Origin of the sequence: Trichocoleus sp. DQ-A1, assembly GCF_039961955.1 — a bacterium.
Lineage (GTDB): Bacteria > Cyanobacteriota > Cyanobacteriia > Cyanobacteriales > FACHB-T130 > FACHB-T130.
In genome coordinates this window covers 1-57671 of record NZ_JAMPKE010000010.1, presented here as the reverse complement: position 1 = coordinate 57671, position 57671 = coordinate 1, and the positions used below count along the sequence as shown (strand labels likewise).

Genomic DNA, 57671 nt, shown 5'->3' with positions numbered 1-57671 from the left:
ATTGGTTACATTTCCCAAACCAGCACTCTAAAAAATGTTGGAATCGGCAGGCACTGGGAAGCTGAAAAATATCAATATTAAACGGATTTATAGCGTGCAATATAAAGGCGGAACCTCACCCCCAGCCCCTCTCCGTCCACGGAGAGGGGGAAAGATTTAACCCCTCTTTGCAAGCAAAGAGAGACTGGGCTGGGGTGGCATTTTTGCTGTTATTGAGATGCACCCAATTGAAAAAGGGCACTCTTTTGGAGTGCCCCTATATGAACTATGAACTGGCAACTTCTTAAAAATTGTCGAAGTTAGCGATCGCGTTTTTCATCTTCTCCAACACTTCTTCTACAGGAATGACCCCCACATCGCCAGCCGCGCGGGTGCGAATACTCAGGCTATTTGATTCCAGCTCTTTCGCCCCTACCACCGCCATGACAGGGATCTTGTCCTTTTCGGCATTGCGAATCATTTTGCCCATGCGATCGCCACTGGTATCGACTTCAACGCGAATACCAAGCGATCGCATCTTCTGTGCCACTTCCTGAGCAAAAGGCAACTGGGCATCGCTCACCGTCAGCAATCGCGCTTGGACTGGCGCTAACCACAGCGGGAAATCCCCCGCATACTCTTCAATCAAGATCCCGATGAGCCGTTCCAAGGAGCCAAAGGGAGCGCGGTGAATCATCACCGGACGCTTCCGGGAACCATCCTCCGCCACATATTCCAAATCAAACCGTTCTGGCAGGTTGTAATCCACTTGGACAGTACCCAGTTGCCACTCGCGGTCTAGGGCATCGCTAAAGATAAAATCCAGTTTAGGACCATAAAATGCTGCTTCGCCAATGCCTTCAAAGTAGTTCATGCCCAGGGTTTCCACGGCGCGGCGAATCGCACCTTGAGACTTCTCCCACGCTTCATCGGAACCAATGTACTTATCTGAAGCCGGATCGCGGAAACTGAGTCGCGCCTTGAAGTTTTTCAGTTGCAGACTCTTGAACACCGACAGAATCAAATCCACCACTTTCAGGAATTCGCTGTCTAGCTGTTCTGGCGTCACGAATAAGTGAGAATCATCCACCGTGAAACCGCGCACCCGCGTTAAGCCGCCCAGTTCCCCAGATTGCTCGTAACGGTAGACGGTGCCAAATTCCGCCAGACGCATCGGCAGTTCCCGATAGGAACGCAACTCGCTCTTATAGATTTGGATGTGGAAGGGGCAATTCATCGGCTTCAGGACGAATCCCTGTTCTATCGCCGCCGCCTGCTCATCTTCCGCCATCAGCGGGAACATATCCTCTTTGTATTTCTGCCAATGTCCGGAAGTTTTGAATAAATCGACTCTGGCAATGTGAGGCGTCACCACCTGCTGATATCCCCGTTTCAGCTGTTCCTGCTTCAGGAAGTCTTCTAAAACACTTCGCAACACCGTTCCTTTCGGCGTCCACAGCGGTAACCCCGGCCCCACCGGATCTGAGAAAATAAAGAGTCCCAGTTCTTTGCCGAGTTTGCGGTGATCTCGGCGTAGCGCTTCTTCCTTGCGGCGCTTATATTCAGCCAGCTGTTCTGGCGTTTCCCAAGCGGTGGCATAAATGCGCTGGAGTTGAGCTTTCGTTTCATCCCCCCGCCAATAAGCACCGGCAACACTTTCTAGTTCGATTGCCTTCGGGTTCAACTCACTGGTATTTTCCAAATGAGGGCCTGCACACAAATCCCACCATTGATCCCCCAAGTGGTAGATGGTAATTGGTTCCTCAATGTCTTCTAATATTTCTAGCTTGTAAGGCTCATTAATTGTCTTGATCCGACCTTCAGCTTCCTCGCGACTGACTTCTTCCCGAATCACTGGCAATTTCCGATTGATGATTTTGACCATCTCTTTCTGGATGGACTTCAAATCTTTTTCGGTAAATGGCTCTGGATTATCAAAGTCATAGTAAAAGCCGTTCTCAATCCAAGGGCCGATAGTCACCTGCGCTTTGGGAAACAGCTTTTGCACCGCCATTGCCATAACGTGGGAAGCGGTGTGACGGATTTTCTTCAACGATTCAGATTCGCTGGTACGGGGCAAATACATTTTTTCTGGCTGTTCTTGAGACGCTGGAGATTCTGAGACGCTCATCGGCGGTTCCATAAGGACGAAGAAACGGGCAATTAATCGGGTGTTACTGCCTCTATCATACCGAGGTTGTTTTTCCCTGGCGATGCGATTGCTGTTTAAGAGAATCTAAAAATATTATTACGAATTGTAAACTACGTTAAGATTAAATTTAGATAGTATTCGGTTTTTGATTCATGGCTGCTTCCAACTTGCCTGAAAATGAATTGCTGAAAACGGTATTACAACCGCTCTTAGAAGATTTTCAGTATTGGTTTGCGCGATCGCGCGCTCTCTTAGAAACTGAAGAAATTACTTTTTTAAGTGCCCAACAGCAATCCGACTTACTGGATCGAGTCAAGCTTGCTCACGCGGAAGTCAGCACCGCTCAGATGCTCTTTCAAGCGACTGATGCTCAAGTTGGCATTGAAACGTCAGTTCTGATGCCGTGGCACCAGTTGGTTACTGAGTGTTGGCAGGTGTCGATGCGCTTCCACGCTGAGCAATCCACTTCCACGAACAAGTAAATCTAAGGGCGAAACATTTTTACGGAAAATCCGGGGGCAAGCATTACCGTTTCGCCACGAATGCGAAAGCCCCTATTGACGAACATCCCATTAGACTGTGCGGCTTGGAGGAAAATCGTATGTTACACCTGCTTTATTTAATTGCCTTTACTGTTCTGGCGTTTCTTGCTATAGGGAATATGCTCCGCAACTTGTTAACCATCAGTAGTATGGATTCTCAACGGCGCTACCCACCAGGGATGCAGTCCCAATTTAGAGATTCTCGCTCTCCTTATGGGTCAATCCCACACCCGGAACTATTAGATGATGCCGGGAACCCGATTAATGAACCGCTTCTCGTGATGCGTTCCATGACCGTAGAAGACGCCCGCGAACAATTGGACGCCCTCTACAAATCTTCTCCCGGTATCAATGGGGAAACCTCTGAGGAAGCATGAAGTAGCGGGATTTTAAAAGGAAAATCAGATAATTTACTCAAAAAATTAGCAAGATTTTTTAGAGACTGGCAATCAGCTTGATAGAGCTGGGTGGGCATTCCCCACCCAGCTTCTAAATCAAGCTTCAATCACAACCCGCAAATTACCGCGTTTTTTGGCAACCCGACAGGCAGTGGTATTGCCGGAACGCTCAAATTCCAAATCCAGCAAAGTCTGCCCCACTCTCAAGTTCTGTAGCGCTAGACGATTAATCGACTCCGGCAAAGCAGGATCAATAATCCGCAAGCAGTTATTGGGAGCATCGGGGACTAAATTTACCATCATTTGCAGCAACTGGAAGATACTGCCGGTTGCCCAAGCTTGAGGAGAACAAGCGACCGGGTATTTGACCGTGGTGTTATCTTCTGTGCGTTCGTAACCGCAGAAAAGTTCTGGCGGTCGTTGATAAGGTTGCTGTAAAGTCATATCCATTAAAGCTTTGGCAAGTTCCAGCGCTTGATCGATTAGACCGAGCGATCGCACCCCCATCGCAATCATTGCATTGTCGTGAGGCCACACAGAACCGACATGATAGCCCATCGGATTATAAGCCGGTGACAAACTACTGAGGGTGCGAATCCCCCAGCCGTTGAACATATCCGGTGCCCGTAGCCGTTCCGCGACGCTATAAGCTTTTTCTGGTGTCAAGATGCCCAAATACAGACAGTGACCGGGGTTAGAAGTAATACTATCAACCTGATTGCCGTCGCCATCCAAAGCCAAGGCGCAGAAATCTTCCTCTGGCATCCAAAAATCCCGATTGAAGCGATTCTTCAAATCTCTCGCCTCATCTTGCCACCTGTCGGCTAAATCAAGGCGCTTCTTCATGCGGGCAATTTCTGCCAGACGGATTTTGGCAGCATAGACATAAGCTTGCACTTCACAAAGAGCGATCGCGCCCATCGCCATCTGCCCCTTGCGATTCACAATACAGTCGCCAGAGTCTTTCCACCCCTGATTCGCCAGACCCCGCTTCGATTGACGTTGGTAGATGAGATAACCCGTTTCCTTGCTGTTGCGGTCAATCCAATCCATTGCTGCCAAGGCATTAGGCCACAGTAGCTCTAGGGTTTCCCGATCGGCTGTCCAGGCAAAGTGTTCCGCATACAGCATTAACCATAGCGGGGTCGCATCTACGGTGCCGTAATAAGGTGTATGGGGAATTTCTTCACAACGCGCCATTTCACCCAACCGCAGCTCGTGCAAAATCTTCCCAGGCTGCTCATCGCGCCACTCATTATCCGTCTTCCCTTGGTATTCAGCCAAGATCGTAAGAGTTTCGCGGGCAATTGTAGGATCGAGCATCAGCGTTTGCGACGCCGCAATAATCGAGTCGCGCCCAAACAACGTCGAAAACCAAGGCACCCCAGCCGAGAGTACCTTCCCTTTGCCGAAAGACTGGCGTAGTAAATAAGTATCCTGCTCGGCTCGCTCGATCGCTCGATTAAACGTGTTTTTGTCTGAGCGAATCCCGGTTACGTGTTGACGCCACTCTTGCTGCTCCGATAACTCTGCGGCTCTAGCCTGTACCAGTGTGACTGGGGCAGATACCCTAGAAGTGGGACGGTTATTGGTACGCATTTGCAGCCGATAGCCCAGTTTTTGAGTTTCGTGAGGCTCCATCTCCAGCTGCCAAACTGCCGTATAACCACTGAGAGTGTCTGGCTGGCGATGAACAAACTCGATGTGCGATTCCATTACAGAGCCATCCAACCCTTGATAAGCGAGCGTCATTTCTTGCTTTTCGGGTTCTGCGGCTTGACTTTTAGGCACGGCTCGTAACAGCTGCCCCTTGTTTTTTCGACCGTACCCCCGGACTACAAATAAGTCCACAAAATCCGCATCAAAGCTGAGACTCAGTTGAAAGCGAATGGAACTGGTGCTGTAGTTGGAAACAGTTAATTCTTCAAACAGCGCTCCATTTAGGACAATTTCTCGGTTAATTCCGATGGTGTCGGCTCGAAGAGGTGCAAAGTCAAAAATTGCCCCGCCGTCAATTTGCTCATTTGGCTCTAATTTATCCCCTCCCTCTAATCGCTCTCCTCCGTCCATGCTGGGATTGGTACACAGAACTGAAAGGGCAAATCCTTTGTCAGCTGTGCTACTGAGCAAGACGGGGGAGCGTCCGTTAATTTGCAGTTCCAGGCGACTAAGGAACCGCGTATCGGCGCAGAAAAGCCCCATGCTGGCATTCATGTCATCGCCTAAACACCCGGCAATGTTGCCCAGGGTATCGGTGACTAAAAACAGGTCATTGTCTTTAATAGTAAGAGTCGGTTGGGGGCGATCGCCAAGAACGCAAGGCCACTCTGGAATGGGCAGCTCTTGTGCGGGAACAAAGGTTTTTCCGTCCAGTTCAAGAATATCCGGTGCCATGAATCAGGTTTCTGCTCAAGAATACAGGGTCTTTGTGAGGCTTTAATCAGGGTCACACGATCTAATTTAAAACCTTACCCATCGCTACTGATATTCAGTAGAGGATCGAGGTTTCGACAAATGTGCCCTTTTTATACTTCTACAAATCTAATCAACGATCCGCTCTATCGTTCGGAGAGAACAAAATTTCCAATTTTTTTCCAACTCTCTTACTGCGGACGGATTTTTTCTTCGCTCAACCTGGTCAATCATGCCCTTTGCGGGGATGACGGCGTTAAATGGAAATTCAACAATACACCACACCCTGCATTCTATAGTACGCTCTATTTAAGGGATTATGTTGCACAATTCTCTGGCTTAAAAGTGTCTGTGATGAAGCAGCATCTCGTATAATAGATTGCTCTAGAAATTAAGGAGGTTCGCATCTGATGGGAGTAGAGGCACTGGAAATAGAAGCATTACAAATACTGGTGGATTCGCTTATCTCTTATAAAGGACGGCTGGTTGGAACTCCAGCCGCTCATACTTATAAAAAAGATAAAAATGAAATAAATATCCCCAAAAAAGTTAGTAGAGATACGCTGAATTATGACCAAGTTTTTATTCGTGATTTTGTTCCAGTAGCACTTTTATTTTTAGTTAAAGGTGAATTTTCCGTTCAACTTGATAACAAAAAAGAGGTGACAGTCAACGGCAAGGAAATTGTCAAAAATTTTCTAGAAGTAACGTTAGAACTACACCAGCAAGAAAGATCCGAAACTTTTTTGAATACGGGTCGAGTTTTAATGCCAGCTAGCTTCAAAATTATTAAGAATAAGAAGGGCAAAGAACACTTAGACCCCGATTTTGGTCAGCACGCGATCGCTAGAGTCACGCCAGTTGATTCTAGCCTCTGGTGGATTATCCTGTTGCGGGCTTATTGGAAAGCGACGGGCGACACCTCTTTAGTCCATCAAGCCGACTTCCAAGAAGGAATCAGATTAATTCTGGAACTTTGTTTTAGCGATCGCTTCGATCGAGAACCTACTCTCTTAGTTCCCGATGGAGCTTTTATGATTGACCGTCGAATGGGCATCTATGGATACCCACTAGAAATCCAAGTCCTATTCTACGCTGCCTTGCGTGCTGCTGATGAGCTACTCGACCGCAAAAATCACAACAATAAAGATATTCTCTCAGCGATAGAGAAACGATTGGGTTCTCTGGCTAACCATATTCGGACTGAGTATTGGATGGATATGGATCGTTTAAATCAAACCTATCAGTACAATGTTGAGGAATATGGGGCAACCGCTATCAACAAATACAATATCTATGCCGCATCTATTCCTTATGCTAATTTAGACGAATGGCTGCCAGAAGACGGGGGTTATTTAGTTGGAAATATTGGCCCATCGCAGATGGATTTTCGATTCTTTTCGGTTGGTAACTTGATGGCAATCGTTTGTTCCTTAGTTACCAACGATCAGTCCGAAAAAATCATGAATCTCATCGAAAAACGAGATAAAGAGCTAATTGGACAAATGCCTTTCAAAATCTGTTATCCAGCCATAGAAGACGAAGATTGGAGAATTTTGACGGGTTGCGATCCTAAAAATAGTCCTTGGTCGTATCACAATGGGGGAAGTTGGCCTGTTTTGATGTGGATGTGGGCAGCCGCCGCTCGAAAATTGGGTCAAGATTCAAAAGAAGAAGAATATATGCAGTTTGCAAAAGCAGCAATTGAAAAAGCTGGAAAACGTTTGCAAAAAGAAGATTGGCCTGAATATTATGACGGGAAAAGCGGTCACTTAATTGGTCGAGAAGCCAGAAGGCATCAAACCTGGACTTGTGCCGGGTATTTATTAGCAAAAGAATTGATGACGCCCTCTGGTTTAGATCCCTTAGAATTAATCAAATTCAAGGAAAAAACTTATGCCAAAAATCAGTAATTTGCTAGTGTTTTACTCCTTCCGGATTCCCCATTAGCGTCATTTGATAAGCTCGTTCATACTCATCCACCATCGTCTTGACGCTAAAGCGATTCAAAACGTAGTCTCGGCACGTCTGGCGGTTTAAGGTCATCGCTTGTGGAATTGCGTCAATCATTTCTTGCAGAGAGTGACAAACAAATCCACTCTTGCCATGCGCGATGACTTCTGGCACCGAACCCATCGCCATTCCAATCACCGGCGTCCCCGTTGCCATCGATTCAATCATTACCAAGCCAAATGGTTCCCGCCAGGTAATCGGGAATAGCGTCACGGTGGCACCTCCTAGTAACTGCGCCTTTTCTTCGTGAGAAACTTCACCGAGATATTGGATTTGTTCGCCATCAATCAGCGGTTTTATCTGTTCATGAAAATAAACTTTGTCTACCGGGTCAACCTTACCTGCCATTTTTAAAGGATAGCCGCTGGCACGAGCAATTTTTATTGCTCCTTCCGGACCTTTTTCTGGGGAAATACGCCCCACAAAGGCTAGATAGGGCGGTTCAATTGCTTTTTCCTGAAAGGGATATACTGCTGGGTCGATGCCGTTGTAGACCGTATGGATGTAATTTAAACCGAGTCGGGGTTCTCTCTGAGCTTCACTGATACTGATATAAGGCTCCCATGCAAATTGCCGGAATATTTTCTCATTATCTGGCGTGAAAATGCCGTGTGTGGTGTGTACGGTCGGCGTCTTCACAAAAGGCGTATAGGGCAGAGCTGCATAGCCGACGTGGGAGTGAATAATATCAAAGTGATGCGCCTGTTGATAGACCTGAGAGAGCATCATTAGCTCATAAACTCCAGGCTCTTTAATCTTTGAATCTAAGCGCAGCGCTTGGTTATGCACTGACTTCATCTGAGCTTTTGTAATCGAGTCTCCAGAGGCGAATAATGTTACCTGATGACCGCGCCGAACTAATTCATCAGTTAGTAAACTGACAATGAGTTCAATCCCGCCGTAGCGAAAAGGTGGCACTCGTTCCCATAGCGGTGCAATTTGGGCAATTCTCATAAGAAAAACTGGAAGATGACAATCTTCAAAATCTTAGCTTAGTTTGCTCTGTTTAGAAACTAGATGTTTTCACCGTTAGCGATATTTGTTGCGAATCACATTGCGGATACTCCAGTAAAAGTTACTCCACTCTTCTACGAAGGTTTTAAGCATGAGAAAAGCGAAACATATAATTCCTACTGTAATCGCAGCGACTTTTAAAAGGCTTATCTGGGCACCCGCTATTTTAAATATTCCAGCACAGAGTAGAGCAATAATTCCTCCAATTATTAGGGATTTTACAGTTTTAAAAACAATAACGATAATTACCATAAATATAGATTCTAATCCTGAAAACAAGACATTTATCGCTTTAACTAACTCATTTCCATAACTTAAAAGTAACCAACTACTAATCCCTAAACCTGCACAAATTAGAATAATGTTAAGTATTATCATTATTTTGCCCTGATTAGTTCTTAACTAAAGATACTATGCTTCAACAAATCTGAGAATGAAGAAAACACTTAAAAGTTCCAGATTTTAACCAGCCTTTAGCTAAAACTACATAGAAATTGAGCATTTACTTCACCATATTTACAAAATCGTTGTTTTTCTCAATCTTAAACCAGAGGCGATCGCTATCTTGGTAGCGATCGCCTCTGGATATCCTGACTTTAAAAACTGCTGAATCCTGTAGAGGCGGGGTTTTCCCGCCGCTGCTGTGAATTGCAAGAGGACATGGGAAAGAAGATTTGGTACCAAGACTTGCATATTTTAAGCCCATGACCTTTTCATTAGAAGATAGGACTGAAGACAGAAGGAATCAATAAGAGTCAGAACTGTGCAAATTTACTAGGGATTTTCACAAGCCATTTTTGCAGTGTATAGAGTCTTTTGCATATCTTCAGCCGTACCTGTTAGTTTTCCAAGCGTTTCTTGTAAATCCTGATTGGACTGGCTAAAGCTCAAACTGAATGACAATTGAGCGAACAGTTATTTATGCAGACGTAGAAAGGGGCTGATGTATTTGAGTATTCTGGGGACGCTGACTGGTGATAAGCATCTGCATCGTTGCCGGGGGTGCTAAGGTAACGCCACGACGGACAGGGTTAACCGGACGTTGATCGGTGAGAGCTAGTTGATAACGCGAAAGCATCTTCGCCAGTACCAGCTTCATTTCAAACAAGGCAAATGCCATCCCGATACAACGACGATTGCTGCCACCAAAGGGCAAATATTCATAGGGAGAAAATTGCCGTTCCAAAAAGCGCTCAGGCTTGAAAGAATTTGCTTGGGGGTAAATATCCTCACGGTGATGAACCAGATAAATACAGGCAGCAAGCGGTGTACCGGCATCAAATTGATAGCCCATCAGTTGCACTGGCGATCGCGTAATTCGACCAAAAGTAAATATCGCCACTGGATAAATTCGCAACGTTTCCGAGCAAACAGCGTTGAGGTAGGGAAGTTTAGAAATGGCGCTGACATCTGAAACATCCCCAACACTATTCAGTTCTTGGAGAAGCTTGTCATGTACCTCTGGCTGACGGTGTATCCAATACAATGCCCAAGCGATCGCTGAAGCCGTGGTTTCGTGACCCGCCAACAGGAGGGTCATTAACTCATCGCGCAATTCTTCATCCGTCATTGGTTGCCCATCAGTATCCCGCGCAGACATCAGCAGCGTGAGAATATCTGTGCGATCTGGATCGAATTGCTCCCGGCGTTGCTGAATCTCATCGTAAATGAGTCGGTCAACTTGCTGCCGTTGGCGAAGAAATTTTCCCCAAGGACTCCAAGAACCCAAATCTCGTTGGAGTGATGGAAAAAAGAGGACGGCGGATGAGAGGGGAGAACTCACAGCATCCAGCATCGAAGTGAGGAGTCCCTTGAGTTCCTGAAAACGCTGACCCTCATTGATGCCAAAGACAGCGCCTAAGATGGTTTCCAGAGAAATCTCTTGCGTGGTGGCACGAATTAGGAAGGGTTTGCCAATCGTCAGCCGATTCATGACTTCCTCGGTAATGTCACAAATCAACTTGCCGTAAGCTCGCATTCGTTCCCCATGAAAGGGCGGAGTCAATAGCTGTCGCTGGCGCTGGTGGCGATCGCCATCTAGTAATATCAGAGATTGGTCGCCCAGCAAAGGTTGTAAAATCTTATTCCCACTACCGCTGTTAAATTGTCTGGGATCTGCCGTTAACAGCTCCTGAATTCCTTGCGGATTGCTAATGAGTACATACGGGGGAAAGCCACCCCAGCGGGCTGTGAAGCAGTCACCATAAGCTTTAACAGATGTTTCTAGGTACTGCACGGGTTGGGAAATCCATTGGAGTAGTTGCAGGAATTGCGACGTCTGCGGCCCATCAGGCAGTGTCATAGCGTTTTTCCTTTTATTTTTTCCTTTTATCGATCGCAAAACTAAGCTAGCAGAGGCAGCGATGCGATCGCTGTAATCTGGAGCGAAAACCTTCCACTAGAAAACCTTCCACTACAGGATAATTTGGCGTCAGGGTTTAGAGGCTTTTCAGGAGTGCGATCCTCAGCCTTCAGTCGTAAAAGTGGATCGATTGCATTTTGTCTAAAATCTAGCCCGGTGATGATTTGGGGTCTTCGGCAAGTCAGTAGAGTTCAGAGGGTACTGTTTTCAACTATGCCATCGCTAAATGTATGCTCCAAGTCCTATTCCCTCCTGTATCTATCTATATTCTTGACCTGTTGGTGATTGGTCTACTCCTGCTGATGGTTACTTTGGGATCGGGCTGGATTAAACGATTACCCCTCTCCTATGCCATCATTTACCTGCTCGTGGGTATCGGATTAGGGCAATACGGGCTTAAGTTAATTCAGATACGACCAGACGCCGAATTTCTGGAACGACTAACGGAATTTGTGGTGATTGTCTCCGTCTTTAACTGCGGTCTAAAGATGAATCGCCCACTCAGATTAAGGTCGTGGAACACAACAGTGCGGTTGATTGGATTTCTGATGCCGATTTCAATTTTTGCGATCGCTGCGGTTGGTCATTGGTTTTTAAAAATGGATTGGGGACCAGCGATTTTACTCGGTGCAATTCTCGCGCCAACCGATCCCGTCTTGGCTTCAGAAGTTCAGATGGGAGATCTAAAAGATAAAGATGAGCTGCGCTTTGGTTTGACTTCGGAAGGCGGTTTAAACGATGCGCTCGCTTTTCCGTTTGTTTATTTCGGGATTCACTCCTTAAAAGATAGCAACTGGGACAACTGGTTTAAACAATGGGTAGCGGTTGATTTACTTTGGGCGATCGCAGCTGGCATTGTCATGGGAATTATCGCGGCAAAAATGGTTGTTTTGGTTGACCAGCAACTGCAACGTTTCCGCCAGGTCGATGAGTTGATGGAGGATTTTGTTGCTCTCAGTACGATTTTAATTACCTATGCTTTGACAGAAATTGTTAACGGCTACGGCTTTTTGGCAGTTTTTGTGGCTGGAGTCGTCGTTCAGCGGAGTTACCACGATCCCGAAAAGAAAATTTCGCAATTTGAATTCACCGAACAAGTTGAGAAATTACTGGAAGTTGCAACAATTTTGATCTTAGGAACGCTATTGCGGTATGAGCCGATTCGCCAGTTTGGTGGTCAGGGTCTCTTGGTAGCAGTCTTGTTGATTTTTTTGATTCGACCTCTAGGAGTTTGGATTAGCTTTCTCGGTCGTCGCTACCCCTCTGAAACCCGCTTTTTGTTTGGCTGGTTTGGCATTCGTGGCGTTGGTTCTTTATATTATCTTTCCTATGCTTTTGGCGAAGGTTTAAAAGATACTTTGGGCGAACAAATTGCCTGGATTACTTACATCGTCATCGTGATTTCTGTATTTTTGCATGGGATTAGTGCTACTCCTTTGATGAATTGGTACGAACACAATATCAAGACAGAAGGGAGGAAAAAGAAACAAAAGGTTACTGCTGATTCTTGATAATTCAGTAAGGACACGGCATTGCCGTGTCCTTACTGAATTATTTCTAAATCCCATGACTTTTGCCAATTACCCAATGACGGCGAAAGAAACGCGAAAGCGTTGATTCTTCTAAGGACAAATAAATTGGACGACCGTGGGGACAGGTGCGAGGATGACGAGTTCGCTGCCATTGTTCTAAGAGAGTTTGCATCTGGAGCAAGCCGAGAGGAGTCCCGTTGCGGATGGCGGTGCGGCAGGCGATCGCTACTTGAGCGGTTTGCAAATCTCCACCCAAGCTGAGTTCCACTAGGGCGTCTGCACAATCTTCTCGTTCTCGTAAGGGTGCGGGTGCCGTGCGAATCGCCCAGAGTTGTTCGCCAAAAGGTTCTATATCTAGGTTGATCTGTTCGAGTTGCTGGATCTGAGCAGGAGAAAGATGATTCAAGATGACGGGGGGTTCTAGGGGGACGAGTTGCCAAGCTTGGCACAACTGCTCGTACAAAACCCGTTCGTGGGCAATGTGCTGCTCCACCAACCACACCCCAGCCGGATGCTCTGCCACAATGTAGGTGTTGTGAACTTGGGCAACGGCTCGGAGTTCCATCAATCCGATCTCATCAGTTTTCTTTGCCTGAGTATCCGTTGGCTGCGATTGCAGGGAACGATTGACGCTGTAGGCACTTTTCGCTTCCGCTGCTTTGATCAGGCGGCTGACTCGCTCTGGAGTTTTTTCCAGAATCGTCCCCACATTTAGACGCAAAGCTTGCTCAATCGCTGCTGTCACCTGTTCTTGCCAGTAATTGAGCTGGTTTAAGTAAATTTCGGCTTTGGCAGGATGGCGGTTCCAGTCTATTTGACTGGCACAGATGAAAAGATGCAGAAAACAGATCGGATAGCGATCGCGCGGGAGCGTTCGCATTAAAGCCCCCAGGATCGTTTGCTCCAGTTCCGGCGACTTTACGTGCCTTCCATTCATCGCCACCCGTACCCAATCGGGACGGCGGCGATGGCATCTGTCTGGCAAGCCGAGTACCACTGTCAGGGTTGAGTTTAGAGTGGAGTTAGATTCTCCGCCGCTTCCAGGCGCGTCTGTTCCTGCTTTTTCTGGAAGGGTTGGCACTTTCACTGTTAGATGCTGCAAATCACTCGGTCGGATTTCCCGGAGAATTTGAGGCAAAATCTGTTGCGCTGTCTTCCCAGGACTAATGGTGAACCATTGGCGGTCATTTTGCTGAACCTGCCAGGTGACATGAGGATGACAAAGGGCGATTTGCTGAATCGTCGCTTGCACTGCTCTGAGTTGTTGGGCGGCGGAAGGCATTCCCTGACGCCGCGCCAACCAATTGCCAAACAGATTAGAGACGGTGACAACAGTACCGGGCGCGATCGCTACAGTTTCCACCTGCACGAATTCCCCGACTGAGTTATAAACCACTCTCCAACCTTCACAACTTCCCGCAGAACGACTAAAAATCTCCAACTCTGCTAACGCTGCCAAACTGTGCAACGCCTCTCCCCGAAATCCCAGACTGCTAATTTTCCACAAGTCTTCTAAGTCGCGGATTTTGCTGGTGCTGTGGGCAGTTGCAGCTTGTTTCAGGTCTACCAAATCCATGCCGCAGCCATTATCTGCGACTCGCACCCGCCACTGTTCCGGCGATAGGGAGATGCTGATGCGGGTTGCACCGGCGTCAAGGGCGTTTTCCGCTAATTCCCGCACTACAGCAGCCAAAGAGTCAATGACTTCTCCAGCGGCGATTAAATTTACTACCTCTGCCGGTAGAGTTTGAATACTAGACACCATGAGATCCAGTTTAGTTTAGGCGAGAGTTGCTGTTTATTTGCCGCAATTTTGCCGAAAATATTTGTCAATTGGGATAGGAATTCTAACACTTTACTCTGCCTAAAGAAGGATTATTTAAATGTTCTTTCTCCAGAAAGAGAAGTTAAATATCAAATTTTGATTAAATTTCCATTGAAGAGATCAATTACTTAGAGTTTTTTTATGAGTGACATTCAAAACAACATTGAAGGCGCTAAAGACAAAGCCGTAAGTGGCGTTGAAAGCGCTAGTGCCAAGGTTCAAGACACCATTTCTAAGGCAAAAGAAGCCCTTCCAGATATTACTCCCACCCCACCGGGAATGAAAACGCAGTCCAGCGTGAATGACCTGAAATCCCGTCTGGAATGGGGCGAGCCAGCTTTAACAATTCTCGATGTGCGCGAGCGCGGTGCCTTCAACGAAGGCCACATCATGGGAGCCATGTCCATGCCGATGGATGAATTAGTAGAGCGTGCGAAAACTAGCCTTCGTCCCGCCCGCGATATCTACGTCTATGGCGACAGCGACACCGAAACCTCTCGCGCAGCTTCCGAACTTCGCTCGGCTGGATTCCAGTCCGTGGCTGAACTCAAAGGCGGTTTTCCTGCATGGAAAGCGATCGCGGGTCCTACAGAAGGGGCTGCTGAATCCCAAAATCCTCCAGGAGCACCGGGATACAATCCTGTCTCTGCAACCAAGAGTCAGGTACAAAAGTAGATTTAGCGATTTGTCAGTCGTCAGTTCTCAGTAGTGGGTTGCAATCAACCATGACGATTGACGCTTATCCAATAGTGAGCCGCGTCCCACGGGTTAAACCTCACTAGCTCGATATCACCCAAATTTATCGGCTGTTGTGGCATGGGTGGTCTGATCCCTAAGGCAGCAATAACTTGATACCCGACGGCTCTTGCCAGTTTTGGCGGCACGGCGTTTCCAATTTGTCGAAACCCGTGCCATTTTGTTGTGTGGAAGCGGAACCAGTCAGGAAAAGAGTGCAGTCGTGCCGCCTCGCGGACTGAAATCACTCTGGGATAAGTTGGATGAATCGGACGGGGAGAGGTATAGCGACCGCCTCCAGAACCCGTACCGGCGCGTAAGGTATGGGACAGCGTATCCCAATTCAACCGTCGAAAGCGACTCACCGATTCTAGCTGTCCGGGCACTGTTTTCTCGAACCGTTCAATCGAAGCTGCCGTGTGTTGGGTTCGCAGAGAGCTAGTCAACAGATGAGGATTGACTAGCCGGGGATAGGCGAAATTATTCGGTTCGGGTGCAATCCCCATTAAGTGCTTTGCATAGATGCTGGCTAATGTCTCCATCTGCTCTAGTTGTAGCTGCTGTAGCAAGACTTCATCGGTTGTCAGGAGTTCGGGAAAATCATCTAGGTTGGGGAGATCGGCGATCGCATCCTTCACGGTCACTCGAAAGGATAAAGAGTGCAGGCTCAAAGGATTCTTCTTTTTGCCTCTTTTCTTTGGCAAGGAAGTCTTTGGCAAGGAAATATCGGGGAATAAAGTATCCGGGAATAAAGTATCCGGGAATGAAGTATCGGGGAAGGTTGTCTTAACGCCCTTACCTGCGACAAAACCTGCGACAACAGGATAAGACAAAGGCACCTCCCCGGCACGAGTTCCTAATAAAAATAGCCTTTTCCGATTCTGCGGCACCCCAAAATCCGCCGCATTTAATACCTGCACGGGTTCGGTGATGTGGTACTCAACGGATTTAAACGCGCTCTTGAGCTGTTCCAGATAAATCGCGTGTTCTTTCTGAGCAATGCCGGGTACGTTCTCCATGAGAAAGTAACGGGGTTGCAGTTCAATGACTAATCGACAGAAATGCAATACCAAATCGTTGCGCTCATCGTCGAGACGCCGCTTGCCCATTAAAGAGAACCCTTGGCAAGGGGGTCCCCCAATTGCTAAATCGATTTCACCATTCCAAGCGGGTGCGGGTGGGGAAACCCCGCTGGTACCCTTGTGCAATGCCCATCTCTGTAACGCTTTTCTAATCGCTTCAGCGGATAGCGTCCTGGCATCGGCACACAAAACCTGGGTATGGGGAAAGTTAAAGGCGTGAACGGCTGCGTGAACGGGGTCAACTTCAACTGCCACCGCTACATCAAACCCAGCCTGCTCAATCCCTAAAGAAAATCCACCCGCACCCGCAAATAAATCGACCGCAACCGGACGGCGATAGAAATGAACCATCCCCATACAGGTGTTCTGACTTGGTAGAGAATTTGTATTCTATCGTCAGTCTCTAAAGCGCAAAAATTTTTTTCCAGTCTCTTGACGGTATTGTATTACTTTTGTAGTATATAGAAGTATCTGATTTTGAAGCCATCTGCCAGTAACCGTGGAAGCGAAACCGACGCTTTTAGGCGACGTGACTTTATCTCCAAGAGCAGACGGCACTTATATTTTTCTGCTCCGCGCCCAGATGAGTGAAGCATACACACCTAGGGTTCTGGTTGTCATGGGTTCAAATCCCATTCTCTCCAATTGGAGATGTAGCTCAGTGGTAGAGCACCAGAAAAAGTGAAACGGCTTTGCCGACTTGCGCGGAGCTTATAATTTCCAATTCTTCAAGCGTTCGCCCCGTATCCAAACCGAGAAAGCTTACATACTTATTTCCAAAGTAACCAAGAGCTTTCTCAACTTGTACGGGGTGACTTATATCGAGGTGATTCCTGTGCAAACAGCCGAGCGCGACTTGCGTTTAGATATGTTAAATAGTCTGCTAACCACGCCTCACCGGGAGCTAGAGAAGGTGAGTGAAGTTCACAGGACGATGGTGGAAAGCGACCCCATCTTCTACGGACATTTAGCAGTCTGGTATCAGCGCAACGGGGATGTCCGCGACCACAAAGAGGTATTTGTGGGGAGTTTGCTGAGCAGTAGCTTAGGGGAACACCGCGATGCTGGTTATGTGCTTTTGCAAGAGTTTCCGCCATATCAAGTTGCGCGGATTGTAGACTTTTTGAAGCAACACCGGGGTAAGTTGCCGCGTTCTACTCGGACTGCGGTGCGGCGCTATCTGAAGGAACGGGAGAAAAATCCTGTATTCTTCGATCGGGCAGCGCTCCGGGCACGGAGTGCGATGAAGCACCTGTATGCTAGCTTGCATATTAAACCGAGCGATCGCGCGGATGCAGTGTTATTCAAGGACAACCCGCCAGAAGATAGTTTAGCCTTTGCGCTAAAGCTGATGGCGATCGCATCTTCACCCTTAGAGCAAGCGCAACTGATTGTAGAACACAAAATTCCCTACACAGTTGCCGTGGGAGCCATCAAACAAATGACCCCCACCGTGCTAGTCGCGCTGATTAACTCCATGACACCACAAGAGGTGATTAACAACCTCAAGTCACTGCAATCTCGCGGTGCGATGGGAAACCCCCAGGTAAAAGCACTCATCGACGAGAAATTGGAGAAAGCGCAAGGAGATGTCCGAGTAGCAGCTTTAAAGGCGCGTGTAGCAGCAGATGCGGCAGAATTAGACGCCGATACCGCTGCACGGCTAGAGCGCGTCATGGACGAACAGGTGAAAAAGCGTGGCAAAATTGCCAAACCGACTGCCTTATTAGTCGATAAATCTAGCTCAATGGAGAGTGCCATCGAAGTCGGAAAGCGCATTGCCGCTTTAATTTCCGGTATGGCGGCGGCAGATTTATTCGTCTACGCTTTCGACACCATGCCTTACCCCGTCAAAGCGACTGGGAACCAGTTGAGTGACTGGGAACGGGCATTCCAGCACATCAAGGCAAACGGTGCCACCAGCATCGGTTGCGGGTTGGAAGCGATGCGCCTAAGAAAGCAGCTGGTTGAGCAAATCATCCTGGTGACGGACGGAGGAGAAAATAAAGCTCCCTACTTTGTAGAAACTTTCGACGCCTACAAGCGCGAGCTCAAAGTAGAGCCAAGCGTCCTCATCGTCAAAGTAGGTTATTCCTACGATTGGTTAGAGCGCAAGTTACAGGAAAAACAGGCGCAGATAGATACTTTCACCTTTGCGGGTGATTACTACTCGTTGCCGAACTTGATGCCACTTTTATCTCGTCCTTCGCGTCTAGAGTTGCTGATGGAAATTCTGGAGACACCTTTGCCAGTCCGGGATGACAAGTAGGGGTAGGTTTTAAAAAACTTACCCTGACAAAAAAAGTAGGGTGGGCAGTGCCCACCCTACGCTGGACTGCATAGGTTTCGCTATCGGTGAAATATATCAACGATAAATGTAGATTTGCCGCTAGTGGCAAATCCTTGCCAAAAATATATTCATCCCAAAAAGATGCCATGAGCGAAATACAGACAGCGTACAAAGTGGTAGCCCTTGCCGTATGGCAAATTGCTGGCGAAGAGCATCCCGATGATTTAGCAATATTAAAACGAATTTTTCGCGTTAAAGCAAAGGGAAAAAGAATTCAGACTTATTTCAAATTTTAATAAATTTGTCATGAGCATTTTTAAAGTAGAAATAGTCAAAATTAATAGCGCCAATCCTCACCCAAATGCAGACAGATTAGACATTTGCACGTTTGAAGGGATGGCGTATCAGGTTATTACCGCCAAGGGTAATTTCAAATCTGGGGATTTGGCGTTCTACTTTCCGATTGATAGTATTATTTCCGAAAAGTTTTTAGATGAATTGAGGATTCGTCCTTATTACTCTAAAAAACTACGGGCAGTTACGGCTATACCAAGCAAACCCTACAACTCAGGTTAGCAAGGGTTGAGCTTGAATTGGGCGGAACCCTTCTTCCCAAGGCCAGCGGTATTCTTTGTCTTGCCAAATCATCTGGATAACAGGATAGTGGAGACCTCCGTTAAACCAGGAAGCCCAGCAGGTGTATTCTGTTTTTGCCTTGTTACTACAAAGTTTAAATTGGAGCTGATAACCGTCAGCAAGTACGCCATCCAAAGGAGTATCCAGAGGCGGGGCATTCCCCTCGGCAATTTCTTGAGCGTATTCGTTAATCAGTCCCCCTGAAACGCGATTAGGAAGCCCTACACATAAGATTTCTGGGTGTTGAAAGTTATACCAAAGTCCAATTGAGTATGTGAACTCTGGTTCGTCATCTTCTTCATTTGGATAAACGCCCATCAAGTGGCAATTATGTGGACTGTACAAAACATTATCGATTACAGATCCTTCGGGGGTATCTTCAATTGTTGTTATTGCCGACATCCAAACATCAGGGGCAATTTCTTTCCCTTGAGCATCGTTAAACAAGGCAGCGGCTTGAACAAATCCGTTATTAATCAAGGCATCCGCCAGGAATGATGTGGCTTTGAGCCGTTCTCCAGCGACCAGATATGTTTGTAGGGTTTCTAGCGCTTGCTCTCTACTGAGTGTCATAGTGTCTATTTTTGAAATGGAGTCACGCTGACTTGGGATGGAGGATTGCAGATTGCAGAAGTCTCAGCTCAAGTATAAGTTTAGCTGACTTGTTTTTAGCTATTTCATCGCGTATGACACAATCTAACTTCTACGAGCAGATGCAGCTATCTTACAGAGAAATTGCTTGGTGGATACGCCTTTGCGCGATCGCTAGAGCCAAAATTGGTACAGAAGAGCGATCGCTGTTTTGAAGACAGATAAGACGCGATCGCTACCTCCTCCGCAAAGACGGTACTGAGTTGCATTAGTCAATATCAAATTTATGGCACGGTATATACGTGTAGGGGCACACGAGTGTGCGCTCTTATGATTAGAAAAATAGAAACCTACGATTGGCTGGAGCGTCGGTTACAGGAAAAACAGGTGCAAGTAGATACTTTCAGCTTTGCGGGTGACTACTACTCGCTGCCGAATCTTATCCTGCTTTTGTCTCGTCCTTCGCGTCTAGAGTTGCTAATGGAAATTCTGGAGACACCGCTACCAGTACGGGATGATAAGTAACTGCTCAAAGAATGTAGTTGGGTTGAGCGTAAGCTCAACCCAACTATAGAAGGGGTATTAGATTTCGTTACCTTAATCCAACCTACTAATTAAATTTAAAGTGGGACTTGGCTTGTCGTTATGGTAAAAATTATGGTCTATTGATGTAGGCGATCGCTTCTGTGACTTGCTGGGAAATCAGTTGTTGGAGTTCGTCTCTGGCACGTTGTTGCTGATACTCGGCACCTTCTTTTGTGGTGGCATAGAGAGGGGGCACTCTATTCAAGACATAGGCAACAATATCTCTCAGCTTCTGGATGCAATCGCTTGTGGCTTCAATTTCCGCCAACTGTGCGAGCGCCTCTTTTTGCACCAACTCTTCCATCACGTTGACGATCCTTTTACCCAGATAGGTTGGCTCAAACTCTGCTCCAGTAGGAGGTCTGCGTCGCGGAGGTTTTGGAGGCTCGCCTGAATCAAATTCAGTCAAGGGTGTTGCATCATCAACAAATGATTCAGACAGATAATTTAGCGTAGCTAAAGGATGATTTGATGGTCGGGAATTTGGATTTGTCATATAGCTCATCAGTACCAATGCTTCATTTTTAGCGCGATCTCTTGTAGGGTGGGCATTGCCCGCGAAAATCCCGACATCCCTACACAGAGTAGAATGGCATTGCCCACCAACCCAAGCTTTTATATTAACTTCACTTGACTTAGATCGATGCTTCCAGTTTGAGCCAAAAATTACCTGGCAAGCAATGCCCGCCATTCAGTTCAATCAAAGGTAAATTTATTTTTTACTCAAGATTTTCCAGATGAGTTTTAGAAAATCTAATTAAAAGTCATAGTGCCTTATTCACTGCTTCATCACTTGGAAAAGCCTTAGCAACATTGGGTGCTAGCAATACTAAGTTAGTGCTTTGTTTGTAACGTTCAACATACTTCCCCTTGACATACCCATGCATTTGAGCGCTGTCGTATTCAGCACAAAGTTCATCATCAAACTCGGTGTTAATTTCCTTCTTTATTAAACCTTTGTTCTCTGCGCGTTGCTTCTTTTGCAGCGATCGCTACCTCCTCGGCAAAGACGGTACTGAGTTGCATTAGCCAAATATCAAACTCATTGCACGGTAATGCAGTAGGGGCACACGCCTGTGCGCCCCTATGATTGGGAAAATAGAAACGATCGGGAATCTGCCACAACCATCCTGTAGTACCTTATAATACAAATATTCAATTTCCCTTTCTTCTTTCCCACTCAGGACTCAAGAGGCGATTCATCGCGTCTCTACACATTTAGCCCTCAATGCCGCTTTTTGTAAAAAGTCGCCGCACATCCCTGGATACTTTGCGTAAACGCTATGATGCAGCAACGATTCTCGACGTAACTTCTCGCAGTACCGAACCTTGGGTTCGCTTTAGCCCTTTTTATCCGCATGGTGGAATTCCCGTTCCTTTTTCCCCAGGACACTTCAGCTATACCGTTGAAGGAATTTGGCAAGGATTAAAAGTTTTTGAGTCTGCGGATGTAGATCCGGGCAAACTAGCGATCGCTAATATGAAAGGGATCAAGCGCACGACACAAACTTTCGGCAAGGTTCTAGGGCATCGTGCAGGCTTAACCGGAGACAAATTATTGTCCTATGTAGAAGCGCGTCGTGCCATCTACCTACCATCGTATAAATGGGTACTAGAGAACCGCCTTCAGAACCTACTTGCGGAACTCAAACAGCTAAGTGCAGACCAAACAGTATTGTTATTAGATTATGAAACAAACTGCGATTTAGACGATTTATCGAGTCCTTTATCCCACGCAGGATTGGTCAAGCGATATTTAGAAGATGACTGGTATTGTTAAGCTAAAAAGAGCGACTTAATGAATAATTCTCGCTTAGTTAAAATTAGCAAATATCTCAGCAAGCATCTTCGGCATACTCCTGAAGCCATTGGTCTTGAACTTGCACCTGGTGGCTGGGTTGCTGTCGATGAACTTCTAAAAGCGTGTGCAGATCGTTCTTTTATGCTTACTCGTGCTGAACTTGATGAAGTTGTTGCTAAAAATGACAAAAAACGCTTTTCTTTTGACTCAACAGGTACCTTAATTCGGGCGAATCAAGGACATAGTACAGAAGTTGATTTGCAGCTAGAAGCCGTTGTTCCTCCAGATGTGTTATACCACGGTACAGGACACGGTACCGTCGAATCAATTTTGAGTACAGGACTGTGTAAAATGTCGCGGCACCACGTCCATCTATCGAAGGATATTTCCACTGCAAAAACTGTCGGCGCACGACATGGTCGTCCAATAGTTTTTGCTGTAGATGCGGCGGCGATGCACAAAGTAGGATATGAATTTTACTGTTCTGAAAATGGGGTTTGGTTGGTGGATTGCGTTCCAGCCGAATACTTGCAACAAATTTAATGGCAGCTTGGAAAAAAATTAAGCGCATTACTTTCTCATCATTCCATCACAAAGCAAGAAGAACTGAAACTATGGGATCGGGATATTTCGGAAACGACGAAAGCAATCCAGGCAACAAAAACCCGCAAGCTAAAGGCTTATTAGGTGCAGGTTGGCGACCCTTAACTCGGCAGATAGACTGGGGATTTCTTTGGCATTTAGTGTTTAACGATTCCAAAGAGCTAAGCCAGAAAACTTTGGGTTTAGCAAGCGACATTGCTGATGCAATGGGTCGCAACGAATATACTTGGTGGGCAAATATTTTAAATGTATTTTCTGAAAGTACGCGATATGAAGTTGATGAATTCTGGAATTATATTACCCCAGATCCTCCAACTCCAGATTATCGCTTCCAAGACGTTTTAAGTGTTGATTCGCCGGTGATTCAATTTGTCAGTCGTAACAGCATTCCCATTGAACACGTCCTCAACCGGCTACAGGAAATAACGATTTTCAAAATTCTGGAATTATTGGGTCGTCCAGATATGATTACCCAGTATTATCTAGATCGATATTTTTATTTTCCGGTAGATCGATTTGTTAACTGGGAACGTCTCGATATTATTAACACGGTTTATGCCTATTGGCCTCAACAGCAAGCTTGGCTAGAAATTGAAAATTTAGATCGGGGACGACGACGCTATACCCTAATGGCGAAGGAACTAGCGCCACTGATCAATAAAGCAACTTTCAATCTTGCAGTGATGCTGAGTGGCTACCAAAGTCGTGTAGGAAAAATTCACGGCGAATTTCCAATTCGGTCGTTTCCCGCTGACATTCAAAGTTTTACCGATACGGTACAGCAGGCAATTCTCGACCAAAGTCAGTTGGCGGTTCTCGTCCACGGAGATCCGGGTACGGGGAAAACTGCTTGGACGCAAGCTGTAGCACAAGAAATTCTCGCGCCTCTCGGATATGTGATTTTTATTCTGGATCACGATGCGGTTGAGAATTTTGTGCCGCCAAGTTACTTAGAGCGAATTTGTCTAATTATCAACGAAGCGGATAATTTAGCCAAAAATCGCGCTTCTGAAGCTGCTCAAAATAATAATAAGACGGAGCATATTTTGAGCTTACTGGATGGAACATTGTATCAAAGCGTAATTGATGATTCGGGAATTCATACGAAGCAAAAGTTAGTGGTTTTGATGACTTGCAATACAACTGAAAGATTAGATCCAGCCGTTTTACGCAAGGGAAGAGTTGATTTTACCTATGAATTCGCTCATCGGTTTGTGTAAATCCATAAAAAATCAAATCAATAGAGCAAAGGGTTTTGTGTGAAAAATCCCGTTTTGTCTACTACACCGGAAATAAAGCAAGCGTCAAAATTTTTAGAAGAACTTGTCAGCAAATTAACAAACGTAGCGTCTGACTTTATAAAATTTCAGCCAACAGAGAAATGTAGAGCAGATGTAGAAGCGGCTTATTTATTAAAGCTCACTATCTGTCATGTAGAAAGTGTGGTGTCTTTAGCTCAACAATATCTTTACCTTCTGCCTTCAGCGGTGGTTATTTCGCGCTCAGCTTTTGAAACTGCTATGAATGCACTTTGGATGCTAGAGCCGGAAGATCCATTTGAAAGAGAGGTTCGTTTAGTTGCCTTCATGCAAAAAGAAGAAACTGAATTCTCCGATCGCTATATAAATAGCTTGAATGCACTTGGCGCTGATACCTTAGAGAGTGAGCAGGTCAGGGACAACATCAAGCTTTTTCGCGAGGCAACCATTAGTGATTTACCACCAGAGTATAAATCATTCCCGAAAATACCCGACATTCGTACTATGTTGCGTTCGATGAATCGGGAACGCACTTACCCTTTATACCGCATACTTTGCCAATACGTACATGGAACACACGCCGTTACTTGGCGATACAAAACTGTTCTAGATAACCCAAATGAAATAGGGGAGTTCCTATCGCCAAAAGAATGGCATTCACTCTTATATATCTGCGGGTACAGTCTTGAGCAATTAGGCTGCAAATTTTTAATCAGGCTCGGACACGATCCTGAATTGGTTTTATCAGAGTCTTTTAGGCATGAATTTTGGCAAGCCATTAATAGTATTGCAACCTCATAGCTATAAAAATATAGTCCTAAAGAAATGGCAGATATTCGCAACCTCCTTAACCAAATTGCTGCACAGGAAGTGCAATTACGCGATACTCAGTTTCTCGCACCATGCGTAGGTGGGGGGAAAGTACGCGCTTCTGTAGCGGGGATGGTTTATACCTTTAAACCGCAGCCACAAAACTTTGAAGGATGGGGCATTTTTCAGCCAATGAACGAAAAAAAGGCTGAAATGGTGGAGGAAGCAAACTTGCCGCAGGTGGCGGAATATCTGCGACTGTTGAAGCCGTTGCGCCTGCGTTTGGCTTATGTGTTGGAAGGACAAACTTGGCTTGCGTACCCTGTTAACGAATCTGATATGCAGCAGCGCTTGGGTGCCGCTAAGCCAGTGCCGGTATATTTAGTTACTGAGGGTGCAGCATTTGAGCCAATAATTGCGCGTTGGGATGGCAGCGCTTGGTGGTTTGATGAACTGGATCGACGTGCCGATCCTCTGGTGGCGGAACAACTCAGAGAACAATTGAGGAATGGGACGGAAACGGAAAATCTTCGCTTTGCGGGGATGACGCCAGAGATGCGTACCGTCTATGACTTGGCGTTACAGCAGACAGAAGAATATCAACGCCGAAGGCAGCAACAACTTGAAGAAGAACGCTTGCGCCAGCAGCGACGGGATACAAGACGCCAGCAGCAAGCACAACGCCCATACAGACACTACCAAGAGGTACGGCAAGATCCGTATCGGCGGGCGATGTCAGGTGATGAAAGCCGCGTGCGCGATGCCTTGGGGATGGGTGGTGGCGAACTCGAAGATGTGCGCGATCGCGGTGACTTTTGGCAAGTCGAGTGGACAACCCGCAACGGTGAACGTCACATCTCTGCAATCGACAAGGGCGATTTGACAGTGATTAGTTCTGGGATTTGCCTAAGCGGACGCGATCGCGATTTTGACTTGCAATCCCTCGTTGGCGTTATCGAAGCGCGAGATAACTGGGACTTTTGAATTAGTCATTAGCCATTAGCAAAAATGTCTATCTTCTTTCACGAACAACTCCACAGAACATCCGCACTGATGGCGAAGCTAAAAGACTTCCCGGTGACGGTGTGCGGTGCGGGGGCGCTGGGGGCGAATATTAGCGAAAATCTGGCACGTTCTGGCTTCGGTAAGCTGGTGGTTATCGATCGCGATCGCATTGAGGAACGCAATCTCTCTACTCAGCCTTATTACCGCTCAGATGTTGGCGCTTACAAAGCTAAAATTCTCACCAATACCCTCTATCGTGCCTTGGGTGTTGCCGTTGATGGGCGTCCGAAAGAATTAACATCAGCAAACGCCGCCCAATTGCTCAGCGGGAGTACGCTTGTTATTGATACTTTTGATAACAGCACCAGCCGTAAAATTGTCAAAGATTATTGCATCAATGCAAATATTCCTTGCTTGCACGTTGGCTTAGCTTCCGATTATGCAGAGATTATTTGGAATGAAATTTACCGCGTTCCTTCACCAGCCAACGATGATGTTTGCGAATACCCGTTAGCGCGGAATTTAGTAATGTTGGCTGTTGCCGTAGCGAGTGAAGTAATTATTAATTTTGTCGCCACTGGTAATCGGGAAAGTTTTACAGTGACGCTGGGAGATTTTGCTGTCAAACCATTTGATAATTTTTGAATTGTAATTTTCACAGCTCAATTCTTGTACTCAATTCTTGGATTTAGGCCGAGAATTGAGAGGAAAAGTATGAAAAACAGCCTTAGTTTCTATTAATCAAAGAAAGTGCAGCCTTTCTGATTCGGTGCGTTACTAATTTTTCAGCTCCCAGAGCAATCAGGAAACCCCCTCCAAGACAAGCAGCTTTTGAGAGATTTCCGCTCTCAAGCACGAATCCAGAAATTGCTGCCACTACTCCTAGAACTATATATAACTGGAGCAGCCAAAGGGGTTGAAGCTTAAGATCCTTCAGTAACAACTCATCATGCTTGTTGAGCATAGGACTTAGAAATATCTGAAGTTAGGAACATACCTAACTATCTATTCAACCACCGTAAAGCCTATCTTTGCGATTACCTCTAAAAATTGACTACCTGGTTGCAAAATGGCGGTACCGCGCCTCTACGAAATTATAAATACCATAAGCGATTAAACCAAGCGCCACAATTCCTAACAACCAAGGGCCAAAAGGTTGTTGTGCCAGCGCTGCTAGCGCCCCACCTAGTCCCTGAACTTGATTAGCGTCAGACAAACGCCCCGCTTGGAGCAGAAATAAACCAATAATGGAAAAAACAACGCCACGAGCAGCAATCCCAAATCTACCCGCAAAGGTCGCCCATTTCGCCTCTTTTTCGCTCATCTGGTTGACCTTCCACTTTTTGCGGAATTTGGCTTTGTAGGCTCTGTAAAATTGATAGAAGCCCATGCCGATGACAGCGGCTCCCACAAGCCCAGTTAGAAATTGACCGAAGGGCTGCGCTAACAAGCGTGCTGTCCAGTCTTGGGAGGAATTACTATTACTGCCGCCTCCCGAACCCAGGATCAGCTTAATCGCACTCCAGGCTAAACCAGCATAGATTAAGCCGCTGCCAACCGCTCCCAGGCGCGATGCAAGACCTTTGGCATCGGTGCCTTTGTTTTCAGGATCGGCGATCGCTTCCACAAAACGCCACAGGACAAAGCCTACTAAGCCTAAAGCAACGATTGCTAGCAAGAATTTCCCAAACGGCTGCGTCACAATCGTCACCAGCGCACCCTGCGTATCGGTGGTTCTGCCGCCAGCACCAAACGCCGCCTGCGCTGCCAGCACTCCCACCGTCGCATAAACGACGCCTCGCGCCCCAAAGCCCAAACGTGCCAGTCTTTCCACCCATGTAGATGCATTATCTGGTGTCATCGGTTGGTTTGGTCTAGTCTGCATTTTTTTTTCTGCGTGGGAGCAGGTAAATTGTGGTTTGCTACCAATTTTGTAGCAATATTTACTCTTATCTACATCTACCAAAGTGCTTAAAATACTACTGTAGAGGCGCAATTTCTTTGTCCCTACAGAGTGCTACCTTGCTGATGGGTAGCAAATCGAAGAAAAAAGGGGATTATGCGGGTTCTCCTAGTTGAAGATGAGCCAGATTTAGGGGCGGCAATTAAGCGAACTCTCAGTCAAGAAGCGTATGTGGTTGACTGGGTTCTGGATGGCACGCAGGCATGGGAGTTTTTAGAAACTCAGTGGACGCAATATACGCTGGCTATTTTTGACTGGTTACTGCCAGGATTATCAGGAATTGAGTTATGTCAGCGACTACGGGGGAAAAATAATCCTCTGCCAGTATTGATGTTAACTGCTAAAGATCGGATGGAAGATAAGGTGGCTGGATTGGATGCTGGTGCAGATGACTATTTGGTGAAACCGTTTGGGATGGCGGAACTATTGGCACGATTGCGAGCATTACAAAGGCGATCGCCTCAGCTTCACCCCCAACAACTACAAGTGGGAAACCTGACTTTAGATTACGGCACTCATACGGTTTGCTATCACAATCCATCGGATGACAAACAAATCATTCCTCTGACTAGCAAGGAATTTCAGTTGCTGGAATATTTGATGAAGCATCCCAATCAAATTATTACCCGCGATCAGTTATTAACTCAGCTTTGGGAATTTAGTGCAGAACCGATGAGTAATGTAGTAGCCGCGCAGATGCGATTGTTGCGGCGTAAATTAGCGGTTTTTGGATGCGATCGCTTTATCGAAACGGTCTATGGGATAGGCTATCGTTTGAATAGTTATTAGTTAGTAGTCATTAGTTTTTGGTAAATAGATAATAACCAATAAGATTTACCAATTACCAATTACCAATTACCAATTACCAATTACCAATTAACGTGAATGAAAACAAACTTTTTCAACTAACTCGTTGGCGGCTGGCAGGTTGGTATGCAGGCGTTATGGGAGTGATTTTAAGCTTGTGTGGCGTTGCGGTTTATGAAGCGATCGCGCGTGCGAATTGGGTTGCCCTCGACCGAGAATTGGAATCAGTTGCCGGTACGCTGCACGACAGTATGGAGCCAATTTTGCAGCAACCGGGACGCTTGGAACCTGATGTCCAGCAACTGTTGCCGGATATTTGTTTGGTTGGGGAAAAATGCGTTAGCCAGATAGAAAATCCCACTCGTCACACTTTGGGGGCAATTCACCAAGGCGACTACTACGTGCGGCTGCTAGATAGTTCCGGACGCCCAGTTGCCTTGGCAGGACTTCAGCCAGTGGGATTGCCAGCGGCAGATAAAGGCGATCGCGTTTCTACCGAAGAATTATGGCAAATCCTCCAGAATCGCCAAGGCACCCGTTTTCATCAAATTTCTCTATCGCTGCATACCAAAGACAATCGCCCTTGGGGATACCTTCAGGTGGGGCGAAGTCTCAAAGAATTGGACGATCATCTGACTGCCTTGAAATTTATTCTCTTACTGGGGTTGCCGGTGGCAATGATTGTTGTTGCCGGTTCCAGTTGGTGGTTGGCTGGGCTAGCCATGCAACCGATTTACCAATCTTATGGGCAAATCCAACAGTTCACGGCAGATGCTGCCCATGAGTTGCGGACGCCCTTAGCGGCAATTCAAGCAACGGTTGAATCAACGCTGAGAATGAATCAACTCAGCGAACTAGAGGCGCGAGACACTCTAAAAACCATTGAACGGCAAAATTACCGCCTATCTGAATTGGTTCGGGATTTGTTGCTACTCTCCCGTATGGATCGGCAGGCTTTGTCAATCAAATATCGTCCCGTCTGCCTCAACGATCTCGTTAGTGATGTTACAGAAGAATTATCAGCGCTAGCGATCGCTGCCGATTTGACGCTTTCTATAGATATTCGCACGCCAGAACCTTTGCACGTCAACGGTGACGAAGAACAGCTGTATCGCCTAATTTTTAACTTGGTGGTGAATGCCATCCAATACACGCCCGCTGGGGGTCAGGTGGCGGTGATTTTAGAGAGCAGCACCCAAGCACTAATTTTTATAAAAGATACTGGCGTTGGCATTGCACTTCCAGAGCAGACGCGGATTTTTGACCGCTTTTATCGGGTAAATAGCGATCGCTCTCGACACACAGGCGGTTCTGGATTGGGCTTGTCAATCGCCAAAGCGATCGCAATTGCCCACAACGGCAGCATCGACGTTCAGAGCGAATTGGGCAAAGGCAGCACATTTACGATTCGACTGCCTTTGCATAATTAAATGCACTGCTGCATTTCTTGGCTAATTTAATGCAGATGTGATGTTATTTTCACATCTTTTGGTTAGGTTGACGTTCTGTAGCAAGCCTAAATGAGTTGTAAAATCTCTCTTGCTCTCTTTTCTTCGCGCTCTATAGCGCTAACGCGCATGGCTCCGCTAGTGCGTCTTGGCGGTTCGTTTTTTCCCCAAGTCACATAGGGCTGCTATATCTAATTAAATACTTTAGATGTCTTCCTAATGACCTATCGGGATTTCATCCTAATTTCATTTTTTTGTAAAACACTGAGAAATACCTACTGCTTTCTTGAACTAACTTACAGAGCAGGAGCGAGGATAGCCAAATAAATTGATGCCCCTAAAGTCTATGCAAATTAATTCTTTTAAAAATAGTTTTTGGGCTGTCACCCTGGTAGCGATCGCCTCCATGACTGGCGGATTTCTGACAGCTTGTTCTAGTGGCTCCCAAAACCAAGACCCAGCCCCAAATGCTTCCCCATCAAATGCTGGCGGCATGGCACACATGGAACACACGGGACACGGAAGCGGCATGAATCATAGCATGGCAATGGATTTAGGGTCAGCCGATGCTAATTACGAGCTGCGGTTTATTGACGCGATGAGCGTGCATCATCAAGGTGCGGTGATGATGGCAAAAGAAGCCCAACAAAAATCTAAGCGCCCTGAAATCAAGCAGTTAGCTGACAATATTATCCAAGATCAAAACAAAGAAATTAATCAGATGACACAGTGGCGACAGGCATGGTATCCCCAAGCCAGCAATCAGCTGGTTGCTTACGGAGGTGTAGACAAATCCGTAGTTCCCATGTCAGAAAATCAACGCCAAAGCATGATGATGTCTGGGGATATGGGCGCTGCTGATGCTGAATTCGATCTGCGCTTTATCAATGGGATGATTGCTCACCATGAAGGTGCTTTAACAATGGCTCAAGATGCACTGAATAAGTCGAAGCGTCCCGAAATTAAACAATTGTCTCAACAAATTCTTGCTTCACAAAAAGCAGAAATTGAGACAATGCAGCAGTGGCGACAAGCTTGGTACAAAAAGTAATTCAGAAGTTAGTTGAAAGCAGGAAGGGGCGACAAAACAGCACCGATATCCACCTAGGGCAGGATTTCTCCCTTCCCGTGAACGGGGAGGGTTGGGGTGGGGTTCCTGATTTCATCCTAATTTCATTCTTTTGTGCAAACTTAATATCTAGATGGTGGTTTAACGCTGTTGCGGTCAGCCTCACTGGCTATTTCGGCAGTAGGTAAGTGCCCTTGCTAGAGGGCTGGAAGAAAACCTCGCTATCCCATCCAAACGCAAGGAACCCCTTAGTTATGCTTTTTTTTGCTTCCAAGCCATCTAAGGCACGCGATCGCTTATTTGGGACACTCCTGAGCCTACTCCTACTGGCTGCACCAACCTCGGTTCTCGCCCATGCTGGACATGGGGATGAGTTTCATGGAGAAACCGAAGCTAGCCAGGGAACTCCCCAAGGGATTCAAGTAGATGCCCAAACAGCAAAACGGATGGGAATCGAGGTAAAACCAGTCTCTCAACAACGGCTGGGTTTTGGCATTAAAACCACGGGTCAAATTGAAACGTTGCCCAGCCAAAAAGCGGAAGTGACAGCACCTACTCCGGGAAAAATCGTTGAGCTTCTCGTGGAACCCGGTGCAGTGGTGCAAGCAGGCAAAGTCGTCGCTGTCATCGCCGCACCCGACTTAGTAGAACTGCGCGTAGGTTCCCAGGAAAAACGAGCCGAAGCCGAAGCGGATCTGCAACAGGCGCAAGCAGATTTAAAGCTAGCCCAAGAAAATTATCAGCAATACTCGCAGATAGCCGCCGCAGACATTCAGCAAGCTCGCACTGAATTAGGAGTTGCTCAAGAACAGTATGAACGCGATCGCGAGTTGGAGCGTGCAGGAGCGTTGCCACGTCGCCAAATGCTGGAGTCTCTGGCTCACCTGGCAGAAGCCAAAACGCAATTGACCAAAGCAACCAGCCGTCGGGAAGTGCTGGAAGCCGAAGCGCAACTCAAACGCGCCCAATCAGCTGTAAAAGTGGCAAATTCCCGGATTCGCCTGAGTAATACCGCTTATCAGACGCGGCTGCAACAACTGGGAACCCGCGCCAATGACAAAGGGTTGGTGACGGTAACGGCTCCCATTTCTGGCACCGTTGCCGACCGGGAAATTACCCTCGGTCAATCGGTGGAGGAGGCGGGGGCAAAGCTGATGACCATCCTGAATAATAATCGGGTATGGGCTACGGCGAGTATCTATGAAAAAGATTTAAATAAGGTGAAAATTGGGCAACGGGTAAACGTGAAGGTTGCCAGCTTGCCGAATCGCACCTTCACAGGCAAGATTGCGATGATTGGCTCGGTTGTACAAGGGGAAACACGAGTCGTGCCAGTCAAAGCCGAACTGGATAACCCTGGTGGACAGTTGAAGCCGGGGATGTTTGCAGAATTGGAAGTGTTAACCGACCAAACTCCCGCGCCTATCTTAGTCATTCCGACTTCAGCCGTGGTGGAAACCAATGGCAGGCAGCGAGTTTACGTGCAAAATGGTACCGCCTTTGAGCCAGTTGAAGTCACCTTGGGGCGAACGATGGGAGATGTCGTTGAAGTCAAGGGAAGTTTGTTTGAGGGCGATCGCATTGTCACCCAAGGCGCAATTCAACTGTATGCCCAATCCTTACGCGGCGGCAGCTCAGAAGGCAAAAGCGAAGAGAAACAGCCTTTAATTCCAAACTCAGACACGATTAATCGGGTTTCTGCCATTCAAAACTCACTTCCTTGGTTGTGGGTTTTGCCAGCCGGGGGAGCGATCGCATTCGTTGCCTTTTGGTTAGGACGCCGCACTCAGTCGCGCCGGGTGCCTAAAACCTTAGAGGCGTTGCCTTCAATACCTTTACCCCACGAATCAGAAATTGTTAATGACTCGGCAAGCAAACAGGAAAAAGTAAAAAGTCAATAATTCTCTTTCTTTTGTCTTTTGCCTTTAACTATGCTTAGTGCGCTTATCAAGTGGTCTATTAAACAACGCTGGCTAGTTGTCCTTGCCGCCATGCTGGTGACAGTTTGGATATTTCGCGTGGCGTCACAAATGCCAGTGGATGTATTTCCCAGCTTTGCTCCACCCCAAGTCGAAATTCAAACTGAAGCCCCCGGATTAGCACCAGAAGAAGTAGAATCGCTGGTTACTTTACCGATTGAAAGTGCTATTAATGGGACTCCCGGCGTCACAACAGTACGCTCCGCTTCAGCGGTGGGGCTATCAGTTGTGAAAGTTATCTTCAATTGGGAAACTGATATTTATCAAGCCCGACAATTGGTGACAGAGCGATTGCAGCAAGCACAAGAAAAGCTGCCAGAAAGTGTTGATTCGCCGCAAATTTCTCCGATTAGTTCTCCTATTGGTACTGTATTGCAATATGCTTTCACTGTTGAAGAAAGCAACAGCCAACAAGCAAATTCGCTCAGCACTGACTTAATGGAGATTAGGCGAATCGTAGATTGGCAGGTAACAAACCGCCTTTTAGCGGTTCCTGGCGTTTCGCAGGTAATCGCTTATGGGGGTGATATTCGCCAGTATCAAATATTAGTCGATCCAGCGAAACTAAAAGCGTTTGATGTGTCTTTGCAGGACGTGACTGAAGCCGCAGAGAAAGCCAATGTTAACGCTCCGGGTGGATTTTTGATCGACCCCGACCAAGAGTTATTAATTCGAGGTGTTGGACGGATTGAGTCCATTGAAGACTTGCGACAATCAGCGATTACCGCTCGGAATGGAACACCGATTCGATTAGGCGAGGTCGCTGATGTCAAAATTGGTGCCGCACTCAAGCGGGGCGATGGCAGTTTGAATGGCAAAAAGGCAATTGTGGTCATGATTAACAAACAGCCGCAAGCCGATACTCCCACGGTCACTCGTGCAATTGAGTCGGCAATGAAAGAGGTGAAATCGAGTTTGCCTCCGGATGTAAAAATGACGGTTACTTTCCGTCAAGAAGACTTTATCGACGCCTCGATTGAAAATGTTCGGGAAGCACTCGTTGAAGGCAGTATTATTGTTGCTTTTATTCTTATCCCGTTTTTGATGAATTGGCGCACGCTTGTCGTGAGTCTCACTGCACTTCCCTTGTCTTTGTTGTTAGGATTGCTAGCGTTAAATTGGCTGGGATATGGTCTGAATACGCTGACTCTGGGAGGCTTGGCAGTTGCGATTGGTTCAGCCGTTGATGATGCCATTGTGGACGCTGAAAATGTCTACCGTAGCTTACGAGAAAATAAGCTGGCAGGGAAACCAAAGTCACCATTAGAAGTTGTCTTTGAAGGTTGTCAGGAGGTACGCGATTCTCTATTTGGTGCAACTTTAATTACTGTGGTGGTTTTCTCGCCAATTTTTGCCCTTGCTGGTGTGGAAGGTCGCATTTTTACACCGATGGGAGTGGCTTATTTAGTGGCAGTTCTGGCTTCTAGCGTGACCGCACTTACCATCACTCCAGCTTTGTGTGCCATCTTACTTCCTCACAGTCGTTTGCCAGAAAAAGAACCGTGGGTGGCGAGATTTTTTAAAGGACTTTATCGTCCGTTTTTAATGTTTTCTTTGCGGAATTCTCAGCTGATTTTGGGAGTTGCGACTGCTAGTTTGGTGGCTGCAATTTTAATTGTCCCTTCCTTGGGACGGGTGTTTTTGCCGGAGTTCCAAGAGCGATCGCTCGTCAACACCCTGACTCTGTATCCCGGTGTCTCCCTAGAAGCGACTAATCGCGCCGGTTTTGCCCTTCAGGATGCGCTTAAGGATGACCCGCGCTTTGATTTTATCCAGTTGCGATCGGGACGTGCACCGGGAGATGCGGATGCGGCGGGTGTCAACTTGGCGCACTTGGATGTAGAACTGAGTGAAAAGGGGATAAAAGACCGGAAAGGAAGCATTGAAAAGTTGCGAGCGGAATTTGCTAGATTACCAGGAGTTGCGCCGAATATTGGCGGATTTATCTCTCACCGGATGGATGAAGTGCTGTCTGGGGTGAGGAGCGCGATCGCTGTCAAAATTTTTGGTCCAGATTTAGAACAACTCCGCACTCTGGGTAAACAAGTCGAAGAGATTATGAAAACTGTTGGGGGTGTTGTAGACTTGCAACTCGAACCCCAACTGCCCATTAGACAAGTACAAATTCAGTTTGATCGCCAACAAGCAGCTCGTTATGGCTTAACCGTCGGAGAACTTTCCGAAACGATTGAAACTGCGCTCAATGGACGTGTCGTTTCTCAAGTTTTGGAGGAACAACAAACTTTTGACCTGGTTGTATGGTTAAAAGAAGATGCTCGGAGCAATCTAGAAACCATCCGCAATTTATTAGTGAGTACACCAACGGATCAAAAGATTCCCTTAGCTCAGTTAGCACAAATTGGCTACGGTACTGGCCCGAATACTATCAACCGCGAGAATGTTTCCCGCTTAATTGTCGTCTCGTCTAATGCTAGCGGTCGAGATTTGCGCTCTGTCGTTGATGAAATCAGAGGCAAAGTTAAACAACAAGTACAATTACCAGCTGGTTACTTTATCGAATACGGCGGTCAATTTGAGTCGGAACAACGCGCTACTCAAAACATCTTGATATTCAGTGCGATCGCATTTGTGGTGATTACGGTCTTAATCTACTTGTCTGTTAAGTCCATCCCCTCAACTGCGATGATTATGATTAATTTACCCTTGGCATTGGTGGGAGGTGTCATTTCAGTGGCATTAACGGGTGGGATTATTTCCGTCGCCTCTCTGGTTGGCTTTATTACTCTATTTGGAGTTGCCACTCGCAACGGATTGTTATTAGTTGATAATTACAACGCTAAATTTGCCACGGGAATGCCTTTTTGGGAAGTAATCATTCAAGGTTCGATGGAAAGGCTCAATGCCATTCTAATGACGGCTTTTACCTCCGCTTTGGGGTTAGCACCTCTGGTCGTGGGAGGAGGTGCAGGAAAGGAAATCTTGCAGCCGTTGGCGGTGGTTGTGTTAGGAGGGTTGTTTACTTCTACAGCGTTAACGCTGTTAGTTTTACCCGCTTTGTATGCCAAGTTTGGCAAAGTTTTGCTGCCGAAACAGGTAAATCCGGTGTCCGATCTATAAGTTGCGAAAAGAAGAATTTAAACCACAAAGACGTAAAGGACATGAAAAGAAAATGAAATTATTGAAGGCAAATTTAATTATTTTGGGAAGTGTCGGAGTGCTTTTTTTAGGCGCTTGCACTGGCGAACAGCAGGCATCGAAACCTGATAATAGTCCCACAGAAGCGAAAACGAATGTTCCTGCTGTTTCTCCTTCAGAAACGGCAGCCAAACCTGACCATTCACAACCTTCCAAAGGGGGTAAAGTCGTCGAGACGGGAAAATATCATTTAGAGTTCGTGCCTGAAAAAGAAGCGAACGGCACTCACTTAGATTTGTATCTTCAGAAAGGCGACACCCACGAAGCAGTTTCTAATGCCAAAGTCACGGCTCAAGTTCAGTTACCCAATGGGAGTCAAAAAACCCTAGACATGAAATACGATGTTCAGGGTAAGCACTACGCTGTTTTGCTACCCGAACAAGCATCAGGCGAGTATAAGGTGGTCATCCTCTCGGAAATCAATGGCGAAAAGGCGAACGGTCGTTTTACTTTTAATCGCTAGCAATGCTAGGGGTACGAAGCTATAGCAATCCTATTTGAGTTGTGAGATCCAGTGGTTTAGATACCCGACTTCTTAGAGAAGTCGGGTATCTCGCTTTAACGAATCATTTGGGACTGCTGTTGTAGGTTGGGTTAAGGAATTAAACCCAACCTAATACTAAAAAATGACATCGTTTCATTCAGCTCTTTTACTGAAAATCCCGTACTCTTAGAATGCTAAAGATTGGATTTAGTCGTTGCCTGTGACCTTTTGAATCAAGTCTTGTGCTTTTTCGATTAAATTAGAGTCGTTATTGTTTTCTGTGGAATTGAGTACAGTCTTTTCGTTTGCCTTTTCGCTATAGTCAAAGGGTTCATTGGGGTTTGCTGATTTTTGCTGCTTATCCTCTTCAAGAAAACCTGTTGCTTCGCTATATTGATAGGCGCGGTCAACTCGGTCGTCTGATGTCAGCTTATCTCTTGAATGTAATACTGCATAACTAGGCTGTGCGGCGATGAATAAACTTGCCACACTGATTAAAGTCATTAAACTTAAAACAAAAATATTTTTATGGAGTTTTTGTTTTAAAATTACTAAAATTCGTTGCATGGAAATTTCCTCCCAATTGCTTTTTGTGAGAATTGATGATGCGCGAGTAGATAGGACTACTAACACCATTTATTAAGTACGAAATGAATCGTACTTATCTAGTTACATCTATGCCGTCTGCCGCAAGATACATTCGTTTATTTTTTTAACCATTCATGATGAATTTTTATTCCTCGGCTCTGCATAGTTTGTTCAAATAAATCGGTGGAAAGTGCCTGTTCTACAGGCCAGACGCCTGGTTTTTTGAGTTTGCCTGCTAGCAATAATTCGGCAAGGGTGCCGGTGCCATAACCGGCTGCCACGGCTGTATTTTCATGCACTAAAGTTGAGCAATAACTTGCTGGCTGATCATCTTTATAACCGTTGACTTCAGAGCGAATTGCTACACCGATGCCAGTGAAGCGATCGCTAACATCTGTCATTCGGTGGCTGACGCGAGCTAAAAATTCGATGACTTTTGGATTGTTGAGCCAGCTAGAGGGCCACCAGTGGGCAACGCTCCAAGTTAGATAATTGTAAAAATCGGGAACTGTACCAAATTTGGTAATGACGGTTTTAACAGGAAAAGTGTCGGGTAGCGTGAAGGCTTCTGGCATATCAAACCAGTAAACGCCGATGCGACCATAGGGAGCAGGAAATTCAATGGTTTCGCGATCGCTATACGGCTTGATTATCTGCCACTGACCATTTATCCAAGCTTTAAAAGGGCTTTGTAGCCCTAAAAATGTTGTTCGCATCACCGTAATGCCAGCGCCCCCCGACCCCGATACTAGATAGCTCAGATGAATGCGTTCTGTCTCATCTAGTTGCTCGACGCCCTGGCGTACCATGCTATTAGAAATACCGGGGAAAATACCCGTATTAATAATTGCTGTAACTCCAGCAGCAGCAGCTTCGTCTCGGAAATCCAATGCTTTGCGAGTAAAAGATGGGTGATCGCTGACATCCAGATAGTTGACACCCACTTCTATACAAGTTTTTAGGACTTGGGCATCTCGGTAGTGAAATGGTCCCGCACAGTGGATTACAAGATCGCAAGCAGCGATCGCATCCCTCAACACTTCTCGATCCGCTAAATCTAAAACCTGGAATTGCACTTGCGATCCCAGCTTTTCGCTGACCAACGTTGGCAAGCTTGCAACACCGTGCGCCCCGATTGGGTTTCTGCCAGTAACGGTAATTTGCGCCTGTGTGTGAGCGACGATATCCGCCGCCACATTGCTACCAATCCGTCCGCTTCCTCCCAGAATTAAAACCCGTGTCATTAATCAAGTTGTTAACGCTATCTTCAGTTCATCAGGTTTGCCTGCTTCTCTCCATCGGTACCAAGGCAGACTTTTTTTCAGTAGAACAGACAAATTTTATCGAAATCCGGAAGATCAATTTGTCGATCGGCTGACCTACATGAGATATTAGATGACTTTCACACCCAGCTTTGGGAAGTAGTATCTACCCGAAAACTTCACTTTGTTACACTATACTTAAGAAAGATGTATAAAAAAATCTTCTATGATAACAAACAAATACCCATGAAGTACCCATAAAGCGGGCATCAATCGTTCGTGAATCAAGGAAAATAAAATCTTTTTTTTAATTGCTAAGAACTCCTAAATTCTAAAGATAACTTTAGGTTGGCATCATTGAGTTGCGAATGAAGGGAGTAATTAGCTGGATTTGGTATAACTTCTCAATGGAAGTGTCCAGCGGTGAAAAAGGAAATTTTCGAGCAGCAGATTGAGGCGACCTCACAACGCCGGAAAGAGCTTTGGCAACGAACTGAGGAATTTCCCACCCAGGACAAGCAACTACTGGTGGAAAGTTTGCAAGAACACGACCAAACTCTAGAAGAATTGCAAGTAACTTTAGAGGAACTGCGATCGCAGAATGAAGAGCTAATCGCCAGCCGTCAGACTGTGGAAATCCAGCGACAGCGCTACCAAGATTTATTCGAGCTGGCTCCAGACGCTTACTTGGCGACGAATCTTGATGCCGTGATTCTAGAAGCCAACCAAGCGGTAGCGCACTTGCTGAATATTTCTCAGGAACACTTGCTCGGCAAACCGTTAGTTATTTTTGTAACGGGTAAGGCTTTGCAAAACTTTTATACAAACTTAAGCCAATTCCTCGCAACTGACCAAGTAAGCAAATGGGAGGTTGAGATTCAAACCCGGCAGGGTACGCGCTTTCCCGCCACCTTCAAAGTTAAGGCAGTGCGCGACTCAAGCGGGCGGGTGGTAGAACTGCTCTGGCTGTTACAAGACATTACCGAGCGCAAGCAGCACGAAGCGGCTTTTCAGAGCGATCGCCATCTTCTTGAAACCCAAGTCGAACAACGAACCGCTGAGCTTCTGGAAACCAACGAGCGGCTCAAACAGGAGATCGCTAAACGTCAGCGGGCTGAAAAAGCGCTGTGGCAGCGGGCGGAAGGGGAATGGGCGATCCGGGTGATTACCGAACGCATCCGCCAGTCGCTCAACCTAGAGGAAATTCTCAACACGACGGTAGCAGAAATTCGACAAGTTCTAGGGAGCGATCGCGTACTGATTTTCCGCACAGAGCCGAATGGGGATGGCGTCGTGGTGGCTGAATCAGTAGATGCAGATTGGCTCTCATTCATCGGCATTACCGCACCCGCAGCCATGTTTAGAGAATGTATGCCCCTCTATCGGCAGGGGAACGCTAGAGTAATTGATGACATTCAACAAGTAGGGTTTCCAGCAGATATCGCTGAGTTTTTCCACTCGTCGCAAGTCAAAGCCGCCTTAGGCGTTCCCATCATGCATGGGGAGCGGTTTTGGGGGTTACTTGCAGCTCATCAATGTTCGGCACCGCGTCACTGGGAACCGCTGGAGATCGATCTGCTCAAGCAATTGGCAATCCAAGTATCTATTGGCATTCAGCAATCAGAACTGTATCGGCAAGTCCAGCAACTGAATACGAACCTGGAACGCCAGGTACGCGATCGCACTGCCCAATTGCAACAAGCGCTCGACTTTGAAGCACTGCTCAAACGCATCACCGACGATGTCCGCGATCGCCTTGATGAAAACCAGATTTTACAAGTTGTCGTCTGGGAATTAGGTGTCGGGTTGAATATTGATGGCTGCGATACAGGTTTATACGATGCCGACCAGACCACGTCTACCATCAGCTACGAATACACCCTAGGAATCCCTTCTGCTCAGGGACAGGTAGTGCAGATGGCAGACTTCTGGGAGGGTTATTCTCAGCTGCTGCAAGGCAAATATTTCCAATTTTGTCAGATGGTGCCCGATAGTCGAGGTGCGCTGACCAGACTCGCTTGCCCCATTGTTGATGACCAAGGGGTATTGGGGGATTTATGGTTATTTAAGCCCCACCAAGACGTCTTCAGCGAGCTAGAAATTCGACTGGTGCAACAGGTCGCGAATCAGTGCGCGATCGCCCTTCGGCAAGCCCGGCTGCATCAAGCAGCGCGATCGCAAGTCGAGGAACTGGAAAAACTCAATCGCCTCAAAGATGACTTTCTCAATACCGTTCCCCACGAGTTACGCACACCAGTCTCTAACATGAAAATGGCGATTCAGATGTTGTCCATTGCTTTGAATCGTGACTATGCCTTATTTGCCGAAATGGGCAAGCCGAGGGAACAACAAAGCAAAGTCGCTCGCTACTTTCAGATTTTACAGAACGAGTGCGAACGAGAAATTCGCCTGATTGATGACCTGCTGGATTTACAAAAACTCTATGCAGGCGCTCACCCTTTATTACTGAGTGCGATTCAGCTCCAGGAATGGCTGCCGCCCATTGTAGAACCTTTTCAAGAGCGAGCCAGAAACCACCAGCAAACCTTGCTCCTTGACCTCCCTGCCGACCTCCCTCGCTTCATCTGCGATCCCACGACGCTAGGCAGGATTTTGAGCGAGTTACTAGAAAACGCCTGCAAGTACACCCCCGCATCAGAAACGATCGCATTCAAAGTCCAGAGTCAGCCAGGGAGCGTTCAGTTTAGCGTCAGCAATTCCGGCGTGGAGATTCCGGAACGCGAACTTCCGCATATCTTTGACAAGTTTTACCGCATTCCCAGTAATGACCCGTGGAAGCAAGGGGGAACGGGATTAGGGTTGACGATCGTGAAAAGATTAATCGCCCATTTGAAAGGGACTCTGCGAGTGGAAAGTAAGGAGCGTCAGACCTGCTTTATCCTCGATTTACCGAGCGATCGCTCAGCTCAAATTATCTCCTAATCGTTTCATTCGTAGGGGCACGGGCAATGCCGTGCCCCGATTTATCGCTACGAAATTTTAAACACAGACTCAACCGTAGATTTGAGAGAATTTCCCGCATCCTTCAGCTTTTGGGCAATTGGCTGCTGAGTATGCAGGAACACACGAGCGCAGTTGCGTCCCGGCATCCCGGAAATAGAACCGCCTGGATGAGTACCCGCACCGCTGAGAAATAACCCTTCAATCGGAGTTTTGTAGTTCGCCAATTCCGGCAACGGACGGAAAAAGACCATTTGGTCGAGGGTCATATCAACGTGGTAGTAGTTCCCTTTGTAAGCGCCCAAGCGATCGCCGAGTTCCGCTGGACTTTCAACAGCACGAGCGATAATGGAGTGCTTGAGATTCGGTGAATAATCGGCTAGCTTATCTAACACGCGGTCTGCGACTTTGTTTTTCAGTTCATCTGTCCAGCCAGTACCATGCAAACCCGTACCCTCCGCACCGGCAATCTGATAAGGCGCGAAAAACTCAATCCACAGCGTATGCTTGCCTTCCGGAGCCATTGACGGATCGAGTACCGTGGGTACAACCACATACATTGAAGGGTCGGAATCGGGAATGTTGCCGATAGAAGCCTCGCTGTGAGCGATTTCCACATGGCGCACCGAGTCAGCAATCAGAACTGAGCCAATCAGGTACTCATCCTGGTGATTGTGGTGTTCAAAGCGCAAAGGCTCCGAGAGGGCGCAATCGATCTTGAGAATCGTTTCGTTGTTGTTGACAATTCTGCGCTCTAAGCGTTCCCTTAAATTCGGGTCGGCTGAATCAACATCGCTCTCATCCATGTGGCGTAGGAACAAGCGCTTGGCATCAATGTTGGAGATCACCCCAGTTTTAGCGCGGTATTCGGTGCCACCTGCCACCCGCACGCCCACTGCACGACCGTCATCGATTAATACTTTTTCAACGGTCTGGTCGCACAGGACGACACCGCCTTTACTTTTCACTAACTTCAGCAAAGCATCAACCAGTGCGCCGCTACCACCTTTAGGTCGCGCCATTCCGGGGTCATGGCGCATCGCCATCATGATTGAACCGACAGAAATGGTTTTTTGGGACGGAGGTGCGCCAAGCTCTGCGGAGAGTCGAGCCAAGGGCGCTTTCAGAAACTCGGAATCAAACCACTCGTTGAGGATATCTTCCGGGCTGGTGAGCATGGTACGAATCAGATCCAACGTCTTATTTGGCCCACCCAAGACTGAGAATAAATCTTGCAGCTTTTTGAGGTCGTAATTGCCAGCAATGTCAACGATCGATTTTGGCGGTGCGTTGAACACCGGGATCATTGCACCCAGTACGCGCTGCCAGTACTCGGTATATTCGGCATATTTTTTGGCATCGCGATCGCTATAACGTGCAATCTCTGCACAAGTTTTTTCAACGGATTTGTGACCTAAAAAGTATTTGCCATCAGGATGGGGGCAAAAAGCGACTGGGTCGCAATATAAATATTCCAAGCCATATTTAGTGAGTTCTAACTCTTCGACTACCGGACCCAAGTGAATGAACTCGTGGTCAATCGAGCAGAGGTTGAACTTAAAACCCGGTGCCTCTTTCGGTAAGATTTCTTCGGTTGTTGCGCCGCCGCCCGGAATGGAGCGCTTTTCTAGTAACAGAACGCTATAGCCTGCTTTGAGCAGATATGCGGCACAGACAAGTCCGTTGTGACCGGCACCAATAATGACAACATCGTACTCTTGCATGGACAATACTCTCAGACCCGTGTATATCCCCGATTCTAAGAAAGTTAAGAACTTTAAAGGGTCTATCACTCGAAGGATATCCTCCGCCCGGAGCCGCCAGCTAGACGCGGGAGAAAACGCCTTTAGGGCTGTATTGTGATGAGGCGCGAATATCAGGGCAAGCACAGGGCAAGCAGCCGCTAAGGGCATGGCGTCTACTCGGAGAGGCGTAGGGCAAAGCGGACAGAATCGTGAGAGGTGGTGAGAGATGGTAAGAGGCGCGATCGCGCTCATGCCAAGCGAGGCGTTAGCCTAGCGCAGAAAAAGTCAGTTCGCTGATTTTCTTCGTTAACCGCGGCTAAACTCTAGCCCAAAGCAATTCTCGCAGTTATACTGGCTAGGTCTACATCGTCTTGGAACGGGTCAGCACTACAGAATATGAATCCTGTTGTCAAAATTGTTCAACCCTCTGGCATTTTAGACGGTATGAAGGCGACTCAGTTTCGTCAAGAAATTAGCGATATTGTTGAAAACGGAGGCAATATGGTGTTAATTGACTTTAAGGACGTTACCTTTATGGATAGTTCTGGGTTGGGGGCGCTAGTGCTTGCACTCAAAACTGTTCGCGCCGCCGGTGGTAAACTCTTTATTTGCTCGATTAATGAGCAAGTAAGAATGTTATTTGAACTGACCAGTATGGATCGCGTCTTTGAAATCTTTCCGAATCGTGAAGAATTTAATAACGCGATTAGTCAATAGCTAATGGCTAATCGCTAATGGCTAATCGCGATCGACAATTAGCACTTAGCAATTAGCACTTAGCAGTTGACTAATCAAAGTTGATTTGCAGCAACGATAAATCATCGTCAAAATAGTCTTTTGGATTCTTATCTTGAACAGAATTCACTATCCCATCTAGATTATTCTGATGATTTTTCGGAAACTCCGTCAGCAGCTCGATGAATGCATCAAGACCCCAAATCGTGCCATCTGGTTGGTTAATTTCATAAATCCCATCACTGAAAATGTATAGGGTACTGGATTTTTCCACCTCGCAGCTACCATCCATAAATTCAGCATCAGGAAACATCCCAACTGGCAACCCTGGGGTTTTTAAGCGTTTGACTTGGGTGACTAAATTCGAGTTTGCAGAGATTAACACTGCCGGTGGATGCCCAGCACTGGCGTAAACTAGGGTGCGCTTAACTCGGTTATAGACTCCGTACCAGATAGTGAAATATTTATCATTTCGCTGAGTCATCTGGAACGTTTCATTCAACGCCTTCAGGACATCACTAGGCTCATAGTAATTAATTTTCGGAAGGGCTTGGCTTTTGAGTAAGTTCATTACAGAAAGAGACGGTAAAGCAGCCCGCAATCCATGTCCGGCGACATCTAGCAGATAAATCGCTAAATGATCTGGATCTAGCCAGTAATAATCAAAGCCATCCCCTCCTAATTGACGGGAAGGAACAAAGCGCGAATCAATGGTTACAGGAGGTGAGGTCAGCGGAGAAGGGAGGATGGAACACACATACTCGGCTGCTTCTGCTAATTCCGCCTCCAACAGCAGTTTTTGGTGCTGCAAGTCGTGGCTGAGTTGGTGCAACCTCAAGCCTGCCCGCACTCGCGCCTTCAACTCATACATATCGATGGGCTTGCACAAAAAATCATCCGCCCCAGCATCCAGCCCTTTCACCCGATCCTCGACGGAACCCATCGATGTCAGCAAAATAAAGAAAGTTGTTGAAAGTTCTGCGGTTGCCTTGACCTGACGGCACACTTCCAGTCCGTTCATGCGCGGCATGATCCAATCGCAAATTACCAGTGCGGGTCGTAACTTTTGCGCTAGGGTCAAACCGGCTTCGCCATCGCTGGCGACGGTTAACTCATAACCCTCGCTTTTTAGCGTTCTTTTGAGCAATAGCTGAATCGCCGGGTCATCATCAATAATCAGAACTTGAACCATGAGATAGAGGGACTACAGGTCGCTTAAGATGGGAGGCAGTTAAAACTGAAGGATGACACCTGAGGCAAGTGTGAAGATCGCTAAACTTCACCGAAAATATGCCCAATCATAAACAAGTATAGTCATCGGTTGCTCGAAGTTATCTAGGCTTTCCACTCGTTACTGACTCGCATTATGATGATCAACATTGTTACTGCGAGCGAAAATGCTCATGTAGATATTTTGAGAGCCGTCATCACCAAATCTAGCAAGTTCTACGCCCAAAGCTATCAATACTTCCAGTCTAAGCACCTCCGACTTCTTGACTCATGCCACCCATTCATGAGGCTAATGAGAAAGTGGCACGCTGCCCACTAACCAGAAAATTCATTGCGATCGCAACGATTACCTATAGGCTAGACTGGATTCTCTCTAATTTGTGCCGATGTTTAATACAAAGTTTCAGTGTCGTTGATTAAAAAGGCTTTGAACAGTTGAAACTCATCAAAAAAATCTCTGTACAAGTTTCCAGCGACCTCAAGGCGTTAGATGGTGTTTTGTCATGGTTTGAAGGTTTAAATCAACCTGAGATTCCTAAAAAAGTTTGGCTACAGTGCCAATTAGCTCTGGCTGAAGGCTTTACTAACGCAGTTCGTCATGCCCACAAAGGCAAAACTTCAGATGTTCCAATTGATATTGAAGTTAATTTGTTTTCGGAATGTTTAGAAATCCGAATTTGGGATCAAGGACCGCCTTTTAATTTAGAAGCCCGCCTTAAAAAACCAGAGGAGATCAGCAAGAATGCCACGGGGGGGCGGGGTATCGCCATTTTACAAAAAATCGCGGACTATCTGAGTTATACCCGCACTGACAACCGGAATTGCCTGTTAGTTGTAAAAAATTATTCTAATTTGTTAGCCTCTGATTGAATTTCACACAAAGATAAGTAGAAGTTTAATTTCTAATAAGATTTTAATCTTCACAACTGGAGAAAGAAAAGAGATTTATAGACCTAGAAGGCTGTAGGATCGAGGGTTAAGAGGCTAGGAGTTGGCTGAAGGACGGACTTCTTAGCGTCTGGAGTACGAATGTCTTCAGGAAAACGGTTTTTGGGTTGATGAGCGCCTACCGGCTGAAATAACCATACAACAGAGCGAGCAATGGGATGGGTGCGAGTAGCGATCGCGCAATCCTAGCACTGCTGACGAACCTACCCTACGGGAAGCCAACGCCATTTTACGTTTTTAGCTTCTCGCGCACTTAATTTACAAGAGGAATCTGAGATTATGACCGCACCGACTCAAGAGGCGATGTTAGCGACGCCTGCTTTTTGCGATGGAATTCAATATTTTGGCGAGAATTTGCCAGGATTTGAGACGGCTGGAAAATCTCCTGCCATAGAAGAAGGTAAGCCAAGCATCGCATCTCCCACCGATCCGGCTGCTGTCTTCCAAACTTTATTGTATGCAGATGCTTTACGCTATTTGACCCTGCAAGTCACTGCAAGTAAGGCGTCTGGGCACCCTGGCGGTTTTGCGAGTCAAGCGGAAGCGTATGCCGCATTGGTTATGCTCGGTTACAAGAATATCATCACCGAAGTCGGGCATCACGCCCCCGGATTTTATAGTGCCATGTTCTTGGATCGGTCGCTAGAGGACATGGGAATCACGACCGTGCAGCAATTGCGCGATCGCTTCCGGGAAAAACACGGACTCTTAGGACACCTCTCCGGCTACATTCCGGGCATTCTCGCACCCGCGGGTCCCTTGGGACAAGGGCAACACTTCGCAATGGCAGCAGCAAAGCTGCATCGCGACAAGCTTTTCCCCTTCACTCTGGGTGACGGAGGCTTAGGCGAACCCTACATTATGAGTGGGATGGGACACTTCCACACGGCTTACCCCGAAGCCACGAATTTCTTGCCGGTGCTGGTTTGGAACGGCTACAGCCAGGAACACCATAGCATGGTGTCCACTAAGTCCAACGAGCAGATGATCGGTTACTGGCGTGGCAATGGGTTTGAAGAAGTTGTCTTAATTAACGCCAAAGACTTCGACGATCAAAACCAGCCAGGAGATTATGTTGATAGCACAGCCTTTTCCTTCGAGAAGCGTCTGGAATTCACCAAAGCGGTGCTACTGGCAGTAGATAAAGCAGCGAAATCTGCACTCGGCGGCAAACTCACCGTACTGATTATTAAACAGCTCAAGGGTGCGGGTGTCCACGCCAAAGGTGCAAAATCCCACAACCTCTATCCTAAAGACACCCTGGATAGTCCCCACATCTCCAACGCTTTGAAAGCACGCGCCTTATCATCTGCGGCGTGGGAATTGGTGCGGACGAATTGCGAACGCGCTGGTGGTGGCCCTGCTTCTAAGACGGTTGTGACAGAATTTGAGTTACCATTGCCAGACTTGGGTGAATTGCCCTTGGAAGAATATTCTGTGGGTGGCGAGGCAAAGGTGTCAACGACAGCGATGGGGCGTTTGGTGGGGAAAGTCGGAGAAAGCGATCGCAATTTCCTCGTTACCAACGCCGATGGCAACGAAGCTTCTGGGATTGCCAATATTAACCAAGCCCTCAAGATTATCCACCCCACAGTGGACGATCTCTACAATCAAACACCCCAAGGGCAAGTTTACGAACCCCTGAGTGAAGACGCTTGTGCCGGGTTAGCGGTTGGCTTATGCCTCATGGGTGCTAGAACTCTCTGGTGTTCCTACGAATCCTTTGCCATCAACGGCTTACCGATTTGGCAAACCGTAACGCAAGCGATGGCAGAATTACGCCGTCCCACTCCCTCTACGATTACTTTATACACTGCTGGAGCATTGGAACAAGGGCGCAACGGTTGGACGCACCAACGTCCGGAAATTGAAGCGTATTTCGCCGCCATGATGCGGAATGGCAACGTTTTCCCCCTGTTTCCCCCCGATGCGAATAGTATCCAAGTCTGCTACGAATGGGCGCTGACAACGAAGAATAAGGGAATTGTGATTACTGCCAGCAAGTCACCGCTACCGATTCGCACGACTTTTGAACAAACTCGCCAAGGGTTGCGCGACGGTGCCATTGTGCTGCATGAAATCCCCGGTGACAAGATGGTGGTGTTTGCCGTGATTGGCGATATGACGCTGATGCCAGTCTTTGAAGCCGCTGCGTTTTTAGAAACCGAAGGAATTGGCGCGCGGATTGTCTCGATTGTTAATCCCCGCCGCTTGTATCGTCCCCATGATGTCTCCTGGGATACCTGTTCCGAATCCGATGGCGACTTTTTGGACGATGCTGGCTTTGCCAAGCTATTTAATGGTGATGCCTTAGTTGGCGTCACGGGTGGCGCTTCTGGGATGCTAGAACCCATCATGCTTCGGAGTAACTGCAAGCGCGATACTTTCGCCTGGAAGCGTGGCGAAACGACAGCGAGTGCGGGTGAATTGATGGCATTTAATGGATTAACTGCCGAAGCGTTAACGAAACGCGCGATTGAGTTAGTGCATTAAGTTTAGTTAGCTCATAAAGTTTGATCGCTCTCTTGTTTATTCAGGAGAGCGATATCACTACTTGTTGTATTAATTTAAAGTTAGTAGCAGCTAAAACACAAATTTAAAACTAATATTTTAAATACAACAAGAACAATTTTTGCTTATCTTATTTTAAATTTAATTGATTTTTCCGTACATTAGAAATAAAGTTACTCATACTGAAGATATTTAAGAGCGTCTTTTATCTTTAAATTCCATATAAGTAAATTTTTAATAGTGTCTAGTTTTATAAATTAAATTTAATTCAAGAATTAACCTAAAGTTTGAAGCAGTTATAAAAATAGAAAAGCGATTCTATCCTTCTATCCAAACAAATTATTGCAGGCGATCGCCTATACTAATAAATTGAAACTTTCTGTCACGAATTTGAAGCATTGGAGATTGGAGTCAGCGTGCAGAAAGAGATGAGAAAATTATAGGGGCAGCGTTCGGATTTAGCATGACAACCAAACCAAAAATTATTGTCCTCGATGATGACCCTACTGGTTCTCAGACGGTTCACGGCTGCTTGCTGCTGACGCGCTGGGATGTAGATACCTTGCGGTTGGGGTTGGCGGACGAGTCACCGATTTTCTTTGTACTGACGAATACCAGGGCGCTGACTCCAGAAGAAGCGGCAAAGGTTACTAGAGAAGCTTGCCATAACTTGAAGCAAGCGATTACCCAATCAAACATCCATGATTTTCTAATTGTCAGTCGTTCTGACTCCACCCTGCGCGGACATTACCCAGTCGAAACGGATGTGATTGCCGAAGAATTGGGTTCCTTTGATGCCCATTTCCTAGTTCCTGCCTTCTTTGAGGGAGGACGAGTGACCCGCGACAGCGTACATTATCTAATAATTGACGGCGATCCGACACCTGTTCATGAAACTGAGTTTGCCCGCGATTCAGTCTTTGGCTACCACCATAGTTATTTGCCTGATTATGTGGAAGAAAAGACAAAGGGTAGAATTCCAGCTAACGAAGTAGAACGCTTTTTACTTGCAGATATTCGGGCTGGAAGTTTGGAACGGCTGATGAACCTCAGTGGCAATCGGTGCGGCGTCGTAGATGGGGAAATTCAAGCAGATTTAAACCGCTTTGCAGAAGATATTCTAGCAGCAGCCAGTCAGGGAAAACGCTTCCTATTTCGCAGTGCTGCCAGTATCTTAACCGCCTTGGCTGCTTTGCCTCCGCAACCTGTAGCCGCAGAAGATATGGCGCAATATGTGCGGGAAGGCAAACCGGGCGCAGTGATTGTCGGTTCTCATGTCAAAAAGACGACACAACAGCTAGAACAACTGCTAAAAGAACCAGGTACGGTTGGCATTGAAGTAGAGATTGAACGTTTACTTGATGATTCTGTCACTGCGTTAGAAAGTCTCCTCAATGAAACACTGGAAAAGGTTCACGCAGCGTACAATTCGGGGAAAACGCCTGTAGTTTACACTAGCCGCAAAGAACTTACTTTTAAGGATGTGCAAACGCGGTTACTGTTTGGGGAAGATGTTTCTGCTTTGTTGATGGATATCGTACAGGGTTTACCTGCAAATATTGGGTTTCTCATCAGCAAAGGCGGCATTACTTCTAATGATGTTCTGAGTACAGGTTTGGCGTTAACCTCAGCGCGGTTACTCGGTCAAATTTTGGCCGGATGTTCGATGGTACGGACTCCAGAGAATCATCCCCAATTTCCGAATTTGCCCGTGGTATTGTTTCCCGGCAATGTGGGGGATACGGATGGATTAGCCACGGTTTATCGGCGTCTGAGTTAGCATCGTTAGTCATTAGAAAGGTTGAAGGTTGAGGGATAAGAAGTTCTCCAGTTGCCCTCTTGTCTCCTTGCCCTGATGCCGCTTGCCTATATCATGGATAATTAGTCAATCCACCCAGGTCAGGCTTTTCGTCCATGACTTCTGATTCGTCCGTTCCGATAGCTGTTTCAGTTGTTCCCGAAAATACAGGGGAAGTAAATTGCCACGAACAAGTCCGCATCAAAAGCGACCAGAGGTGGCTGACATTAATTTTGCCCCCGGAAGCGGAGACACCCACCACGGCTAGCTGGTCTGACCTTTGGCAACAGCTTAAGCAGCGCCTCAATGCCGGTGAACGCTTCTGGCAGCCGAATACAGAGGTGCATTTGGTGGCAAAAGATCGCTTATTAGATGGACGCCAGCTGCAAGCGATCGCAGATGCCCTTGCCGAAGATCGGCTGCAACTCAAGCGTGTCTACACCAGTCGCCGTCAAACTGCTGTTGCGGCAGCAGCAGCCGGTTACTCGGTGGAACAGGCACCTCCGGTTTCTCCCCTCAATCAACCGCCTTCGCCGCCAACGACTGTATTAGCAGAACCCCTCTATCTGCAAACGACTGTGCGTTCGGGAGTGGAAATTCGTCATCCCGGTACTGTCATTATCCTGGGAGAAGTGAATCCGGGCGGCAGCATCATCGCATCGGGCGATATTTTAGTCTGGGGACGTCTGCGCGGGATTGCTCATGCTGGTGCTGAGGGCAATCAAGAGTGTTTAATTATGGCGCTACAGATGGAACCCACCCAGCTGCGAATCGCTGATTATCTGGCGAGGGCACCGGAAAATCCACCCGCTCAATTTTATCCGGAGGTTGCCTACGTAACGCCGGAAGGAATTCGGATCGCTAGAACGACTGATTTTTCTAAAACCCAGTCTTTATCGATGGGGGTTGGACGTTAAAGAGGCAACAAGCGGGGAGTAATAAGTTCTGTAGGGGTTGTAGGGGCAGTGTCTACTCGGTGCCTGCCCTCAGTTTGGCGCTAATTTTAAGTGAAGGATTTATTATTTTTGAGGAGTAAGTATATACTGAACTCAAAACAAAAAAACTCAAAAATAATTGATTGACCTAATTTAAAACACCAAAATCAAAACTCTCTCAAGGGCGAATTTACTAGGCATAGCTGTGGGAGAATAGACAATTCGATTAAACTCGCCCCTATACATTCACGCACTAAAACGAAGCTAAGAACTTTTCAACATGAGTCGCATTATTGTGATTTCCTCCGGCAAAGGAGGGGTGGGGAAAACCACCGTAACGGCAAATTTAGGTATGGCTTTAGCTAGGGCGGGGCGTCAAGTTGCTCTAGTCGATGCGGATTTTGGCTTGAGAAATTTGGATTTGCTGCTGGGGCTGGAAAATCGGATTGTCTACACGGCGGTTGAAGTCCTGGCAGGCGAATGTCGGTTAGATCAAGCGTTGGTGAAAGATAAACGGCAACCGGGACTGGTATTATTACCGGCTGCCCAAACCCGAACCAAGGAGTCAATCAGCCCAGATCAGATGAAACAGCTGGTTAATGAATTAGCTGCGAAGTACGAATATGTCTTGATTGACTCTCCGGCGGGGATTGAGATGGGCTTCAAGAATGCGATCGCTGCCGCCCAGGAAGCCTTGATTGTGACAACGCCAGAAATTGCTGCCGTGCGGGATGCTGACCGGGTTGTCGGCTTACTAGAAGCCCAAAACATTAAGCGTGCCCACCTGATCGTCAACCGCATTCGACCGGCAATGGTGCAAGCCAATGACATGATGTCGGTAGAAGATGTGCAGGAACTTCTCGCCATTCCTTTAATTGGTGTGATTCCTGACGATGAGCGGGTCATTGTCTCCACAAATCGGGGCGAACCTCTGGTACTGGCTGAAAATCCCACCCTACCGGGAACGGCATTTTTCAACATTGCCCGCCGCCTAGAAGGGGAGCCAATTGAGTTTCTGAATTTGGATGCTGGGAATGACAACTTCTTTTCTCGCATCCGAAAATTATTGTGGTCTAAGATTATCTAACCTTCACATCTGCCCGATCCATGATTAGCGAACTTTTAGAACGACTTTTTCCTCGCATTAGTGCTGACAACAGCCGCGCGGAAGTCAAGCGCCGCCTGCAATTGGTCATTGCCCACGATCGAGCTGATTTAACACCAGAGATGGTGGAGTCAATGCGGAAGGAAATCCTGGAAGTCGTCTCTCGCTATGTCGAAATCGAGGCAGAGGGGTTGGAGTTTTCTCTAGAAAGTAACCAACGGGCAACGGCATTGATTGCCAATTTGCCCATCCGGCGGGTCAAAGCAGATGCGGAGCCTGGGGATACATAATAGCGATCGCATTGAGCGCATTCAGGAGCGATCGCGTACAGCCCTTTGGGCATGAAAACAGCGAAGCGAGGCGTTAGCCTCGCGCTGAAAGAGTCAGTTCGCTACTCTGCATAGGAACTTCCTGACATCTGCCGGAGGGCGGCACTCATCCTATTAAAGCCTTCACCAAGTTTTTAATCCTATTTTTATTTCTTGAAACCAAAATAAATCGGCTTCTTTCTCAGGCTTTTATGCTCTCCTGTCTCCTAAGAGCGAACTAAGTTTTCATGCAAACTTAGGGCGAATTGGTCTAATTTGTCATCTAACTTAATCCTCTCTCTAAAGCCAAACTTAAACGGATTGGCTGTTTTTACTGCTGTGGGTGGATAGGAAATTTATGGGTTGCCTTTAAGAATAAAAAGAGAATCACTCCAGCATTTAAAACTCTTTTTCCACAAAAAAAGAGCTTTTCAGGAGTCGGTTGATTAGGGCATCGAGAAAACCCGTTGCAGCATAAAAATATCTACTTTTGAGGATGAGCCGGTTCAATGACTACCTCTTTGTGGAAACATCTATCAGCCGGTGTCGCGACCACCTGTATCGCTTTGGGAACAGCCGCACCCTCCCTAGCAACCACTCTCTCCGGTTATGCAACGACCGGAAACATGATGAGTGGGATGCAGATTACAGTTGGTTTCCTGGATGGAACTTCCCAAACGGCAACTTGGGGGGTCACAGATTCTATTTCGGGAGGAGCATTTGGGAGTGGCTGGTCTCTCACCCAAGCGGGTAACACATACGGTTACGATCCAGACTATGGTGCATACGGCTGGAGATTAACCAACTCCGGCGTCAGCCCCATTGCCTCGCTGCTAATCAATGCAATTCCTGGAAATGCCGTTTTTGATACTTATCCTTATTTAAATGGTCCCCAGAATACGTCAGGGTCAGCAGAGGGTTGGGAGTTCCAGGTACTATCAGGTCAATCTCCCTCTGCCTATGCCTACTCAGTCCCGATTGACATTTCAAAAGGCGACTTATTTGGGGCGCTTTCGATGTCCTGGAACGGCGGATTTAACGGGACAATGCGATTTATCGCCGATACGGATAGCGGCACCACCGCCGATCCAGTGAAGCCCTTAGAACCACCACCACCACCGCCACCGCCACCACCACCGCCACCACCACCGCCACCACCGCCACCACCGCCACCACCTCCTCCTCCAAACATTGCGCCGGTTCTAAGTTTCGACAATTACACAATTTATGAGGGTCAATCGGTATCGCCGATACTGTATGCGACCGATCCCGATCCCGACTCGATCGCCTTCTTGCTAAATGGGAATGTCGTTGGTAGCGATCCAAATACTTCAGGAGTCCGTGAATTGTCCGTACCCTTAGGGACTTATGCAGATGAGGGAAGTTTTGCCTTGACGGCGCAAGCACAGGATAGTCGAGGTGAGAATAGTGTGCCCGTCACTCGAACGCTGACAGTTCTGAATGTTGCCCCCACCATCACTAGCCTGACCCCAAATTTAACCATTAAAGAAGGCGATCGCTTTAATTTTGATGGCACCGCAACCGATCCGGGAATCTATGATGTTCTCACCTACAATTGGGACTTAGATAACAACGGCCTGTTTGATAACTTCATTGGACCCAACGGGCAATCTTCCTTTGCCGATGAAGGTTTCAACCCGATCGGGTTGCAAGTCTCAGATGGCGATGGCGGGTATGCTTACGGTGGTTTTAACGTGACGGTTGAGAACGTTGCCCCCACCATTACCAGCATCACTTCGGCGCTTACGGTTTTAGAAAACCAGAAGTTTGATTTTGCTGCTACCGCAACCGATCCGGGCATCCTGGATCTGCTCAGCTTTGATTGGGACATCAATAATGATGGCCTTTTTGACGACTTCACCGGCGCGGCGGGGCAGTGGGCTTTTAGCAATAGCGGGACTTATACCGTTGGCTTGAGAGTCTCTGATGGCGACGGTGGATTTGCTTTCAGTTCTTTTGATGTGACTGTTGAACACGTCCCCGAACCTTCGAGTGCGATCGCTCTATTGGCGTTTGGTGCTGTTGGTGCGGGTGCTATCCGCAAGCGCAAACATCCCTAAAAAATTAGCTTCTTTGTTAGGCAGGTTGGCATAGCCCAACCTGCTGATTTCTCATATCTAGATAAAAATTTTCTCAACAAGCGATATGCTCCTAGCATCCGCTTCGCTACGCATCTGAACCGCTCCAACCCAAGTCGGATAAAGCCAACTTAATACCCCCAGCCGCCGCCAGAACAAAGGAAGGGGAAGCAGAACGCCCCTAGATTGGGCTGGAGTCTTCCGAAAAAAGCGTAGCGAAGCGAATGCTAGGAGCATATTGCTTCTCCCCAATTTATAAACGGGAAATTCCATATAAGTTTATGTAGGACTAAAAAAGGGAAAAATTTCAGTTACAAATCGTACAGTAGCTTTTCAAATGGCTAGGTAGCAACCATGTGGGAAAGTCATATATTTGGTGCGACCCTTGTATGGTTTGAATCTCTGAAACTGCCTATCAAGCGGCATTTCCAAATCAATAATCCCAAATCTAAAGTTCAAAATGGGATGACGTGGAATCCACAGGTTTAGGAAGTGTCTGGAGAACCAGATTCTGCATTCAGGGGATGGGTGATTAGTGCTAATAATCACAATGAAATGCTGAAGCGAAAATGGGAACAGAAAGCTAGGGATAAACATCCTTAACTAACTGCAAGGAAAAATTAGCAATTGCCGGATCTTCCTTGGAAGGCATCGCAATTGTTCCCAGAGATGAGAGGTGTATTGGGCAATACTATTTGCTACTTCACGTTACATCCAACACCCTAGCTGCAAAGCAGCTACTTTGCAGTTAGCCTATGCCGCAATGATTTGGCTGCTCTCCCCAAACCTCTTTTTCAAAGGAGAAAATTTCGTCAAAGCCTCTTATTTAAGGGGGGGTGGGGGATATCCAATAACGACTTTGCGTAGTTTATGGCGGATTGGGGAGTATCTGCACGGCGCGAGCCGAAAAAGCGCCAAATCAGCGCCAAATCAGCGTTCTGCATCCCTAAAACCCGATGCGATCGCCTCTAGAAAGTAAAGTTGCAGGGCGATCGCGGTGAAAGGCTATTAAACTCCTATTCTCAACAGCGAGCCTTTATTAAAAATTCATGAAGCCTGCGTATAATTTTTTACGATTTAGCATTAACCGAGTCATATAAATTCAGTCTGAGGGCTGATTTCGGCTTCCGATTTTGATTCAAATTAGCGATTTTAATATATTGTTTCAATAAAGATTATCGAAAGGTACTGGTAATCTATTCAAAAAATATGCCAGACTTTGCACAGAAATATGTACAACAAAATTTTGATTTTTAAAAGTATACAAAGACACAAGGAGATTTGTAGGTTTTATTGAAACAACAGTGATATTGGCACGTCAGAGAATATACGGTTATCAACATTTAACTGTATAGGCACGAAGTTGTAAAAAGTTATATCCAGAGCGGCTTTGACGAACGGTTGAGACAAAACCTTCAAAATTCATCTGTAGCGATTGATTCTATCTGAGAGTAACCGAAATCCTCATTAGTCATCCTTGCCGGTGCTTGGACTTGCGATCGCCACGAAATCCTCAAGATTCCCTCAATCCGAACGGGCAACCTATACAGTCAATATTCACTTTTTTAGAAAAAAGTTTTATGAGTGCCTTGAGTTTTATGAAAAAACTATCTATGACTGCTGCTGGAGTAGCCTGTGTCTCCGTGGGAGGAATGTGCGCGAATGCACCCCCCCTCAAAGCGGCAATTCTCGCAGTGGATGATTCAGCGTCATGGGCAACAGGGTCAAATGCCCTATCTAAGCTCGGTTTCAATATGGTTCAGGTAGAAAATAGTTCCCTACCAGAGTTTTCGATTCTTTCGACTCTCTCGTCGCCGTTGGGCAATTTGACCTTCAGCCCCCAGGTTCAGAAAATAAATATTAATTCCGGCTGGACAACGTGGAGTCATGGCTACACCGGCGAGGTATATTTTAGCGGCTGGAATGTTTTAACCACGACGATTACATTGCCTGCCGGTATTAGTGCATTTGATTTATATGTAGAGCCAAACCTCTTTGGCTTATTCGACATCGCAGTAACGGGTATGAATGGTACCTCGACAACCCTGTTGCAGAAAGTCAGTGGTTTGTCAGGTGCTAAGTATTTTGGGTTCTACGCCACTGAGGGAGATTTGCTTTCCACCATCAAAATTACTGATCTCTCGAACGGTGCTGCTCATGGGTTTGGCATGGCTGAGTTCCGTCTCGCATCTCGTACAGTTGCGGCTGTTCCTGAATCCTCTTTTGGCTTGAGTATATTAGCGTTTGGTGCGTTAGGTTCCGTTTCGTGGCTATTGGGGAAACGGCAAAACAAATAGGAAAACAGTCCTAAGTGAATATAAAACCAATATTGAGAACTGCTGTGTCTTCCATCCGGAGGCACGGCAGTTTTTTTGAGAAGGGATGTTGAATTTGAGTGTCCCTATCACAGCGATCGCATCCATCGCTGCATGAAGGATAGCGATCGCAGCGTGTATTGCCTTCCGCTGTATTAAGGGGAAGTCTCTGGGAATCGTACAGCCTCCGAAGGATGTTCTTGAACCCAGCTTAATCCTTGGCTTGTCGAGCGTTGAAGGCACAGCGATTTTTTTACGGCTATTAACTTGCTCTTGGTGCCGTCATCTCGTTACTGATTCAACGATGAGGGCAATATCCGCCACTGGCAGAAATCCACAAACGATACGGTACTCTCTCTTGATTGAGGACACAAAGGAGCGATCACTCTGAATTCACTTGCCTCACCCAAAGGTGCGAACTGACTCTTTCAGCGCTTCGCTATCGCGCTAGAGGCTCATTCACCAGTGCGATCGCGTCTTGCCTAAAATGCCTTACAAGCGATCGCCCGAAGATAAAGCGAATGTATTCCGGACAAATTCCTGGCAATCGTCGAAACAAGCAAAAAGCACTAAAAGCTTAATCCGGCTGGGATGGCAAA

48 protein-coding genes (1 of these 48 running past the window's edge) are annotated in these 57671 nt (G+C 46.9%); 32 read left to right on the top strand and 16 right to left on the bottom strand.

Annotated elements, in window-relative coordinates:
- A protein-coding gene (locus NDI33_RS12220) for a Yip1 family protein (protein WP_190674855.1) crosses the window boundary here: on the top strand, window positions 1–31 show its 3' portion. Its footprint begins 557 nt before the window's first position; the window shows 31 of its 588 coding nt (coding positions 558–588); its start codon lies beyond the left edge, outside the window; it ends in the stop codon at window positions 29–31.
- Between the two features lie 252 nt (window positions 32–283).
- Here NDI33_RS12220 and thrS read toward each other — a convergent pair whose 3' ends face one another.
- Window positions 284–2110, bottom strand: a complete 1827-nt coding sequence (thrS, locus tag NDI33_RS12215) for a threonine--tRNA ligase (protein WP_190411609.1) — start codon at window positions 2108–2110, stop codon at window positions 284–286.
- Between the two features lie 173 nt (window positions 2111–2283).
- Here thrS and NDI33_RS12210 point away from each other — a divergent pair, with 173 nt between their 5' ends.
- Window positions 2284–2613, top strand: coding sequence for a DUF2605 domain-containing protein (locus tag NDI33_RS12210; protein ID WP_190411610.1), 330 nt, complete (start codon window positions 2284–2286; stop codon window positions 2611–2613).
- Between the two features lie 119 nt (window positions 2614–2732).
- Window positions 2733–3050, top strand: coding sequence for a DUF2973 domain-containing protein (locus NDI33_RS12205; RefSeq protein WP_190432497.1), 318 nt, complete (start codon window positions 2733–2735; stop codon window positions 3048–3050).
- A gap of 117 nt (window positions 3051–3167) precedes the next feature.
- Here the strand turns inward: NDI33_RS12205 and NDI33_RS12200 are convergent, their stop codons facing one another.
- Window positions 3168–5465, bottom strand: a complete 2298-nt coding sequence (locus NDI33_RS12200; RefSeq protein WP_190411612.1) for an amylo-alpha-1,6-glucosidase — start codon at window positions 5463–5465, stop codon at window positions 3168–3170.
- A gap of 428 nt (window positions 5466–5893) precedes the next feature.
- Between NDI33_RS12200 and NDI33_RS12195 the strand changes: the two genes are divergently transcribed.
- Window positions 5894–7396 carry a glycoside hydrolase 100 family protein gene (locus NDI33_RS12195; protein ID WP_190674852.1) on the top strand — a complete coding sequence of 501 codons (1503 nt, stop codon included), beginning with the start codon at window positions 5894–5896 and terminating at the stop codon, window positions 7394–7396.
- 4 nt (window positions 7397–7400) lie between these two features.
- Here NDI33_RS12195 and NDI33_RS12190 read toward each other — a convergent pair whose 3' ends face one another.
- The 4 genes from NDI33_RS12190 to NDI33_RS12175 form a co-directional block, all read right to left on the bottom strand.
- Window positions 7401–8450 carry a glycosyltransferase family 4 protein gene (locus NDI33_RS12190; protein ID WP_190411614.1) on the bottom strand — a complete coding sequence of 350 codons (1050 nt, stop codon included), beginning with the start codon at window positions 8448–8450 and terminating at the stop codon, window positions 7401–7403.
- 75 nt (window positions 8451–8525) lie between these two features.
- On the bottom strand, window positions 8526–8888 hold the full coding sequence (locus tag NDI33_RS12185) for a hypothetical protein (protein WP_190674850.1): 363 nt from the start codon (window positions 8886–8888) through the stop codon (window positions 8526–8528).
- Between the two features lie 138 nt (window positions 8889–9026).
- The gene (locus NDI33_RS12180; RefSeq protein WP_190674847.1) at window positions 9027–9203 is read right to left on the bottom strand and encodes a hypothetical protein; all 177 of its coding nucleotides are present in this window, start codon (window positions 9201–9203) and stop codon (window positions 9027–9029) included.
- A gap of 226 nt (window positions 9204–9429) precedes the next feature.
- Window positions 9430–10812 (bottom strand): cytochrome P450, encoded by a 1383-nt coding sequence (locus NDI33_RS12175; RefSeq protein WP_190674844.1) that lies wholly within the window; start codon window positions 10810–10812, stop codon window positions 9430–9432.
- A gap of 290 nt (window positions 10813–11102) precedes the next feature.
- Between NDI33_RS12175 and NDI33_RS12170 the strand changes: the two genes are divergently transcribed.
- The gene (locus NDI33_RS12170; RefSeq protein WP_190674841.1) at window positions 11103–12383 is read left to right on the top strand and encodes a sodium:proton antiporter; all 1281 of its coding nucleotides are present in this window, start codon (window positions 11103–11105) and stop codon (window positions 12381–12383) included.
- A gap of 46 nt (window positions 12384–12429) precedes the next feature.
- On the opposite strand, the gene mutL is transcribed toward NDI33_RS12170, so the two are convergent.
- Window positions 12430–14169, bottom strand: a complete 1740-nt coding sequence (mutL, locus tag NDI33_RS12165; protein ID WP_190674839.1) for a DNA mismatch repair endonuclease MutL — start codon at window positions 14167–14169, stop codon at window positions 12430–12432.
- A 201-nt stretch (window positions 14170–14370) separates the two neighbouring features.
- Between mutL and NDI33_RS12160 the strand changes: the two genes are divergently transcribed.
- Window positions 14371–14904: a rhodanese-like domain-containing protein gene (locus NDI33_RS12160; protein WP_190411620.1), complete on the top strand. Its 534-nt coding sequence runs from the start codon at window positions 14371–14373 to the stop codon at window positions 14902–14904.
- Between the two features lie 44 nt (window positions 14905–14948).
- On the opposite strand, the gene NDI33_RS12155 is transcribed toward NDI33_RS12160, so the two are convergent.
- Window positions 14949–16397, bottom strand: a complete 1449-nt coding sequence (locus tag NDI33_RS12155; RefSeq protein WP_199302389.1) for a DNA cytosine methyltransferase — start codon at window positions 16395–16397, stop codon at window positions 14949–14951.
- Window positions 16398–16881: 484 nt separating this feature from the next.
- Here NDI33_RS12155 and NDI33_RS12150 point away from each other — a divergent pair, with 484 nt between their 5' ends.
- From NDI33_RS12150 to NDI33_RS12140, 3 genes are all read left to right on the top strand, one after another.
- The gene (locus NDI33_RS12150) at window positions 16882–18315 is read left to right on the top strand and encodes a hypothetical protein (protein WP_190675098.1); all 1434 of its coding nucleotides are present in this window, start codon (window positions 16882–16884) and stop codon (window positions 18313–18315) included.
- An 86-nt stretch (window positions 18316–18401) separates the two neighbouring features.
- Window positions 18402–18632: a hypothetical protein gene (locus NDI33_RS12145; RefSeq protein ID WP_190429772.1), complete on the top strand. Its 231-nt coding sequence runs from the start codon at window positions 18402–18404 to the stop codon at window positions 18630–18632.
- A 10-nt stretch (window positions 18633–18642) separates the two neighbouring features.
- Window positions 18643–18912 carry a hypothetical protein gene (locus NDI33_RS12140; RefSeq protein ID WP_199300373.1) on the top strand — a complete coding sequence of 90 codons (270 nt, stop codon included), beginning with the start codon at window positions 18643–18645 and terminating at the stop codon, window positions 18910–18912.
- On the opposite strand, the gene NDI33_RS12135 is transcribed toward NDI33_RS12140, so the two are convergent.
- Window positions 18904–19545 carry a DUF4262 domain-containing protein gene (locus tag NDI33_RS12135; RefSeq protein ID WP_190674834.1) on the bottom strand — a complete coding sequence of 214 codons (642 nt, stop codon included), beginning with the start codon at window positions 19543–19545 and terminating at the stop codon, window positions 18904–18906. The two genes, NDI33_RS12140 and NDI33_RS12135, sit on opposite strands and share 9 nt — an antisense overlap.
- 348 nt (window positions 19546–19893) lie before the next feature.
- Between NDI33_RS12135 and NDI33_RS12130 the strand changes: the two genes are divergently transcribed.
- Complete coding sequence (locus NDI33_RS12130) at window positions 19894–20088, top strand: hypothetical protein (protein WP_190429779.1); 195 nt, start codon at window positions 19894–19896, stop codon at window positions 20086–20088.
- A 130-nt stretch (window positions 20089–20218) separates the two neighbouring features.
- On the opposite strand, the gene NDI33_RS12125 is transcribed toward NDI33_RS12130, so the two are convergent.
- Window positions 20219–20644, bottom strand: a complete 426-nt coding sequence (locus tag NDI33_RS12125; RefSeq protein ID WP_190429778.1) for a late competence development ComFB family protein — start codon at window positions 20642–20644, stop codon at window positions 20219–20221.
- A 732-nt stretch (window positions 20645–21376) separates the two neighbouring features.
- Here NDI33_RS12125 and NDI33_RS12120 point away from each other — a divergent pair.
- From NDI33_RS12120 to NDI33_RS12095, 6 genes are all read left to right on the top strand, one after another.
- Entirely contained in the window at window positions 21377–21928 is a 552-nt protein-coding gene (locus NDI33_RS12120; RefSeq protein ID WP_190411623.1) for a hypothetical protein, read from the top strand.
- 18 nt (window positions 21929–21946) lie between these two features.
- Window positions 21947–22492 (top strand): RNA 2'-phosphotransferase, encoded by a 546-nt coding sequence (locus NDI33_RS12115; RefSeq protein WP_190532174.1) that lies wholly within the window; start codon window positions 21947–21949, stop codon window positions 22490–22492.
- Between the two features lie 71 nt (window positions 22493–22563).
- Window positions 22564–23772 (top strand): AAA family ATPase, encoded by a 1209-nt coding sequence (locus tag NDI33_RS12110; protein WP_190432469.1) that lies wholly within the window; start codon window positions 22564–22566, stop codon window positions 23770–23772.
- 39 nt (window positions 23773–23811) lie between these two features.
- Window positions 23812–24612 (top strand): DUF5677 domain-containing protein, encoded by an 801-nt coding sequence (locus tag NDI33_RS12105; protein WP_190674832.1) that lies wholly within the window; start codon window positions 23812–23814, stop codon window positions 24610–24612.
- Window positions 24613–24636: 24 nt separating this feature from the next.
- The gene (locus tag NDI33_RS12100) at window positions 24637–25605 is read left to right on the top strand and encodes a hypothetical protein (RefSeq protein WP_190674828.1); all 969 of its coding nucleotides are present in this window, start codon (window positions 24637–24639) and stop codon (window positions 25603–25605) included.
- Window positions 25606–25629: 24 nt separating this feature from the next.
- Entirely contained in the window at window positions 25630–26271 is a 642-nt protein-coding gene (locus NDI33_RS12095; RefSeq protein WP_190674826.1) for a ThiF family adenylyltransferase, read from the top strand.
- 409 nt (window positions 26272–26680) lie between these two features.
- On the opposite strand, the gene NDI33_RS12090 is transcribed toward NDI33_RS12095, so the two are convergent.
- Entirely contained in the window at window positions 26681–27511 is an 831-nt protein-coding gene (locus tag NDI33_RS12090; protein ID WP_242033087.1) for a DUF1206 domain-containing protein, read from the bottom strand.
- 174 nt (window positions 27512–27685) lie between these two features.
- Here NDI33_RS12090 and rppA point away from each other — a divergent pair, with 174 nt between their 5' ends.
- The 6 genes from rppA (at window position 27686) to NDI33_RS12060 (ending at window position 36511) form a co-directional block, all read left to right on the top strand.
- On the top strand, window positions 27686–28378 hold the full coding sequence (rppA, locus tag NDI33_RS12085; RefSeq protein ID WP_190411629.1) for a two-component system response regulator RppA: 693 nt from the start codon (window positions 27686–27688) through the stop codon (window positions 28376–28378).
- A 92-nt stretch (window positions 28379–28470) separates the two neighbouring features.
- Window positions 28471–29826, top strand: coding sequence for a two-component system sensor histidine kinase RppB (gene rppB, locus NDI33_RS12080; protein ID WP_190674823.1), 1356 nt, complete (start codon window positions 28471–28473; stop codon window positions 29824–29826).
- A gap of 364 nt (window positions 29827–30190) precedes the next feature.
- Window positions 30191–30895 carry a DUF305 domain-containing protein gene (locus tag NDI33_RS12075; RefSeq protein ID WP_190674820.1) on the top strand — a complete coding sequence of 235 codons (705 nt, stop codon included), beginning with the start codon at window positions 30191–30193 and terminating at the stop codon, window positions 30893–30895.
- A 272-nt stretch (window positions 30896–31167) separates the two neighbouring features.
- Window positions 31168–32814, top strand: a complete 1647-nt coding sequence (locus NDI33_RS12070) for an efflux RND transporter periplasmic adaptor subunit (protein WP_190674817.1) — start codon at window positions 31168–31170, stop codon at window positions 32812–32814.
- Between the two features lie 30 nt (window positions 32815–32844).
- Window positions 32845–35970 carry an efflux RND transporter permease subunit gene (locus tag NDI33_RS12065; RefSeq protein WP_190674815.1) on the top strand — a complete coding sequence of 1042 codons (3126 nt, stop codon included), beginning with the start codon at window positions 32845–32847 and terminating at the stop codon, window positions 35968–35970.
- A gap of 52 nt (window positions 35971–36022) precedes the next feature.
- Window positions 36023–36511 (top strand): hypothetical protein, encoded by a 489-nt coding sequence (locus tag NDI33_RS12060; RefSeq protein WP_190432455.1) that lies wholly within the window; start codon window positions 36023–36025, stop codon window positions 36509–36511.
- 228 nt (window positions 36512–36739) lie between these two features.
- On the opposite strand, the gene NDI33_RS12055 is transcribed toward NDI33_RS12060, so the two are convergent.
- Both NDI33_RS12055 and NDI33_RS12050 read right to left on the bottom strand, forming a co-directional pair.
- Complete coding sequence (locus tag NDI33_RS12055; protein ID WP_190674812.1) at window positions 36740–37099, bottom strand: hypothetical protein; 360 nt, start codon at window positions 37097–37099, stop codon at window positions 36740–36742.
- Between the two features lie 137 nt (window positions 37100–37236).
- The gene (locus tag NDI33_RS12050) at window positions 37237–38364 is read right to left on the bottom strand and encodes a saccharopine dehydrogenase NADP-binding domain-containing protein (RefSeq protein ID WP_190525573.1); all 1128 of its coding nucleotides are present in this window, start codon (window positions 38362–38364) and stop codon (window positions 37237–37239) included.
- Between the two features lie 441 nt (window positions 38365–38805).
- Between NDI33_RS12050 and NDI33_RS12045 the strand changes: the two genes are divergently transcribed.
- Window positions 38806–41325, top strand: coding sequence for a GAF domain-containing protein (locus tag NDI33_RS12045; RefSeq protein ID WP_190674809.1), 2520 nt, complete (start codon window positions 38806–38808; stop codon window positions 41323–41325).
- Window positions 41326–41372: 47 nt separating this feature from the next.
- Here the strand turns inward: NDI33_RS12045 and crtO are convergent, their stop codons facing one another.
- Window positions 41373–43067 (bottom strand): beta-carotene ketolase CrtO, encoded by a 1695-nt coding sequence (gene crtO / locus NDI33_RS12040; protein ID WP_190411638.1) that lies wholly within the window; start codon window positions 43065–43067, stop codon window positions 41373–41375.
- A 417-nt stretch (window positions 43068–43484) separates the two neighbouring features.
- Between crtO and NDI33_RS12035 the strand changes: the two genes are divergently transcribed.
- On the top strand, window positions 43485–43805 hold the full coding sequence (locus NDI33_RS12035; protein WP_190411640.1) for an STAS domain-containing protein: 321 nt from the start codon (window positions 43485–43487) through the stop codon (window positions 43803–43805).
- Between the two features lie 70 nt (window positions 43806–43875).
- On the opposite strand, the gene NDI33_RS12030 is transcribed toward NDI33_RS12035, so the two are convergent.
- The gene (locus tag NDI33_RS12030; protein WP_190674806.1) at window positions 43876–45015 is read right to left on the bottom strand and encodes a SpoIIE family protein phosphatase; all 1140 of its coding nucleotides are present in this window, start codon (window positions 45013–45015) and stop codon (window positions 43876–43878) included.
- 473 nt (window positions 45016–45488) lie between these two features.
- Here NDI33_RS12030 and NDI33_RS12025 point away from each other — a divergent pair, with 473 nt between their 5' ends.
- From NDI33_RS12025 to NDI33_RS11990, 8 genes are all read left to right on the top strand, one after another.
- On the top strand, window positions 45489–45923 hold the full coding sequence (locus NDI33_RS12025; RefSeq protein WP_190411642.1) for an ATP-binding protein: 435 nt from the start codon (window positions 45489–45491) through the stop codon (window positions 45921–45923).
- A gap of 357 nt (window positions 45924–46280) precedes the next feature.
- Window positions 46281–48494, top strand: a complete 2214-nt coding sequence (locus NDI33_RS12020; RefSeq protein ID WP_190674803.1) for a phosphoketolase — start codon at window positions 46281–46283, stop codon at window positions 48492–48494.
- A gap of 481 nt (window positions 48495–48975) precedes the next feature.
- Window positions 48976–50292 carry a four-carbon acid sugar kinase family protein gene (locus NDI33_RS12015; RefSeq protein WP_190674800.1) on the top strand — a complete coding sequence of 439 codons (1317 nt, stop codon included), beginning with the start codon at window positions 48976–48978 and terminating at the stop codon, window positions 50290–50292.
- A gap of 134 nt (window positions 50293–50426) precedes the next feature.
- Window positions 50427–51227 (top strand): septum site-determining protein MinC, encoded by an 801-nt coding sequence (gene minC, locus NDI33_RS12010; RefSeq protein WP_190674798.1) that lies wholly within the window; start codon window positions 50427–50429, stop codon window positions 51225–51227.
- A gap of 298 nt (window positions 51228–51525) precedes the next feature.
- Window positions 51526–52332 carry a septum site-determining protein MinD gene (gene minD, locus NDI33_RS12005; RefSeq protein WP_190411646.1) on the top strand — a complete coding sequence of 269 codons (807 nt, stop codon included), beginning with the start codon at window positions 51526–51528 and terminating at the stop codon, window positions 52330–52332.
- Window positions 52333–52352: 20 nt separating this feature from the next.
- Window positions 52353–52640: a cell division topological specificity factor MinE gene (gene minE, locus NDI33_RS12000; RefSeq protein WP_190426276.1), complete on the top strand. Its 288-nt coding sequence runs from the start codon at window positions 52353–52355 to the stop codon at window positions 52638–52640.
- A 527-nt stretch (window positions 52641–53167) separates the two neighbouring features.
- Window positions 53168–54739 (top strand): PKD domain-containing protein, encoded by a 1572-nt coding sequence (locus NDI33_RS11995; RefSeq protein ID WP_190674796.1) that lies wholly within the window; start codon window positions 53168–53170, stop codon window positions 54737–54739.
- Between the two features lie 1616 nt (window positions 54740–56355).
- A complete protein-coding gene (locus tag NDI33_RS11990) occupies window positions 56356–57054 on the top strand; it encodes a hypothetical protein (RefSeq protein ID WP_199302380.1) in 699 nt (232 codons plus the stop codon).
- On the opposite strand, the gene NDI33_RS11985 is transcribed toward NDI33_RS11990, so the two are convergent.
- Entirely contained in the window at window positions 57028–57315 is a 288-nt protein-coding gene (locus tag NDI33_RS11985; protein ID WP_190674790.1) for a hypothetical protein, read from the bottom strand. The genes NDI33_RS11990 and NDI33_RS11985 overlap by 27 nt on opposite strands.
- Between the last annotated feature and the right edge of the window lie 356 nt (window positions 57316–57671).

Coding starts and splice junctions, on each gene's coding strand:
- thrS (WP_190411609.1), bottom strand. CDS start 2,110: ATGAGCGTCTCAGAATCTCCAGCGTCTCAAGAACAGCCAGAAAAAATG.
- NDI33_RS12210 (WP_190411610.1), top strand. CDS start 2,284: ATGGCTGCTTCCAACTTGCCTGAAAATGAATTGCTGAAAACGGTATTA.
- NDI33_RS12205 (WP_190432497.1), top strand. CDS start 2,733: ATGTTACACCTGCTTTATTTAATTGCCTTTACTGTTCTGGCGTTTCTT.
- NDI33_RS12200 (WP_190411612.1), bottom strand. CDS start 5,465: ATGGCACCGGATATTCTTGAACTGGACGGAAAAACCTTTGTTCCCGCA.
- NDI33_RS12195 (WP_190674852.1), top strand. CDS start 5,894: ATGGGAGTAGAGGCACTGGAAATAGAAGCATTACAAATACTGGTGGAT.
- NDI33_RS12190 (WP_190411614.1), bottom strand. CDS start 8,450: ATGAGAATTGCCCAAATTGCACCGCTATGGGAACGAGTGCCACCTTTT.
- NDI33_RS12185 (WP_190674850.1), bottom strand. CDS start 8,888: ATGATAATACTTAACATTATTCTAATTTGTGCAGGTTTAGGGATTAGT.
- NDI33_RS12180 (WP_190674847.1), bottom strand. CDS start 9,203: ATGCAAGTCTTGGTACCAAATCTTCTTTCCCATGTCCTCTTGCAATTC.
- NDI33_RS12175 (WP_190674844.1), bottom strand. CDS start 10,812: ATGACACTGCCTGATGGGCCGCAGACGTCGCAATTCCTGCAACTACTC.
- NDI33_RS12170 (WP_190674841.1), top strand. CDS start 11,103: ATGCTCCAAGTCCTATTCCCTCCTGTATCTATCTATATTCTTGACCTG.
- mutL (WP_190674839.1), bottom strand. CDS start 14,169: ATGGTGTCTAGTATTCAAACTCTACCGGCAGAGGTAGTAAATTTAATC.
- NDI33_RS12160 (WP_190411620.1), top strand. CDS start 14,371: ATGAGTGACATTCAAAACAACATTGAAGGCGCTAAAGACAAAGCCGTA.
- NDI33_RS12155 (WP_199302389.1), bottom strand. CDS start 16,397: ATGGTTCATTTCTATCGCCGTCCGGTTGCGGTCGATTTATTTGCGGGT.
- NDI33_RS12140 (WP_199300373.1), top strand. CDS start 18,643: ATGAGCATTTTTAAAGTAGAAATAGTCAAAATTAATAGCGCCAATCCT.
- NDI33_RS12135 (WP_190674834.1), bottom strand. CDS start 19,545: ATGACACTCAGTAGAGAGCAAGCGCTAGAAACCCTACAAACATATCTG.
- NDI33_RS12130 (WP_190429779.1), top strand. CDS start 19,894: ATGATTAGAAAAATAGAAACCTACGATTGGCTGGAGCGTCGGTTACAG.
- NDI33_RS12125 (WP_190429778.1), bottom strand. CDS start 20,644: ATGACAAATCCAAATTCCCGACCATCAAATCATCCTTTAGCTACGCTA.
- NDI33_RS12120 (WP_190411623.1), top strand. CDS start 21,377: ATGCCGCTTTTTGTAAAAAGTCGCCGCACATCCCTGGATACTTTGCGT.
- NDI33_RS12115 (WP_190532174.1), top strand. CDS start 21,947: ATGAATAATTCTCGCTTAGTTAAAATTAGCAAATATCTCAGCAAGCAT.
- NDI33_RS12110 (WP_190432469.1), top strand. CDS start 22,564: ATGGGATCGGGATATTTCGGAAACGACGAAAGCAATCCAGGCAACAAA.
- NDI33_RS12100 (WP_190674828.1), top strand. CDS start 24,637: ATGGCAGATATTCGCAACCTCCTTAACCAAATTGCTGCACAGGAAGTG.
- NDI33_RS12095 (WP_190674826.1), top strand. CDS start 25,630: ATGTCTATCTTCTTTCACGAACAACTCCACAGAACATCCGCACTGATG.
- NDI33_RS12090 (WP_242033087.1), bottom strand. CDS start 27,511: ATGCAGACTAGACCAAACCAACCGATGACACCAGATAATGCATCTACA.
- rppA (WP_190411629.1), top strand. CDS start 27,686: ATGCGGGTTCTCCTAGTTGAAGATGAGCCAGATTTAGGGGCGGCAATT.
- NDI33_RS12075 (WP_190674820.1), top strand. CDS start 30,191: ATGCAAATTAATTCTTTTAAAAATAGTTTTTGGGCTGTCACCCTGGTA.
- NDI33_RS12070 (WP_190674817.1), top strand. CDS start 31,168: ATGCTTTTTTTTGCTTCCAAGCCATCTAAGGCACGCGATCGCTTATTT.
- NDI33_RS12065 (WP_190674815.1), top strand. CDS start 32,845: ATGCTTAGTGCGCTTATCAAGTGGTCTATTAAACAACGCTGGCTAGTT.
- NDI33_RS12060 (WP_190432455.1), top strand. CDS start 36,023: ATGAAATTATTGAAGGCAAATTTAATTATTTTGGGAAGTGTCGGAGTG.
- NDI33_RS12055 (WP_190674812.1), bottom strand. CDS start 37,099: ATGCAACGAATTTTAGTAATTTTAAAACAAAAACTCCATAAAAATATT.
- NDI33_RS12050 (WP_190525573.1), bottom strand. CDS start 38,364: ATGACACGGGTTTTAATTCTGGGAGGAAGCGGACGGATTGGTAGCAAT.
- crtO (WP_190411638.1), bottom strand. CDS start 43,067: ATGCAAGAGTACGATGTTGTCATTATTGGTGCCGGTCACAACGGACTT.
- NDI33_RS12035 (WP_190411640.1), top strand. CDS start 43,485: ATGAATCCTGTTGTCAAAATTGTTCAACCCTCTGGCATTTTAGACGGT.
- NDI33_RS12030 (WP_190674806.1), bottom strand. CDS start 45,015: ATGGTTCAAGTTCTGATTATTGATGATGACCCGGCGATTCAGCTATTG.
- NDI33_RS12020 (WP_190674803.1), top strand. CDS start 46,281: ATGACCGCACCGACTCAAGAGGCGATGTTAGCGACGCCTGCTTTTTGC.
- NDI33_RS12015 (WP_190674800.1), top strand. CDS start 48,976: ATGACAACCAAACCAAAAATTATTGTCCTCGATGATGACCCTACTGGT.
- minC (WP_190674798.1), top strand. CDS start 50,427: ATGACTTCTGATTCGTCCGTTCCGATAGCTGTTTCAGTTGTTCCCGAA.
- minD (WP_190411646.1), top strand. CDS start 51,526: ATGAGTCGCATTATTGTGATTTCCTCCGGCAAAGGAGGGGTGGGGAAA.
- minE (WP_190426276.1), top strand. CDS start 52,353: ATGATTAGCGAACTTTTAGAACGACTTTTTCCTCGCATTAGTGCTGAC.
- NDI33_RS11995 (WP_190674796.1), top strand. CDS start 53,168: ATGACTACCTCTTTGTGGAAACATCTATCAGCCGGTGTCGCGACCACC.
- NDI33_RS11990 (WP_199302380.1), top strand. CDS start 56,356: ATGAAAAAACTATCTATGACTGCTGCTGGAGTAGCCTGTGTCTCCGTG.